This is a genomic window from uncultured Bacteroides sp., from assembly GCF_947632445.1.
GTDB lineage: Bacteria > Bacteroidota > Bacteroidia > Bacteroidales > Bacteroidaceae > Bacteroides.
Map to the genome: position 1 here is coordinate 1 of NZ_CANRPM010000022.1, position 40711 is coordinate 40711.

The following is a 40711-nucleotide window of genomic DNA, read 5'->3' on the forward strand; positions in this document are numbered from 1 at the left end:
TTAACAGATAAATTGATATATTTGCAAAACTAAGAGGTCTGAAGACTGACTCCAGACACACTGAATGAAACACTACCCTGAACGGCAGCTCACCGATGCTTTCCGCTATAACAGACCTATTGATACCGCAACCCGGATGGAAGCCGATCACGGTCGTATCGAAACCCGTGGCTGTCGCATACTGAACGCCGACACAATCGAGGATAAGAAGGTGAAGAATCGTTGGCCCAGGCTAAGGACTCTGGTTGGGATCACATCTGCCGTCGATTATGGCGGCCATATCGCCACGACGGTTCGACGCTACATCAGTGATGAGAATTTCCCAAAGGCGGCGTACTTCAATATGTTGGCACGTGGCACCGGTCTATAGAAAACCAATTGCACCGGAATCCTGATATAAACTTCCTTGAGGACGCTTGCAGGGCCGGAAAAGGCTTCGCTGCTGTCAATCTGTCTACAATCAGAAAGTTGGCCTTGCAGATAATCAAAGAACATATCGACAAAAGCAGTTTGAAGAAAAGACGTTTCAAGGCAAGCCTGTCAAACGACTATCTAAAGGATATGATTCTTAATGCCAAATTTTGATGCGGTTGCTCTATAAATTTTTACCAATAAATTCAATTTAATAAGCAAACAATTTTTCCGTATTTTTGCCAAAGCAACTATTGGATAAAGCACTATGGACATCGTTGTAGGACATAGCATCATCCGAGATAAAGCAGAATATCTTTCGGTAATATCCGAAATTGGTGTATGCAGTTCTTGCAACATTGCAACCCGAAATCTTTACCCCATAAAACAAGAATGCCCCGGCCGTGCAACGCACGCCAGGGCATTCCTTGTTTTTCTACAATCTTAAACGACTTTAGTTGTTTTCCGGGCGGAGCTTGCGTACCGTAACAGCTGTCTGCCACATTTCGCTTTCGCGCAGGGCTTTCAGCTCGGCATTCAGCTTCTCGCGGTAGTCGGGCTTGGAGTTGCTGTCGATAGAGATCTGAGCTTCGTTACCACACTTCACGCTCTCGTACAACTTCTGCATAACCGGCTTAATAGCATCGTGGAACGGGCCCATCCAGTCAAGGGCACCACGCTGAGCGGTAGTGGAACAATTGGCATACATCCAGTCCATACCGTTCTTGGCAAAGAGAGGCATCAGAGACTGCGTCAATTCCTCAACGGTTTCGTTAAAGGCTTCGGAAGGTGTGTGACCGTTCTCGCGCAGCACTTCATACTGTGCCAGCAACAGGCCTTGGATAGCACCCATCAACGAGCCACGCTCACCGGTAAGGTCGGAAGTAGCCTCACGCTGGAAAGTAGTTTCAAACAAATAGCCGGAACCGATACCGATACCCAATGCCAGGGTACGGTCCATTGCCTTACCTGTAGCATCCTGGTAGATGGCGTAGGAGCTATTCAACCCACGGCCTTCGAGAAACATGGTACGAAGCGAAGTACCCGAACCCTTCGGTGCGACCATAATCACATCAATATCTTTGGGAGGAACCACACCTGTACGGTCGCTCCAAGTAATGGCAAAACCATGAGAGAAGTAAAGAGCCTTGCCAGCCGTGAGATGCGGCTTCAGCGCAGGCCATACGGACATGACGGCTGCATCGGAAAGCAGACACATCACGATAGTACCCTTCTCGGCAGCTTCTTCAATGCCGAACAAGGTTTCGCCGGGTACCCACCCGTCGGCAATAGCTTTTTCAAAAGTTTTGCCAGGACGCTGCCCAACAATCACGTTGAAGCCATTGTCGCGCAGGTTGCAGGCCTGCCCCGGACCTTGTACACCATATCCGATTACTGCAATAGTCTCGTCTTTTAAAATCTCACGTGCTTTTTCCAAAGGAAACTCTTCGCGGGTCATCACATTTTCGATAACACCGCCAAAATTCAATTGTGCCATTGTATTTTTTGTTTTTATTTGTGGCTTTCGCCTGGTTAATATATTTCTATTCAAATATCACTTTTGCACGACATACAGTCTCATCGCCGTTCTTTTTCACTTCCACACCATACACATCGTTACCATCGTCATCGAGGAAGAAGGAAAGAGTGTCGCCATAATAGCTCTCGGCCACGTAAGCCATTTCAAAGCGGCGGATGCGCTGCGTCCGATATTTTTCCAACAGGAAGAGGTCGAGGATGTGCTCGATATAACGAATACTATTCACATGCCCGTTAATATCAATGTCGCTGTACTTGGCCGTGAGTGAAGCAACAGGCTCGGTGGCCACCACCTTAATGCGCGAAGGCTTCTCAATGGGACAAGGTTCGTCGCACGCATAGTTTACAATATCGCCATCGTTTATTGCCAGCAGGTCGATGGGCTTGCGCGTCTGCATGCTGATCATCGCCCAAACAGAACGGGCATAACCTATCTTACGACCGTCCTTGCCAAGGATGGCAAAGTTACGGACGGTAAAGAAGCGGTGAACATCCTTCACCCACGTCTGTATCGAGAACGGTTCATATTGCAGGGGCATCTCGTCCATGTCGATAGCCAGACGGGACAGCACCCACGTATAGTTTTCCTCGTTCAGTTCGGCCATACCGAACCCACGTTCGGTAGCATGGAAACCAGCACAGTTGAGCAGATGGTTACCCAGCACGCCTAACGTCAGCCGCCCTGTAAAGTCTACATGAAAAGGTTCGGCCACGAAGTTATAGGTTCCTATCTTGTTGTTTTCACTCATTACTTTTCTGTTTTTTACTTTCCAGATATTTAGCCTCCCGCTCGGCCAAGTACTCATTGACCCGCTCGAAGCAGCTCGTAGTGATAGCCACACGCCCCGAGCGGACAAACTGAAGCACACAACCGAAAGCCTGCAACTCCTGATAAAGGTGCGTGATGTCATCGCTTATACCGTTCATTTCGACAATGGAAAAGACTGGGTTCACCTCGACGATACGGGCGTGGTTCCTGCGGATGACCTTCGATACCTCAGGCGTTTGCTCCAGCGCAGGGGTCTCCACCTTATAAAGGGCTATCTCGTGCTGATAAATTTCGTCGTCGGTGAAATAGTGGGCCTGCAACACATCCATCTTCTTGGTAATCTGTTTCACGATTTTCTCGATGGTGTCCTTATCCGTCCAAGTAGTAATGGTGTACTTGTGTACACCCTGGATGGAAGAAGCGGACACGTTCAAGCTTTCAATGTTGATCTGCCTACGGGTGAACACTGCCGTCACCTGGTTGAGCAGACCTGCAATGTTCTCCGAATGGACGATAATGGTATATAATGTCTTGTCACTCATAGTCTGTCTCTTTTTTAGCATTCCAAAAGCATCTGGTTCACCGAACCGCCCGGAGGTGTCATCGGCATTACATAGCCCTCTTCTTCCACACAGGCTTCGAGCAGGAAAGGGCCGTCCGTAGCCAGCATCTCGCGGATGGCATCAGCCAGTTCCGAACGTTCTATGACGCGGCGCGAAGGAATGCCATAAGCGGCAGCGATCTGCATGTAGTCGGGGTTCAGCATGGGGGTGAACGAGTAGCGGCGGTTGAAGAACATCGCCTGCCACTGACGCACATTGCCCAGGTAATTGTTGTTAAGCAATATCATTTTAACGGGCGCTTTCTGCTCCATTATCGTGCCCAACTCCTGTAGGTTCATCTGCAAGCCGCCGTCGCCCATGAAGACGCAAACGGTGCGGTCGGGACGGCCGAAGGTGGCTCCAATGGCGGCAGGCAGGCCGAAGCCCATCGTGCCCAACCCGCCTGAGGTGACTATGCTGCGCTCGCGGGTGTACTTGAAGTAGCGGGCAGACATCATCTGGTTCTGGCCTACGTCGGTCACCAAAATGGCTTCGTTGTTTGTAGCCTCACTCACGGCACGTACAACCTCGCCCATACTCAGTTCGCGGGTCGTGCGATGGAGTTCTGGACGGATGACCTTCTCTTCCTCCACCTCTTCATAAGTTCGGAAGCTGTCGATCCATTCCCTATGAGTAGCGGGCTTCAGCAACTCAGTTACGGCAGGAAGCGTCTGCTTGCAATCACCCAACACAGCCACGTCGGTCTTGATGTTCTTATCTATCTCAGCAGGGTCGATGTCGAAGTGGATAATTTTGGCCTGCGGAGCATAGGTGGCCACATTACCCGTCACACGGTCATCGAAGCGCATGCCCACAGCTATCAGCACGTCGCACTTGTTGGTATTGATATTCGGCCCCAAGTTACCATGCATACCCAGCATGCCTTTGTTCAGCGGATGGTCGGAGGGAAGAGCCGAAAGTCCAAGCAAAGTACGCCCGACAGGCAGTTCGGCTTTTTCGATGAAAGCACAGAGTTCGGCTTGCGCATTACCCAGTTCTACACCTTGCCCCACGAGTACAAGCGGGCGTTCGGAAGCATTGATGAGATCGGCCGCTTCGCGAATAGCCTCCATATCCATGTCGGGCACAGGCTGGTAACTACGGATGAAATCGACCGTCACGGGAGCATACTCCATCTTGTCCACCTGGGCGTTCTTGGCAAAATCGAGTACTACAGGCCCCGGCCGGCCGCTGTGGGCAATGTAGAAAGCACGTGCTACGGCCCAAGGCACATCTTCGGCCCGACGGATCTGGTAACTCCACTTGGTGATGGGTTGCGTGATGTCCACAAAGTCCACTTCCTGAAACGCATCCGTACCGAGAAAACCTGTACCCACCTGTCCGGCAATGACGACAAGGGGCGTGCTGTCTATCATGGCGTCCGCTATGCCGGTAATGGTATTGGTGGCACCCGGCCCGCTGGTCACGAGACAGACACCCACCTGACCTGACACACGGGCAAAGCCCTGCGCAGCATGGGTAGCTCCTTGTTCGTGGCGCACTAAGATGTGGTTCAATGTCTTCCGATGGTCGTATAAGGCATCGAACACCGGCATGATGCTGCCGCCCGGATAGCCGAATATTGTCTGTACCCCTTCGTGCTCCAGAGAGCGCATCAGGGCTTCTGCACCTGTAATCGTATCTTTCATCTTTATTCTATCATGGAGAATGGAAAATGAACGATGTATGCTCAATTATCCATTCTCAATTCTATTAGTCTATCAGTCTCACCGCTCCCTTGTCTGCCGAGCTTACCAAGCTCGCATAGGCCTTCAGTGCCTTGGATACCTCACGGTTGCGGGTGACGGGCTTCATGGGACGCGCCGCCAGTTCGGCATCGGTCAATTTCACGTTAATGGTGCGATTAGGGATGTTTATCTCGATGATGTCGCCGTCCAGCAACTTGCCGATATTGCCTCCGGCTGCCGCTTCGGGCGAAATGTGGCCGATGCTTAAACCCGATGTTCCGCCGCTGAAACGTCCGTCCGTAATGAGGGCGCACTCCTTGCCCAGATGGCGCGACTTAATATAAGAGGTAGGATAAAGCATCTCCTGCATGCCGGGGCCGCCCTTGGGGCCTTCGTGAGTGATAACCACCACGTCGCCGCTCTGCACCTTGCCGCCCAAAATGCCTTCGCAGGCAGCTTCCTGTGAGTCGAACACACGGGCAGGGCCTGTGAACTTCCAGATGCTTTCGTCCACACCGGCGGTCTTTACTACGCAGCCATCCTGCGCGATGTTTCCCTTCAGCACGGCCAAGCCGCCATCCTTGCTGTAGGCGTGCTTCAGGTCGCGAATGCAGCCTTCGGCACGGTCGGTGTCGTATTCCTTATAATAATTGTCCTGCGAACCCAGTTTCAGATTGAACTTACTGCCGGAGGCACTGGCATATTTCTTCAACGCTTTCTCGCAAACGTTGGGACTGACAATGCAATATCGGTCTATCTCTTCGGCCAGCGTCATGCCGTCCACACGCTTCACGCCGGTATCCACAAGACCTCCTTTCGCCAGCTCGGCCATGATAGCCACTATACCGCCTGCACGATTCACATCCTGCACGTGGTACTTCTGCGTGTTCGGCGCTACCTTACACAGGCAAGGCGTCTTGCGTGAAAGCATATCTATGTCTTCCATCTTGAAGTCGGCTCCAGCCTCATGGGCCACAGCCAGCAGATGGAGCACCGTATTGGTCGAGCCACCCATAGCAATGTCTAACGTCATGGCATTAAGGAAAGCTTCACGGGTAGCGATGCTGCGGGGCAATACGCTTTCATCTCCATCCTCGTAATATTTGTAAGCGTTCTCCACTATCAGTTTGGCGGCATCCTTAAACAGTTTCTTCCGATTCTCGTGCGTAGCCACGATGGTACCGTTGCCCGGCAAGGCCAAACCGATAGCCTCGTTCAGGCAGTTCATGGAGTTGGCGGTAAACATGCCCGAACAACATCCGCACGTAGGGCAGGCATGCTGTTCGATTTTGGCCACATCGTCGTCGCTCACCGTCGTGTCGGCCGACTTGATCATGGCGTCTATCAGGTCGAGATGTTGTCCCTTCCATTCGCCAGCCTCCATCGGTCCACCCGAAACGAAGACGGTGGGGATGTTCAGGCGCATGGCGGCCATGAGCATACCCGGCGTTATCTTGTCGCAATTACTGATACACACCATGGCGTCAGCCTTGTGGGCGTTGACCATGTACTCCACACTGTCAGCAATAATGTCACGCGAAGGCAGGGAGTAGAGCATGCCGTCATGTCCCATGGCAATGCCGTCGTCAATGGCGATGGTATTGAACTCGGCGGCAAAGCAGCCCAACTTTTCAATCTCTTCCTTCACATACTGGCCGATTTCGTGCAGGTGGACGTGTCCGGGTACAAACTGCGTGAACGAGTTGACGACGGCTATGATGGGCTTTCCCATCTGCTCGCGCTTCATGCCGTTGGCCACCCACAACGCACGTGCCCCCGCCATTCGGCGGCCCTGCGTACTGAACGAACTGCGTAACTGGTGTTTCATCTTTGTTGTTCTCCTTTCAATGAAAAAGCCCTTCTCATCAGTGAGAAAGGCTTCAATAATTATCTTCCGAAGTATGGATACATACACAAACCTTTCTCACGCTCTTGATTTCAAGACCACGACGCGAATGATATGCAGGACTGCCAGGTTCATGGATGTATGTAGCATCATACCTTTCTTATCTCTTTAAAATTGGTAATTCAAATCTCTTATTATTGCTAAACGTGGGTGCAAAGGTAAGGGCTTTTTTATAATATCCAAACAGTTTGAAGAAAAAAAACATATTTTTATATAGAATCGTAAGAATAGGGTGGGAAAAAGTCTCCTTTTATTATCCATAAGTCCATCGAAGCCACCGCCATGCCCTACTTCTTCCGGGGAGACGCTTCCGAAACGAAAAGGAAGTATCATATGATGATAAGGAAAAAAGAAAGCACTTCGTGAAGTGACAACGAAGTGCTTTGTGAGGGTCTGACACAGTGCTTTATGAAGGTGTCACACAGTGCTTCGTGAGGACCTGACGAAGCACTGCATGAGAGGGTCAGAAAGCACTGCGTGAGGAAGGCTGAAAGGCCGACACGCAATCAAGGTCTGCGCACGGCTATCTCCGCAAAGCCCATCGGCTCGCCTTCCGTTACCATACGGACAGCTTTCAGATAAAGATAGCGTGCCTTGACCGGCGTGAAGTAAACAGACTGCATCACAGGATTGTTACGGATATTGGAGAACTCACCCGCTTTGACTCTATTGGCATTCTTTCCATCGGCACCGGCCACCGACAATTCATAATGGGAAACCAACCCTTTGTTCGGTTCACTCTGGTCGGGCAGGAAGTGGAAGGAAGAGACAAGGCATTCACTGCCCAAGTCGATGGTCAGCAAATCACCGTCTATAAAGCAAGTAGTCTTCTCGTTACGATCGGATGCCGCAACAGCCTCTTCCGGCTTCACTCCGGGAAGGGTGAAAGGAAGGCTCTGCATCCGGGCGGCCGGTACTGCTTCAAAAAGTCTGTCGGCATCTTCACCGGCATCATACACTCCGATGTTGTTGATGCACAGCAGGCCACGCGCATCGGTAATGCGAACGCGGATGCCGTCGGAAACGACGGAAGAGAAACGCAACAAGCGCTTGTAACCGATGGTTGTGGTCTCTTCGTTCAGGGTAACAGGCAGCCAGTCGCCCGAAGCGTCACGATATTCCACCGTGAAAGCCTTCACACGCTGGCCCAAGGGGATGTATTCCTGCAACAGCATGCGGTTCATCCGCGTCGGAGAGGAGAAAGAGAACGTAATATCGGCCGCCGTCACACTGTCGGCAGTAGCCCAGTAGGTATCGTAATCGTCGTCCGTCAAGGCTGAAGCCACATAGTCACCTCCACGCTCATTGCTTACCTGAGGAACCATTCCGGCTATCAGGTTGGTGTCCAGTTCCTTCTGTACCATCTGATGGAAACGGACCGCATTAGCCGAGTCAACCGGATGTATCAATCCATCCCTGTCTACCGGAAAATTCAGCAACAGCGTTGCATTATGCCCCACACTACGATAATAGAGATCGGCCAACTGTTCGGGAGTTTTCACGAGGCTGTCCTGTTCGGGATGATAGAACCAGCCCGGACGAATGGAGACATCACACTCGGCAGTTACCCACTGATTGCCGTCGGGATGGCCATACTGCAACTGGTAGTTCTTGTCGTAACCGGGATAAACTTCGCCCTTACGGAGGAAAGACCAGTTGGTGGCACCGGCAAAGCCCTTCTCGTTGCCTACCCACCGGCAACCGGGGCCGCCATCAGAGAAAATGACGGCTTGAGGCTGTATGCTGTCCAGCATCTCGTAAATGCGGGGATAGTTGTAGTAATTACGGCGGTCGATGGTACGTGTTTCCTTCGCTCCGCCATACCATCCGTCACCGCCATTGGCTCCATCGAACCAGACTTCGAACACATCCCCATAATTGGTCAGCAAATCACGCAGCTGGGCATAAAAATAATCCAGATATTCGGGCGTCCCGTAATTGGCCTGACGACGATCCCATGGCGACAGATAGACAGCAAACTTCAATCCATATTTCTTGCAGGCTTCGGACAATTCGCGCACGACGTCCCCTTTACCGTCTTTATAAGGACTGTTTGCCACACTGTAGTCGGTCCCGGCAAACGGCCAAAGGCAAAAGCCATCGTGATGCTTGGCGGTCAGAATGACCCCTTTCATCCCTGCTGCCACCAAAGTCCTGGCCCACTGTTCACAATCCAGACGGGAAGGATTGAACACCTCCGCCGGCGTGTCACCATATCCCCACTCACGGTCGTTGAACGTATTCAGACCAAAATGAATGAAGGCGTATGTCTCCATCTTTTGCCATTCCACTTGCTTCGACTCAGGAACCGGAAGAATCGGATCAGGAGCCTTGACAGGCATAGAAGAACACGCCGACATCACTACTGATAAAGATGCGGAAAGCCATAAGGCTGATAGAAGTTTGTTGTTTCTCATAAAACAGGCATTTATGGTTAATAATCAATCGTTTTCGTCCAATAAAAGTGTCCGTCTACCGGCAATGGACATTTGAGACCAAGGAGTAACCGAAGTCCATAGAGCCATATCGGCAATGCCGGCAGGATAAGGCTCCCCACCCCGAAGATCTTCCTCCAATGCTTTCAACATCACGTAGTCCATACCATGATGATGGGTGTCCACTTCGACGGCCTCCCGTCCCCACCGCTTCCAGTAAGAATGCTCATAACGGTCGATATAGGCATCGTCCGGCTCCCAGGATTCATCAGGACTGCTTCCTTCCACATAAATCATCCGCCGGTCACCGTTCCAGATGCCCCGCGTACCCTGTATTTCAAAGTCGAGGCTGCGCGGACGGGGCAAGGTCGTATCATGCGTCAGCGAAAGCAGTATTCCACGCTCCGTTTCCAGCTGTGTAACGACCACATCGCCCAACGTGATCTTCTCATCGGGATTTCCTCCCAAATCGCGAATACGCTGCATCAAGCCGACAGACTTGGAAGCAAAAGAGGTCACATACTTGAAACGATCGGTACGCCCGATGCCGGCAATCAGACACAGCGGAGCCAAGCCATGTGTAGGATAAAGATCCCCATTCTCTTCCTGATAAAACCGGCTCCTCCAGACGCTTTCCGTTTTGTCACGGTTTCCCAACGTCCCGTTATCATCCAGCAACATACGGCGCAAGTCATGGCGATACCCGCCCCGCATATAGACTATCTCGCCCAATACGCCAGCACGAACCAGATTATAAACAGACAGATTCTCACGCATGAAAAGCGTATTCTCCAACGGATAGATTCGACGGCCGGTACGTTCGGCCCGTTCTATCAACGGCTTGTACTCATCCAGATACAATCCGCCCTTTATCTCCAAAGCAACGTCTGCTCCATATTCCACGCAATGAATGGCATGCTGCACGTGACACTGCCACGGCGATGCCACAAATACCAACGCAGGCGTCTGCTCCTTCAGCATATTCAGATAGTCACAATCCCCTTGATTATAACAGGTCATACCTGCCATATCCGCATCCGACACACCGGGATCTGCAAAAGCCACCGGGCGGAAAGCAGGGATATGACGCAACAGGCGGAGCAGCTGCATCCCTCTGTAACCCATGCCTATGAATGCCGTCTTTATCATATCTTCATCATCCGTTCCATCTTTCCCGTGCCAATACAGGAAAAGTGTGTCAAAGATAAGAAGTTTTTGCAACATACGCCAAAAGATTTGTATCTTTGCCCAGACCAATAACAAGATTATATAAAGAAAATGGAAACAAACAAGTACATCACTGTAGCTTACAAGCTATACACCATTGAAGACGGAGAACGCGATTTCACGGAGGAAGCTACCACAGAACATCCATTCCAGTTCATTTCAGGATTGGGAATGACTCTTGAGGCTTTTGAGAACCAGCTGAAAGACTTGAAACCCGGCGATAAATTCGACTTCACCATCGCCTGCACCGAGGCTTATGGCGAATACGACGAAGACCATGTCATCGAACTGCCCAAGAATATCTTCCTCATTGACGGGAAGTTCGACGAGACACGCATTAAAGAAGGAGCGATTATTCCCATGACGACTGCCGAAGGCCAACATATCAACGGAAGCGTTGTAGAAGTGAAAGATGACGTCGTTGTGATGGACATGAACCATCCTTTAGCCGGATGCGACCTGAACTTTGTGGGTGAAGTCGTAACCAACCGTCCGGCAACCAATGAAGAACTCACAGAAATGGCTCGTATGATGAGCGGTGGCTGCGGATGCAGTTGCGGAAATTGCGGAGGCGGATGTGGAGACCACGATTGTGGCGACGGTTGCTGCCACTAAAATAAATGAAAACAGGCAATGAAGAATTTTCCTATATGCCTTATTTCTATATGCAGGATTAATTTTTCATTGCCCATTACGAATGGTTCATCGCTCTATTGTTTGCCCGTCATGATGTCGAGCACCAGCTTATCCGTTTCATTCATACCCTGCGAACCTATCCGGGTCAGATTACGGATACTTTGATCTACATCCCGGTCGATAATACCCTCTACAGAAGTAACACATCGGTTTTCCATTGCCATGATGGCAGAGAGCACTGCGGTAGATACGCCGGTAGTCACTTTCAAGGCACAACTGGGCTTTGCCCCGTCGCATATCATACCCGTCAGATTGGCAATCATGTTTTGTACTGCATACGTGATTTGCTCATACGTACCTCCCATCAGCCACGTAATGCCGCAACTGGAACCCGTCGCAGCTACCACACAGCCACACAAGGCAGACAAACGTCCCAAACTCTCCTTTATATAAATAACCGTCAGATGACTCAGCATCAGCGCACGGATCAGTTCTTCTTCCGATTTCCCGTTTTCTTCGGCATAAACAACAACAGGAAGTGTGGCCGAAATACCTTGATTTCCACTGCCCGAATTGCTCATCACCGGTATCATGGCTCCTGCCATACGCGCATCACAAGCCCCCGATGTATAAGACAATATATGTGAAAAGACACTGTCGCCCATAATCTTATGTTCATCGGTACCACGAAGCATTCTTCCCAAGCCATGCCCATAATTACCGGTAAAGGACTGTTCCGCTGCAGCCTTGTTCAAACGGGCCGTATCAAGGATGAAGCGGATTTCATCCAGTGGTGTTGTCATAGCAAAATCATAGACTCTGCGTAACGTCAGCTCAGGCGCGGGAGTCTCTTCTTCTTTCGCAGAAGCAGTCTGTTTATCAAGCAGGATTTCCCCGTTGCGCGACACATAAACGAACGAGGTATGCCCACCTGCGATGATGGCTGTCGAACGGTCAGAACCTGCCTCACAACAGACTTCGATATACAACTTCTCACTGATATTCGGCTTCAGCGCAATTAATATGCGTTTTTCGTCAATAAAACGTTTGCCGGCTTCCACTGCTTCGGGAACGCTATCCTTCAATACTTCCAACTGATACTCCGATTTCCCAATCAAAGCTCCCAATGCGATGGCAATGGGCAAGCCGATCATCCCCGTACCCGGAATGCCCACACCCATTGCATTCTTCAGGACGTTCGCGCTAAGCCATACACTTATCTTCTCAGGCTTGACACCCAATGTCTCTGCCGCCTTAGCCACGCACAAGGCAACGGCAACAGGCTCCGTACATCCGATAGCCGGAACCACTTCCCGTTTCACGAGAGCTATAATCTGTTGCCTTTCTGTATCATTTATCATTTTGTCACTCGATTTATGTTCTCGCAAAGGTATGAAAAAGGTTTTATCAAACAAATAGTCATTGAGTTTATTAAATATCCGGCTTCATTTTCCTATCTCCAAAAATAAATGTAACTTTGCCTCCAACTCATTTAAGATATTACTTTTATGAAAGTCAAACAATTATTATCTTACTCCCTGCTGGCAGTCACAATGTTCTCCTGCATACAGGACGAAGCACTGAATGTGGAAGCGGCCATAGACGCATGTACAGGGACTGACGTACAGTTTACCATCAACAATAATCGGGATTTCAACATTTATGTCAACAAATGGGCCGACTTGTCCAAACAGGCACTGACATTTACCGTCCCACAAGGAGCGACCCTCGCAATAACCGACCCCACAGAAGATGACAGTGACTTCACTCTGAACGCAGACGGCACCTTTACAGCCGTCATCAATTTCGACAATGCCAATCATACCCGATGGTTGACGGTCACTTCGGAAGACAAGTCCAACAGCGCGAATTACCAGATCCACGCCATTCTGACGGAATTGCCCACCCGTTATCACTTCGAAGGCCTGCAAAGCGGCAACAGGCCCTACCACATCCTGTTGGAAGAAGAGTCGATCGGTGCAGACGGCCTGCCGCGTGCCCTGCAATGGTGCAGCGGAAACCCAGGATTTAAGTTGACCATGATGGCCGGTACTCCGCAGGAATATCCTACGGTACAGATCAACGACGGCTATGCGGGCAAATGCGTAAAGCTCCAAACGCTCAATACAGGCAGTTTCGGTGCCAGTGCGGGCATGCCCATTGCTGCCGGGAACCTGTTTATCGGTTCGTTCGACCTGAGCAACGCCCTGAACGATGCCCTTGCCGCCACCCGTTTCGGCATGCAGTTCTACAAGACACCCTCCCGACTGAAAGGATATTATAAGTTCAAACGGGGAGAAGTCTATACCGAAGACGGCAAAACGATAAACGGAAAGCAAGACTCGTTCGACATCTATGCCTTCCTGTATGAAGCCGAAGACAATGCCTTCATGCTCGACGGAAGCAATGCCTTGAATCCCCACCCGAGCGTTGTGCTGCTGGCCCGCCTCGACCAGGCTGACGCTGTAGAAACCGATACGTGGAAGATTTTCGACATTCCCTTCAAAAAAGTCGGAAACGGAAAGAGCGTCAACGCGCAGAAGCTGGCGGACGGCAAATACAAGCTGGGGATCGTGTTTTCGTCGAGCATTGACGGTGCCAAATTCAAAGGGGCCGTAGGAAACACACTCTATATTGACGAAGTGGAACTGATTTGTGAAGAAGACCAATGAACAACATGAAACGTAAAAACATTATGAACAGCAAACTGACCCATCGCATAGCCACCCTGTCCCTCATCCTGCTATTAGCAGGCACAAAACTCTCTGCACAGGAAGACAGAAACCAGGGCATCACCCAGTCCTATCTGCACGGATGGGAATATGCACTGAAAGCCGGATTCAGCATCGGAGGCACTTCGCCCCTGCCGCTTCCGAAAGAAATCAGAACCATCAACGGCTATACCCCCGGAGGAGTGGTCGTCTCTATCGAAGGAAATTCAACGAAGTGGCTCGACAAAAAGAAGATTTGGGGTATCACTTTCGGTGTGCGACTGGAAAGCAAGAAGATGACAACCGACGCCAACGTAAAGAACTACCACATAGAAATTATCAATACCGACAACGGCAAACCTCTTGTCGGCCTCTGGACAGGAAACGTCAAGACCAAAGTGAACAACTCCTACCTGACCGTCCCCGTCCTGGCCAACTACAAGATAAGCAGCCGCTGGAAACTGGTCGCAGGCCCCTACTTCTCCTATCTGATAGACGGTAACTTCGACGGCCACGTCTATGAAGGCCATCTCCGTACACCCGATGCCACAGGACAACGCGTCGACTTCACCGACGAAAGCATCGCCACTTACGATTTCTCCAACGACCTGCGCAAATTCCAGTGGGGCGTACAGGTGGGTGGCGAATGGCGTGCCTTCAAGCACCTGAACGTCTATGCCGACCTGACATGGGGACTGAACGATATTTTCCAGAAGGATTTCCAAACCATCACTTTCGCCATGTATCCCATTTATTTGAACGTAGGATTCGGGTATTTCTTCTGATCGAAATCACTGCATTGGCAGCAGATATGCGACAAAGTCCTCCCGACAGCCACAGCGGTATAAATTTATACAGACCGCACAACTGCCCGGAGGACTTTACTGTTTCTGACAATATCCTGAAGGCAAACGTCTAAAGCCTTCGGATTTTATCGCATAAAAAAAGCTGCCTCTTTCATCGGAGGCAGCTTTTCCAATTCTATCAAGGATGTTTATTCTCCGATGATTTCCAGTTCATCCAAATATAGAGTACTGCCACCAGCCCCTTTGAACGAATCACCAAGCTTACTGGAAGAGCAAACAAGTGCCAGCTGATATTTCTTACCTGCATCATACGTCTTTCCTTCCAACATTTCAAAAGGAAGTTCAAACTTTGTCCACTCGGACTTAGCAGCTCCATCTGGCAGAATGGCTTGGGCTACGCGACGGTCGGATTCATTGATGTCATTTCCGTTTAAAGGAATGTTTTCTCCCTTGTCATCCAACTGTTCTTCATACAAAACTGCCTGAATAGCACATTCATCTACTTGACCATCTACCACTTTAACATCTCCCGGTGACATTGCTCCTTCACCGTCAATATATTTATCACCCGGTGTGTACTTGTACCATCCTCTCAAGATAACTGGCTTCTTTTCATACGGGATACCAAACTGAGTACTTGCCATCTTATCACTCATCGCCAGATCAAGATTAAACTTACCTGTAAAGACTGAACCGGCAGTTAGGGCAGGTATCAAAATACTGGTTGCCGCACTTGTATCCATAGTAACCAACTTAATGGCAGATCCAGCTATCACATCTTCTTCTTCCTGATACACAGGAACTCCTTTTATTCCAAAGAATGACAAGAAAGAAGCCCCCTCTAAACTGGATGCCAAGCGTTTATCACTCGGTTTCTCATATTGACCATATTGTTCCCATTCGTCGAAGGTAAACGACAATACATTTTGCGAACCCGATACAGAAGCCCTATAAACTTTCGTCGTACTATAATCCTCGGACACAACAGTGTAAGTAACAACCTTTCCGTTGGAGAAATCCTGGGCTACACCCGAAGCTGGAGTCACTGTAGCACGTTCGGACACGACAATCGTAGGAACGAGGGATGTAATGTCTGCATCATCATATACCTTAAACGTAATCGTATTGTCTGCATTGATAACCGGCTGTTCGGCAACAGACTTGCTGTCAAAAGTAAACGAAGTGATATCGGCTCCCGTACCTTCCGTACCATTCAGCTTGCTACCATTGACAATAACCGTGACATCCTGATTCACCGTACCCAAGGTAGCCTTGATTGCCAGTTCCAAGGACAACCTGCCGTTGTTCACAGTAGCCTCGCTGACATCGACTGTTGCACTCAGTCCGGTAGCCGTCACCGTAGTATTACCTGTAAACGTATAGGCTCCGTTGTTGCCCTCGGAGAGGGGACAATTCAACAATTTAACATCGCCTACCGAAATACCCACAAAAGAGAAATTCTTGATGTATAAATTGATGGCCGTAGCGCCGGCTTTCTCAATCGTAATCTTCTGCTGCGAGGAACCCAAAGGCATCCCGTCGACATTTATATTCAAATCACCCTTGTAGTCACCCGCAATTTCTGTTTCAATCACCTGTGTATAATCCGGGTCGTCATCGCCACAAGCTGTAAACAGTCCCATTGAACAAATCAATGCAAACAAATAAAACAAACTCTTTTTCATTGTAAAAAACATGTTTAGTTCATAATTAGTTTATTAATATAGAAAAATATATTCCATTTTTTTGAGTTACAAAGGAAAGTGTTTCACACGACTCCTACAAGTCCTTTTCCCGTAAATCAATGTTCTATTTTTAAGATTTTCCTGCATTCATAATCTATCTCCGAAAACAGGCTGCAAAGAAAAAGGAAAGAAAATCGGTTTCAAAATTTGCTGCATCGGAAACTATTCTCTATTTTTATACTGCGAAACAAGCCATCCAAGGCTATACATAAAGCATGCAGACTTTTTTTACAACCCTTTAAAGCATCTGAATTATGTTCAACTCATTTGGAAACATTCTGCGCCTGACCAGCTTCGGCGAGTCGCACGGCAAAGGCATCGGGGGAGTTATCGACGGCTTTCCCGCAGGCATCTTCATCGACATGGATTTTGTGCAAAAAGAACTGGACCGCCGTCGTCCCGGACAATCGGCGCTCACCACTCCACGCAAAGAGGCCGACAAGGTGGAATTTCTCTCCGGTATCTTCGAAGGCAAGTCAACGGGCTGCCCCATCGGCTTCATCGTGTGGAACGAAAACCAACAATCCGGCGACTATGACAACCTGAAAAATGTATATCGCCCCTCGCATGCCGACTATACCTATAAGACGAAATACGGCATCCGTGACCATCGCGGCGGCGGACGCTCATCGGCCCGCGAAACCATCTCGCGCGTGGTGGCAGGTGCATTGGCCAAGCTGGCCCTGCGGCAACTGGGCATACGCATCACGGCCTACACGTCGCAGGTAGGCCCCATCCGATTGGAGGAAAACTATACGGCCTACGACCTGGAACTGACGGAAACGAACCCTGTCCGCTGTCCCGACCCTGAGAAAGCGAAAGAAATGGAGCAGCTCATCGCCGAGGTAAAGGCCGAGGGCGACACGATAGGCGGCATCATCACCTGCGTCATCACGGGCTGCCCCGTCGGACTGGGCCAGCCGGTATTCGGCAAGTTGCAGGCTGCCCTAGCATCGGGCATGCTGAGCATCAACGCCGCCAAAGCCTTTGAGTACGGGGACGGCTTCAAGGGACTGAAGATGAAAGGCTCGGAACAGAACGACGTGTTCTACAACAACGCCGGACGTGTCACCACTCACACCAATCATTCGGGGGGCATACAGGGAGGAATCAGCAACGGACAGGACATCTACTTCCGCGTAGCCTTCAAGCCTGTGGCCACCGTACTGATGGAACAGCACACGGTAAACATCGACGGCGTGGACACCACCCTGAAAGCCCGCGGGCGTCACGACCCTTGCGTACTGCCGCGAGCCGTCCCCATCGTCGAAGCCATGGCGGCACTGACCATTCTGGACTTCTACCTGATAGACCGGACAACGCAGCTGTAAGCAAGCCTCTCCTTCTCCTCTTTCCATAAAAGGAAGGAGGAGCAAGGAAGTGATTTTATCCTATATATAATGTATAACCTTTCATTCATATTCCTCTTCCGCTTATGATCAAGACTTATATCTCCGAAAACGAGCCCCGCATGTTGAACGAACTGTTCAGCCTCATCCGCATTCCCAGCATCAGCGCCAAACCCGAACACCACGACGACATGCTGGCCTGCGCCGAACGCTGGCGTCAGCTGCTGCTCAAGGCCGGTGCAGACGAAGCCCTGGTGATGTCCTCGCAGGGAAACCCGATGGTGTTCGCCCAAAAGATCGTGAACCCCGAAGCAAAGACCGTCCTCGTCTACGCCCATTACGACGTGATGCCTGCCGAGCCGCTGGAACTGTGGAAAAGCGACCCCTTCGAACCCCAACTGCGCGACGGGCACATCTGGGCACGCGGCGCCGACGATGACAAGGGCCAGTCGTTCATCCAAGTGAAAGCCTTCGAATACCTCGTCCGCAACGGTCTGCTGACGCACAACGTGAAGTTCATCTTCGAAGGCGAAGAAGAAATAGGCTCCCCCAGCCTCGAAGCCTTCTGCCGGGAACACCGCGAACTGCTGCGTGCCGACGTCATCCTCGTGTCGGACACCAGTATGCTGGGTGCCGACCTGCCCTCGCTGACAACGGGCCTGCGCGGACTGGCTTATTGGGAAATCGAAGTGACGGGGCCCAACCGCGACCTTCATTCGGGCCACTTCGGCGGAGCTGTAGCCAATCCCATCAACGTGTTGTGTCAGATGTTGGCCCGTGTCGTCGATGCCGACGGACGCATCACCGTTCCCAGTTTCTACGACGACGTGGAGGAAGTGCCGCAGGCCGAACGCGACATGATAGCCCGCATCCCCTTCGACGAAGAGAAATACAAGGCGGCCATCGGGGTGAAGGAACTTTCCGGCGAAAAAGGCTACAGCACGCTGGAGCGCAACAGCTGCCGTCCGTCGTTCGACGTCTGCGGCATTTGGGGCGGATATACGGGCGAAGGCTCGAAGACGGTGCTACCGTCGAAAGCCTGCGCCAAGGTGTCGTGCCGCCTCGTTCCGCATCAGGATCATCACAAGATTTCACAGCTTTTCGCCGACTACATCCTGAGCATCGCCCCCGCCACAGTGCAGGTAAAGGTGACGCCCATGCACGGCGGACAGGGATACGTCTGCCCCATCGCCCTCCCCGCCTATCGGGCCGCCGAAAAAGGATTTGAAAAAGCCTTCGGACGGAAACCGTTGGCCGTGCGCCGAGGCGGAAGCATCCCCATCATCGCCACCTTCGAACAGACGCTGGGTATCAAGACCGTCCTCATGGGCTTCGGGCTGGAGAGCAACGCCATCCACTCACCTAACGAAAACATCCCGCTGGACATTCTGCGCAAAGGCATCGAGGCTGTCGTAGAGTTCCATCTGAATTATTCATAAAAACTTTCTCCATCACACACCGGGGAGATTTTCGCAGGCCGCGAAAAAGAGTTTTATTTGAAAGGTTTGCGGAATGTGCAGCCGCTGCGCCACTCGGAACAGCCGTAAGCAGTCTTGCCCTTGATAATGGTGCCCTTGCCGCAAAGGGGACACGGACGTCCCACCCATTCGTCGGGTTGCGCGGCAGGCGCGGACGCCCCGGCACCGGCAGCCCCGGCCTTCTTCCTGCGGGGAGCACGCTTGCGAGGCTCCTGCTCCGGCCGGCCGCCGGAAGTGGCAGCGCGTGCGGACTTGGAGGCAGCGGGAGGCAGCTGCACCGTAATGTGGCGGTTGCTGTTGTCGGACAGGACGTTCGTCACGATTTCAGCCACCATCTGCTTCAGCTCCTCCAGAAAGCGGGCGGCGTCGTAGGTCCGCCGTTCTATTTCGCGGAGCTTTTTCTCCCAGATGCCGGTCAGCTCGGCACTCTTCAGCAGCTCTTCGTGGATGGTCTGAATCAGCTCCACGCCCGTCGGGGTCGCTATCAGGTTCTTCTTTTCCTTGCGGATGTAATTACGTTTGAACAGGGTTTCGATGATGGCGGCACGGGTGGAGGGCCGGCCGATGCCGTTCTCCTTCAGGGCGTCGCGCAGTTCGTCGTTGTCTACCAGCTTTCCGGCCGTTTCCATGGCACGCAGCAGGGTGGCTTCGGTGTAGGGGCGCGGAGGCTGTGTCCACTTTTCCACCAATTCGGGCACGTGGGGGCCGCTTTCGCCACGGACGAAAACAGGCAGTACACGGTCTTCCTCACCGTTCTCCCTATTCGCCTCCTCGCCGCTCCCCTCCCGGACGGAGGCGCCGGCCCCGAATACGGCTCTCCAACCCGGTTCGAGTATCTGCCGGCCGGAAGTCTTGAACTCCACGCCACCCGCCTCGCCTACGACGGTGGTAGTCGAGAAGCGGCAATCGGGATAGAACACGGCAATAAAGCGACGGGCAATGAGGTCGAAAACGCGGCGCTCCATGTCGCTGAGATTGACAGGCGGCTGTCCGGTGGGGATGATGGCATGATGGTCCGTGACCTTCGAATTGTCGAATACCTTTTTAGACTTCGCCAGCGCCTTTCCCTCAAGCGGGGCGGTCAGTGCTGCGTAGCCGTGCAGTCCCTTCAGGATGGAGGGGCACTTGGGATAGATGTCATCACTCAGGAAGGTGGTGTCTACACGGGGATAGGTGGTGATTTTCTTTTCGTAGAGCGACTGGATCGTCTTCAGCGTATCGTCGGCCGAGTAGGCGAACTTTCTGTTGCATTCCACCTGAAGCGAAGTCAGGTCGAACAGTCGGGGCGGCGCTTCCCTGCCCTCTTTCTTCGTGACGGCGGTGACGGTGAACGGCGCATCCTTGATGCGCTCCACGATGGCCTCCCCCTGCGCGCGGTCGGCGATAGGCTCGATGCCCCGGTTCTCCTCCTCTTTCCTGAGTTTCTTGTCGGCGGCTGCGGCTTCCTTCTGTTTCTCGGCCTCCAATGCCAGTTCTTCGTCGCTCTTGCGGACGAGCGCAGAGAACAGGGTATCGCGATAAACGGTGTTCAACACCCAATACTGACGGGGCACGAAGTTCTGAATTTCCAGCTGGCGATTTACGATAAGGGCCAATGTAGGCGTCTGTACCCGTCCGATGGACAGCACCTGACGGTTCTGCCCGTACTTCATCGTATAAAGGCGCGTGGCGTTCATGCCCAGCAGCCAGTCGCCGATGGCCCGGCTCAGCCCGGCTTCGTACAGGGGCTGGAAGTCGGCGGCGTCTTTCAGGTTGGAGAAGCCTTCGCGGATAGCCTCCTCGGTCAGCGAGGAAATCCACAGACGCTTCACGGGGCACTTGGCTCCGGCTTTCTGCATCACCCAGCGTTGAATCAGCTCTCCCTCCTGACCGGCATCGCCGCAGTTGATAATCATGTCGGCTTTCTGCATCAGCCCCTCGATGACGTGGAACTGGCGCTCGTAAGTGGAATTGCCGATGAGCTTGATGCCGAAGCGGGGCGGTATCATAGGCAGGCTGCCCAGGCTCCATGCCTTCCAGCTCGGCGTATATTCATGCGGTTCCTTCAGCGTACAGAGATGGCCGAACGTCCAGGTCACCTGGTACCCGTTTCCTTCGATATATCCGTCTTTCTTCTCCTTCGCTCCCAGCACATCGGCTATGTCGCGTGCCACAGAGGGCTTTTCGGCTATACAAACAATCATTCTTTCTTTATTTCTGAAAATGCAAAGATACGGATTTATGCCGAATGACAAACGACGAAAAGTCATTTGAAATCGAGCAGGTCGGGAAACGAAAGTTTTCCGACCTGCTTTCGTTTTCCTTCCACTCACACCGCCGTACCCGCCCGTCCGGCAGACCAGGAGGCCGGCCTAAGCTTGGCCAGAGGTCTAACCTAAGCTTGGCCGGTAGGCTGGCCCAATACTTGGCCGGTAGGCTGGCCCAATGCTTGGCCAGTAGGCTGGCCCAATACTTGGCCGGTAGGCTGGCCCAATACTTGGCCAGTGGGCTGGCCCAATACTTGGCCGGTAGGCTGGCCCAATACTTGGCCGGTAGGCTGGCCCAATACTTGGCCGGTAGGCTGGCCCAATGCTTGGCCGGTAGGCTGGCCCAATGCTTGGCCGGTAGGCTGGCCCAAGACCGGATGCGACGAGGGCTACAGCGGACTTCGTCAACTTGCGTCCGGCTTGTCATCCGCCGGCATACAAAAACAGGGGATGTGCCTTCAATGCGCGAGGCACATCCCCCTCATAGAGAATTTAGATAGAACCGTGGGAAAGCAGACTATTCGTCGTATTCAGGCACTTCGTCCACTTCGGGGTCGTAGACTGTCACGACGATCTTGTTGATGGAAAATTCGGCCAGGTTCCAGTATTTGTTGCCGTTCCCTCTCGTGACGAAACGCATATACCGTATCGGTTCAGTCAAAGCGTCTTCTTCTATGGCCGGGAAGATGATGCTGTTTTGCTGTCCGGCGCCGAGATTGGTACAGGTGTAGCTCAGGAAAGGCGTAGCCGTATCCATGTCGACACTCGTGTCGCCCAGGCTGGAAAGGCGGAAGCATCTCACGCCGTTGGGATTGTTCACGGCATTGTTGTGGCGATTGAGGGTAACAATCTCAAAGCGTTCCAGCGGCTCGCCGAAGTCTACGTCAATCCAGTGGTTGGCAGGACTGTTTCCGCTCCAATTGGAATGAAAGAAGGTGCTTGCATTACCGTCGCAAATATTGCTCAGGGGCCCTTCGCTGGGTTCTTGCGCATTGGTCGTGAAGTTGTCCGAAGTCAGACTGACGGGGATGCGCGAGGTAGTCAACGTTTTTTCCGCCGGGCCCGATGTCGCTTTCAAGGTGATGGGCGTGCCGGGGGTTCCTGTCTCGCTGAACGGGGTGAGGGTGAAAGTGTATTCGCCATAGCGGGCACGGGTGTTCTCTATGACGAGACTGTCCGTATAGCTGCTGATGGTGAGCATGCGGTCTTTCTTTTCACGCGGGTCGCGATAGGTCAGTTGCAGGTAGTAGTAATCTGGGTTGTCGGGCAGGTCCCATTTCAAGGTAATGGTACCCGGTCCCGGTTCCGAACGGAAGTTCAGGGTCTGCAGGTCGGTAGGAGGTACGATGCCCTCTTCGCTGTCGCTGCACGCGGCCAGCGTCATCAGGCAAGCCGCAGTGCCGAGCAGGTATTTCAATAAATGTTTCATATTTGTTTCTTGATTCGTTAAACGTTTTCGGTTAATATCCGGGGTTCTGGATCGCGTTGTGGTTGTTGTAGGTATCCTGACTGGGGATGGGCAACAGGTAGTGGAAGTGCTCGAACGAACGGCGGATGCCGGGGATGTTTATCTCGGCGGAGAACTCCGCATCCGTATTGCCAAACACATTGAAACCGGTATAGTTGCGGTGTATGCCGTCACCCTTCCCCTCTAAGTTGAAGTAGGCTTCGGCCAGCAGCCAGCGGCGCATGTCCCAGAAGTTCTGGCATTCCAGATACATTTCTATCTGGCGCTCCTGACGCACGATGTCCACCATCTGATTCGCATTGGGGGTGATGCCCACCCTGCCCCACGATTCGTCCACCGTAGGAATGCCGGCTCTCGTGCGAATAGGGTCGATGTATGCCTTGGCTGTGGCGGCGTCGCCGCTCTCGGCACAGCATTCGGCATAGCCTAAGTAGAGTTCGCTCAGACGGATGACCGGCCAGGTATATTGGGTGTAGCTGGCATCGTTGCCGCGTGCCGTGTTGTCGGGGTGGACACCCTTCTTGTTGAGCGTGCCGGTGAGCGAATGGTTGCGTTCCGCACGTCCGTATCCGAAAGGTGAGGAATAACGGAAATCGGTGATGACCTGTCCGCCGTTGCCGTTGCGCTGATAGTACGCAGCCTGGTATCCCGGATTGTTGGCATCGTTGGTGATTTCATAGAAACCGTTGTGGAACGAAATCCAGGCATAGTAGCGCGGCTCGCGGTGCAGGTTCATCTGTGAAGTCTGTCTGCCTGCCATAGCGATGACGGCGGTTGTGCTGTCGGCAAAGGTGGCAACCGTATTGACGCTGTTCAGAGGAATGGATTCGAACTCGTTCAGGTCTTTGGTGGTGGGATCCACATTCCAGGGCAGGCCGTTGTTCGTGTAGAAGCGGCGCAGCATGTTCATGGTAGGGCCTACACCGTTGTAGTTCTGGTTGCTGCCGGGAGCCGATTTCTTCTGCAGGCCGTAAATGCCTTCGTTGAACACCTTGCTCCAGATGACCTCTTTGTTGTAGGCCGGAGGAGTAAGCAGATTGGTGCGCAACAGGCGCAAACGGTCGTTTTCAGGACAGGGGTTGCTCACGCGGCCGGCGTCCTCGGTGTAGAGAGTGTAGCCGGCTGCCCGGGCAGCATCAATGGCAGCCTTGTAGGCGTCGCGGGCGGTTGCCCAGCGGGTGGCGTCGTAGTCGGGACTCATCAGCGCAGTGCCGTCGTTGTTAATCAGTTGTCCCGCCAGCTCGCTGTTGCCGTTGAGCAGCGGTGAAGCATAGTACATCAGGATGTATGCCTTGAGCGAAAGGGCGGCGATGCGGGTGCCTCGGCCGGTGTTCTGCGGGCTTTGCGTGTCGGGCAGGATTTCGGCGGCCTCGTCGAAGGTATCGGTGATGAACTGGATACACTCGGCCAGTGGGCTGCGTGCGGCATAGTCGCTGGGGGCGGTGTTAATGGGCACTTCTTCGCGCACGATGATGCACGGACCGTAGCAGCGCACCAGCAGCATGTGGTAGTAGGCGATGAGGAACTTCAGTTCGCCGACGTACTGCGTCTTGGTGTTTTCGGGCAGGCCGGGCACCTTGTCGAGGTTGTTCATCAGTTTGTAACACTGGCGGATGCCGTTGAACAGGGTGTTCCAGTAGGAAATCACCGTGTTGCTGGCCGTGAACACGCCTTGCGGGAAGCTGGCAAAAGATTCGTTCTCGAAAGCGGTCGTCACTTCGTCGCCCGTCATAAAGTCCAGCGAGCCGGTGGCATTGTTGGGGTTGGGCATGAAGCTGTAGCAGCTGTACAGGAAACGTTCGGCGGCCTGCACGTCCTTGTAGGCATCTTCTTCCTTGTCGCGTTCATCGGGCACGATATCCAGATAGTTGCAGGCAGAGAATCCGGCGGCCGTCAGGAACAGGAGTAAATATAAAGTTATCTTTTTCATGTGTTCTAATTTAAAAGAGAAGTTAGAAATTCATTTGCACACCCACGTTGACGGTACGCTGGATGGGGTAGCTGTTCATTCCGGCGCCGCCCTGTTCGGGATCCCATTCCTTGAAGGGGGAGAAGGTGAGCAGGTTGGCTCCGCTCACATAGGCACGGAGGAACTTCCACGAGTAGCCCACTTCGGCGTTCTTCAGCTTCAGGTAGGCGGCGTTGCGCAGCCAATAGCTGGAGGCCACGGTGTTGTTGTCGTTGGGCAGCTGCGTGAGGCGCGGGTAGCGGGCATAGATGTTCTGGTTGTCCACGCTCCAGTAGTCGTCGGCGATGAACTGCATGACGTTGCGGTTGGTGTAGTTGCCGAAGGGGTGGAAGCCGCTGATCATCATGGACACGTTGGCCGCTCCCTGGAAGAAGAAGGAGAAGTCCCAATTCTTGTACTTGAAGCTCGGGCCGAAACCGTAGATGATTTCCGGCACGGTGGGGTGTCCCATGAAGACACGGTCGTTCGAGTTGATGCGGTTGTCGGTGTTGCCGTCGATGTCGGGGATGTCCAGATACTTGATGTCGCCCGCCTCCGTCACGCCGCCGATTACCTGCTGGGGCGAATTTTCGACTTCGTTCTCATCCATGAAAAGGTGGCCTGCATAGACGTAGCCGCTGATGGCGCTCACGCTTTGGCCGATTCGGCTCAGGTTGGGATAACGGGGGTCGAAACCCTGGGCGTATTCCAAGATCTTGTTGCGGGTGAACGAGAAGGTGCCCTTGAACTGCATGGAGAAGTCGCGGGTAATCTGCTTGCCGTAGTCGGCCGATATTTCGAGGCCCCAGTTGCGTACACGGCCGTAGTTGCCCCAAACCTCCGCGTTGGCCACACCCATGTAGTTGGGGATGGTGTTGTTCTGCTGGAAGATGTCCTCGCGCTCTTCGTGGAAGTAGTCGAGCGAAAGGTTCAGGGCGTTGAACAGGCCGATATCCAGACCGACGTCCAACTTGTGGCCCACTTCCCACGAGATGTCGTCGTTGCGGAAACGTTGGAAAGCCGGACCGTTGCCGGGATTGTAGCTGACACTTCCGTCTCCAGAGTAGAAGCCGCCCTGGCCGTCGAGGTCCACCTGTTCGAGGTAGAGGAAGCGGGTGCCGCTGTCGGCGTTACCCACCAGACCGTAGCTTCCGCGTATCTTCAGGTTGTGGACGGTGCGCTTCAGGTTGGCGAACCAGTCTTCCTCACTGATGTTCCAGCCCAAGGCAACCGAAGGGAAGAAGCCCCAGCGGTGGCCCTCGGCGAAGTTTTCGGAGGCGTTGTAGCCCATGTTGATTTCAGCCAGGTACTTGGCCTTGTAGTCGTAGGCCAGACGGGCGGCTATGCCCTGGCTGCGCTGGGGCAGGGAGCCGACGAGGTTGTTGTTGCCCACGTTGTTGTTGTCATACTGGTCCTGGTTGTAGAGGGCCATGACGGAAACGTGGTGCGTGTCGTTGAAGGTGCGGTCGTAGTTCAGGTAGGCCTGGAAGTAGATACTGCGGTCGCCCGAACTGCTGCCGTAGCTGCTCAGGGTGGAGTTGGCCTCCTGCTCGTTGCCGACGACATTGATGAGATAGCCTTCCTCGCCTTGCTCCATCATGTAGTAGCGGTTGTAGCTGCGCTCCCGGCGGTTCCACGTAGAGCTCCAGTTCTTGAAGGAGATGAGGGCATTCAGGCTGAGGCCTTCGGTGATGAAGTCCAGTTTCTGGTTGTACTTCACGTTGGCACGCACGGTGCTCTCGAAGGTGTCGCGGTATCCTTTGCTCAGCTCGGCCAAGGGGTTGTTTCCGCCGGCCACATTGCCGCCGTTGAAGCCGCCCCACTTCACGTATTCGCTATGGACGCCGTACCGGCCGACGTTGGAGTCTATCGGGTAGAAGGGTGCGAAGTCTACGGGGTTGTTGGCCATGACGGAACTGAAGAGGTAGTTGATGTTACCTGAGGTGGCGGGTCCGTGCTCGTCGCGCAGCTCGACACCGAGGTTCATCGAGACGGTGGCCGTCTTGGTCAGGTGGGCGTTGATGTTGGTCTGCATGGTGTAGCGCATGATGTTGATGTTGTTCTTGTAAGAGAAGAACTCACTGCTGCGCCCGCGAATCATACCCGTCTCGTGGTTGACGTTGGCGTTGATGAAATAGTCGACACGCTCGCTGCCGCCGCGCACGTTGAAGTTGACGCGCTGGTTGAAGCTGATGTCCTTGAAGATTTCGTCATACCAGTCCACATTCGGGTAGAGGTAGGGGTCGAGGCCGAGGCGCGTGCCCTCTATCTTGTCCCGCGAGTAGAGGCTGCCTCCGGCGCCGTAGTTGGTGGCGGCTTCGTTGTACATCTCCATATAGGTGGCGCCGTCGGTGTACTTGGGCAGGCGGTTCGGCATGGCGAAGTAGCCCTCGATGCGGGTGGTGATGGCGGCCCTTTCGAGGCTTTCGCCGCCTTTGGTCTTGACAATCATGACGCCGTTGGCGCCGCGCGTACCATACATGGCCGTAGCCGTAGCGTCCTTCAGGATGGAGAAGCTCTCGATGACTTCGGGGTCGAGAGCGTTCAGGTCACCCTGTGAGGCCTCCACGCCGTCGATGATGATGAGCGGGCTGGTGGCGGTGAAAGTGGAAATGCCTCGGATGTAGAAAGTGGAGCCGTCGTTGCCCGGCTCGCCGCTGCTTTGGTAGGCCGTCACGCCCGTCAGACGTCCGGCAAAAGAGTTGGACAGGTTGGCCGTAGGAATGCGCAGCTCTTCGCTTTTAATCTGCGTGACGGCACCCACGAGACTTTCCTTCTTCTGGCCCACGCCGAAGGCGGTGACTACGACTTCGCCCAAAGCCTGGGCATCTTCGGACATTTCGATGGTCAGCAGGCTGACGTTGCCCAGCTTCACCTCCTTGGTCTTGTAGCCGATGTAGGTGATTTCGAGCACGTCGCCGGGAGAGGCCGTAAAGCGGAAGCGGCCCTCAATGTCGGTTATCGTACCTTTGTCGGGGTTGCTCTTCAGACGGATAGAGGCGCCGATGATGACGTCGCTCGTGTTCGCGTCGATGACTACACCCTGGTACTCACGCTGTTGGTCGACTCTCATTTCGACCATTGCGGCCGGGTCGGCCGCAGCAGACGCGGCCAGCAGCGTGCTGCCCGGCACCGCCATCAGGAAGGCGCCCGACAGGAGCAGCGTCCGCCGCGTCAGTCTTGGATAATTGGATGAATACTTCATAAAAATTAATTAAGAGTGATTTTTTGGTTAATAAATAATCTCTGATACCTATATGATAAAGATGTACTGCATGTATGGGGCATCCGGCCCCTCCGGCAGACTAACGTTTTAGCCTAAGCCTGGCTAAAGTTTTAGCCTAAGCCTGGCTAAGGTTTTAGCCTAAGCCTAGCTAAGGTTTTAGCCTAATACTTGGCTAAAGTTTTAGCTGAATACTTGGCTAAAGTTTTAGCCGAATACTTGGCTAAAGTTTTAGCTGAATGCTTGGCTAAAGTTTTAGCTGAGTGCTTGGCTAAACCTTTAGTCTGAAGCCGGATGCGGCAAGGGTTACAGCGGACTTCCGCCTTCGCTGTCGTCATCGCCGTCGTCACCGCCGGCCGAAGGAGGAACGGTGCCGATGTAGAGGTTCTGCGAAGTGGAGCGGGGCGTCTTCAGAAACTCTGCGGCGCTGCCTTTGAATTGCGTGGTGACGGTCAGCAGATATTCGCCGTCGGACAGTCCGGCGGGGATGGTGAAGATGAGCCGCGAAGCCTCGTTCAGGAGCACCTTGGAGCTTTCGATGGCGGTCTCCGTGCCGTCTGCGGCCTTCAGCTTGATGCCCACCGAAGGGTCCGTGCCCGCCAGCTTGATGTTGCGTCCGTAGAGCGTGTAGCCGCCTCCGGCCGTCGCGCTGAAGTCTGTGGCGCGGGTTTCGGCATCCAGACCGCTGCCGATGTAGAAGTTCGCGGGCCGCTGCCCCAAGATTTGGACGGTGGTGTCGGCGATGGCTTCGCGCAGGACTTTCCCCTGCGTGAAGGAGACATAGATGCTGTCCGTTGCAGCGTCCCAGGCGCCGTTCTTCGCCACGCCCCGGAACTGGGCCACGCCGCGAAACAGTCCCGTGTTGACGCTTTCGCCGTTCATCAGCGCCTCGGCCACCACTTCCTCCATGAGGTCGAAGGCCAGCGCCATCGTCTCGCGGCGGACGCCGGGGTTCTTGCCCGCCATACGGTCCAGGATGACGGTCTTGTCGATGCTGCGGGCCGTCTCCAACTGGAAAATCTTGTCTGTCAGATTGTCGGCTGTCACGTAATTGTCGACCAGCCAGGCTTTCAGAATGTTTTTTGCCATACGATTTTCTATTTTAAGTGTAACATAAGGTTTATTCCTTCCACCGGGCGGCAAATGTCTTTTCCTCTCGTGGAATTGGCGGCAAATATAATTATATAAATTAAAACAACAACTTTTAAATGGAAATAATTTGCTTGCAATTTTGTTAAAAGATGTTGCCTGTAAAAAAAAGAGAGGGCGCGTCGGAGTGACGCGCCCTCTCGCATTGAGAAACAAAAAACAATTACAAGCCGGATTATTCTTCATCCAGCAGAATTTCCAGTATCTGACAGGCTGCCTTGGCTACCGAAGTGCCCGGCCCGAAGATGGCAGCCACACCGGCCTTGTACAGGAAATCATAGTCTTGTGCGGGGATGACACCACCGGCACTCACTACAATATCTTCGCGGCCCAGCTTCTTCAATTCGGCAATGATTTGCGGAATCAAAGTCTTGTGGCCGGCAGCCAGTGAAGACACGCCCACTACATGCACGTCGTTCTCGACAGCCTCACGGGCAGCCTCGGCCGGAGTTTGGAACAACGGCCCCATATCTACATCGAAACCGCAATCGGCATAACCGGTTGCAACAACTTTCGCACCACGGTCGTGCCCGTCCTGACCCATCTTGGCAATCATGATACGGGGCTGACGGCCTTCCTTTTTGGCAAACTTCTCGCACAGTTCACATGCCCTGGCGAAGTCTGCATCGTTCTTACTTTCTGATGAATACACGCCTGAAATAGTTCTGATTACAGCTTTATAACGTCCTACAATCTTCTCGCAAGCATACGAGATTTCTCCCAAAGTCGCGCGAACGCGAGCAGCCTCGACGGCCAACTCCAGCAGGTTGCCCTTGCCCGTCTTCACACATTCGGTGATGGCATCCAACGCCTTGTCCACTTCTGCCTGGTTACGTCCTTCCTTCAGACGCTTCAGGTTCTCCAGCTGTTCCTGACGGACAGCCGTATTATCAATTTCGAGAATATCAATCGGAGCTTCCTTCTCAAGGCGATACTTGTTCACACCGACAATGGTCTGCGCACCGCTATCAATACGGGCCTGCGTGCGTGCGGCGGCCTCTTCGATACGCATCTTAGGAATACCGGTTTCGATAGCTTTGGCCATACCGCCCAGCTTTTCAATTTCCTGGATGTGCTCCCACGCTCTGTGTGCTATTTCGTTGGTCAGCGACTCCACATAGTAGGAACCGCCCCATGGGTCAACGTTCTTACAGATATTGGTTTCTTCCTGAATATAGATTTGCGTATTACGGGCGATGCGGGCAGAGAAGTCGGTCGGCAAGGCGATGGCTTCGTCGAGAGCGTTGGTGTGCAGAGACTGCGTATGGCCCAATGCGGCTGCCATAGCCTCGATACAGGTACGGCCCACGTTGTTGAACGGATCCTGCTCGGTCAATGACCAGCCGGAAGTCTGAGAGTGAGTACGCAACGCCAGCGACTTCGGGTTCTTCGGGTTGAACTGTTTCACAATCTTGGCCCACAACATACGTGCGGCACGCATCTTGGCAATTTCCATGAAGTGGTTGGTACCGATAGCCCAGAAGAAAGACAGACGAGGCGCAAAGGCATCAATGTCAAGTCCGGCGCCCACACCGGCACGGAGGTATTCCAGACCGTCGGCCAGGGTGTAAGCCAACTCGATATCTGCCGTCGCACCGGCTTCCTGCATGTGGTAACCGGAGATGGAGATAGAGTTGAACTTAGGCATCTTCTGTGACGTATATTCAAAGATATCGGAAATGATCTTCATGGAGAATGCGGGCGGATAGATATAGGTGTTGCGCACCATAAACTCTTTCAGAATATCGTTCTGGATGGTACCGGCCATTTCTTCGAGCTTAGCTCCCTGCTCCAGACCCGCATTGATATAGAACGCCATAACGGGCAACACGGCACCGTTCATCGTCATGGATACGGACATCTTGTTCAAAGGAATACCGTCGAACAACACCTTCATGTTCTCCAGCGAGCAGATGGATACACCGGCCTTACCTACGTCACCCACTACACGCTCATTATCGGGGTCGTAACCACGGTGCGTAGCCAAGTCGAACGCTACAGACAGACCTTTCTGACCGGAAGCCAGATTGCGGCGGTAGAATGCATTCGATTCTTCGGCCGTAGAAAAGCCCGCATACTGACGGATAGTCCAGGGACGCAGGGTGTACATCACGGAATACGGGCCACGCAGATAAGGAGAAATGCCGGCTGCAAAGTCCAGATGTTCCATTCCTTCGAGGTCTTCTTTCGTATAAACAGGCTTCACATTGATGTGTTCCGGCGTCTTCCAATCAGCCTCAATGCCGTTAGCCTTCTGCCATTCAGCACCGTTGACGGGCTTGAAGTTGGCATATATATCCAGGTTCTTAAAATCTTTTCTCATCTTACTTCAAAAGTTTAGCGTTGTATTCTTTCAGGGTTTCCAGCACGTTGACACGGACATGGATGAAATTCTCAATACCGGCAGCCTTCAGTTCGTCCATACAGGCAGGAGCCCCGGCAACGATGAACATGGCACGGCCATTCAAAGCCTTGAATGCGGGAACTGCATATTCGGCATATTCGTCATCACTCGAACAGAGCACTACGATATCGGCTTTCGCAGCTACGGCAGCTTCAACACCTTCTTCTATGGTAGAGAAGCCCAAGTTGTCCACCACTTCATATCCGGCACAAGCCAGGAAGTTGCAGGAGAACTGTGCACGTGCCTGACGCATGGCCAGATTACCGATAGTCAGCATAAAGGCTTTCGGGCGCTTCCCGGAAGTCTCAGTTTGCAGACGCAAAGCTTCGAATTCGCTGGCAGCACGATCGAAGTTCAAAGAAGGAACATCCTTCTCGCATGTATCATGGTGACCGCCACCGCAACAGCAGACAGCTTCCAACGGACGTTTGTCGCCGGCCAGTTCGGTGAAGTTAGGATATTGGTTGGTACCCAACAGAATTTCTTTACGCTTGGCCACAGCCTCGTGACGTGCCTTGTTACTGGCATTCACTGCTTCCTGCACCTTGCCAGCCTTCACTGCCGTATAGAAACCACCTTCATCTTCAACAGCCAAAAATAATTCCCAGGCCTGCTTGGCAATGGATACCGTCAGATTCTCAATGTAATAGGAGCCTGCAGCAGGATCGATCACCTTATCGAAATGAGATTCTTCCTTCAGCAGCAGCTGCTGGTTGCGTGCCAGACGTTCGGAGAAATCATTCGGAGTTTCGTAAGCCTTGTCAAATGGGATCACCGTCATGGAATCAACACCCGCAATGGCACCACTCATAGCTTCGGTCTGTGTACGGAGCAGGTTCACATACGAGTCAAAAACAGTCAGGTTGAAAGAAGAAGTTTCAGCATGTATATTCATTTTGGCAGCACACTTGCAATCACCTTCCGCCAAATACGAATTCACAATATCGGACCATAACATACGGCCGGCACGGAACTTGGCAATTTCCAGAAAGTAATTGGAACTGATACCGAAATTGAACTTGATTTTCTTGGCAACCGTTGCTGCCGGAATGCCAGCTTCGGTCAGCTGATTCATATATTCGTTACCCCAAGCCAACGCATATCCCAACTCTTGATAGATATAGGCACCTGCATTATTCAGAGTAAGTGCATTCACATTGATGACACGATATTCGGGCAAAGCAGCCGTAGTGGCAATCAGCGCCTTTGCCGTATCTAACAGGCTACCTTTCTCTTTTCCCTTGGCCAGCATCTTGTCCAGATAGTCAAAGTTGATGGAGCCGTGCAGTTTGTTCAGGTCATATCCTTTCTTCTGGAAATATTCCACCAACAGATTGGCCAATTCTACAACATGTCCCTGACAAGTGGAAAAATTCAATTCGACACATTCCGCACAAATGCCTTCGAGCAATGTTTCCAGATAAACGGCACTCAGTTCCTTGGCCTTTACATGGAACGACAAAGAATCAATTCCTTTGTTCAGAATATCCAAAGCTTTGGCATTGGCTTCCTTCACATCGTCCACTCTGATTTCCTGACGTACCAACCATTCATTATTGTCTTTCTTATTACCTCTCAAATAAGGAAATTCACCGGGAAGTGCATCAGTTGTCTTCAGTCCTTCAAGGTCTTCCTTGCGGTAGAAAGGTTTCACTTTGAATCCTTCGTTTGTCTTCCAAACGAGTTTCTTCTCAAAATCAGCCCCTTTCAGGTCTGCTGTTACTTTCTCCATCCACTGCTCAGTGGTAACGGGAGAAAAGTCCGAGAAGAGTTTTTCTTTACTGTCTGCCATAGTTTATAAATTTTTAAATAGATAAATACTATTTCTTCATTTTGTCGTCCAATAGACCTGCAAATATACTCAAATCAAATTAAAGACAATTCTTTTTAGTGAAATTTCATACGCATCACTAAACAAGTGCCAAGTTGACATTGCAAAATCTAAAAACTAAGAAAAAGCTTTGGCTACAATCGCTGAATTAGCTAACTTTGCAAAATTGTTTTTCAAGTAAATAAAGATGTGTTAAAAATATTATGAACTGGTTAGAAAGTTTGTTATGGGACTCGGCCTCCGTAGCACATATTGTGTGTCTTTATGCCTTCGTCATTTCATTAGGTGTATTGCTGGGTAAAATCAAGTTCTTTGGAGTGTCGTTAGGAGTAACATTCGTACTCTTCGCGGGTATTCTGATGGGACATTTGGGATTTACAGGAGAAATTCACATTCTGCATTTCCTGCGTGAATTTGGCCTTATACTGTTTGTATTCTGTATTGGTTTACAGGTAGGGCCTTCATTCTTTTCGTCTTTCAAAAAAGGCGGTATGACCTTAAATCTACTTGCTGTCGGTATCGTTCTGCTGAATATTGCTGTTACTTTGTCTATCTATTTTTTAACCAACGGTCGTGTAGAGTTACCAATGATGATTGGTATTCTATATGGTGCCGTAACTAATACACCCGGTCTCGGTGCTGCTCAGGAAGCCCTAAACCAGCTGAACTATACCGGAGAACCTATCGCTTTAGGTTATGCCTGTGCTTATCCGCTCGGCGTGGTGGGTATTATCGGTTCCATTATTGCCACCCGTTACATCTTCCGCATTTCTCTTACAAAAGAAGATGAGCAAATCAAGGTACAGGACAGCGACACGAAACATAAACCACACAACATGCATCTGGAAGTGCGTAATGAATCCATCAATGGAAAGACGTTGTTACAGGTAAAGGATTTCTTGAGTCGCCCGTTCGTCTGCTCCCGTATCCGCCACGAAGGTCATGTCAGCATTCCAAACCATGAAACAGTATTTTATACCGGAGACCAACTGTTCATTGTCTGCTCTGAAGAAGATGCCGAAGCTATCACAGCTTTCATTGGTAAAGAGATTCAAGTAGACTGGGAAAAACAAGACATGCCGATGGTTTCCAGACGAATTTTGGTCACCAAGTCGGAAATAAACGGAAAGAAATTAGGAAGCATGCACTTCCGCAGCATGTATGGTGTCAATGTGACCCGTGTGAACCGTTCAGGTATGGATCTGTTCGCTGACCCGAACTTAGTTCTTCAAGTCGGCGACCGCGTTATGGTCGTAGGCCAGCAGGATGCTATAGAACGGGTAGCAGGTGTATTGGGCAACCAGTTGAAACGTCTGGACACTCCGAACATTGTCACAATCTTTGTTGGTATCTTCATGGGTATCGTATTGGGCAGTCTGCCTATCGCTTTTCCGGGCATGCCTACTCCCGTAAAATTAGGCTTAGCCGGAGGGCCGCTAGTAGTAGCTATCCTTATCGGACGTTTTGGGCACAAGTTGAAACTGGTAACCTATACCACAATGAGTGCCAATCTGATGTTACGCGAAATAGGTATTGTTCTCTTTTTGGCAAGTGTAGGTATAGAAGCCGGTGAGCATTTTGTACAGACGGTTGTACATGGGGATGGCCTACTATATGTAGGTTATGGTTTCCTCATTACTGTCATTCCATTACTCATTATCGGTGCCGTAGCACGCCTTTATTATAAAGTCAATTACTTCACGCTAATGGGTCTTATTGCTGGTAGTAATACAGATCCCCCTGCATTGGCTTATGCCAATCAGGTATCAGGCAACGATGCTCCTTCGGTAGGCTACTCTACAGTATATCCCTTGTCCATGTTCCTGCGTATCATTGCCGGCCAAATGATTCTGTTGGCTCTGCTATAGCAGCCGCCTCCAAACGACATAGAAAAAAACATCAGGCGCAAATTGCACAACTCAAAGGCTGTTCGATTTGCGCCTGATTTATTTCAGAGCGTATAACAAATATTCATCAATGAACAGTAATATCCAGCTCCAGTTTCTTGCAAACAAACTCTTTTATGTAATCCACTGTACCGGCAATTCCTAAAACAGAAGAATCAATACATAAATGATAGGTAGCAGCAGCCCCCCACGTTTTGTAACTGTAATAATTGTAATATTCCGAACGTTTCTTGTCTGCTTTCTCCATCATTTCCTCAGCCTCTCCCTTAGATATGCCGTGAATACGACATAACCGTTCCATCCTGTCTTCCGACGTTGAAGATATAAATATATTGACACAACGAGGATGATCGCGCAAAATATAGTCAGCGCAACGCCCTACAAAAAGACATGACTTCTCATGAGCCAGCCGACGAATGACGTCGCTTTGTATCTTGAACAGCGAATCATTGCTTAAACAATTATTGGTCGGAATGGTACCATCACTTATAAACGGGAAACGCATTCCAAACAATCCGCCCATAATACCTTGAGAAGGACGTTCATCAGCTTTCTCAAAAAAGTCACGACACAACCCACTCTCTTCCGAGGCCAACTGAATCAGTTCCTTATCATAAAAGGATATATTCAACCGATGGGCCAGACACTCACCTATCTCGCGTCCGCCGCTTCCCAACTGACGACCAATATTCACTACAAAATGTTCCATAAACCTTTATTCTTAACATGTTTGTTGCAAGCAAATATAAATAATCTCACGCATACGAACGACCACATCGTAAAAAATGTTTCACATGAATGCAGACTGGCGAGGCGACGCTTTATGAAATTTACGGAACTGCATCAACAACATGACAGCCGCAATAAGACTCGCCAACAAATCGGAAACAGACATACTGATCCAAACTCCCAACGCGCCAAAGAAATGAGGCAAAATCAGCAAACAGGGAAGCAGAATCAATAGCTGACGAGACAACGATAGAAAAATAGCCTTCCCTGCCATCCCTATACTTTGAAAGAAATTAGCCGTAACCATCTGAAATCCTATAATAGGAAAAAACATGACGATGATACGCAATCCATGAACCGAAAGGTCTATCAGTTCTGCATCTGAAGTAAAAATGCTCACGACCAATCGGGGTACGGCCATACCTACGACAAAACCGAAAGTCGTCACGGCCGTAGCATATACAATAGTCAACTTCAACACCTTAGTAACACGCTGGTAGAGCTGTGCTCCATAATTATAGCCAACTATGGGTTGCATACCTTGGTTCAACCCCATCACAATCATTACGACAATAAATACCAAACGATTGACAATACCAAATGCACCGATAGCCAAATCACCGCCATGACGTTTCAGCCCCTGGTTAATCAAAATGACAATAAAACAGGCAGCTACATTCATCAGGAACGGCGACATGCCGATAACCAACGAATCGACCACAATCTTGCGCTTCAAACGGAAAATATCACGATGGAAATGAAGCAGTTCATTACGGTTGCTGAATAGTTTGAATTGCCAAAGCAACGCTATAATCTGTGCCAATATCGTAGCGATAGCTGCGCCACGAATGCCCCACCCGAAACCATAAATAAACAAAGGGTCGAGAATGGTATTGATAACGACCGTAGCTACCGTAGCATACATCGCTTTTTGTGGATGGCCCGACGAACGCAACACTGAATTCAATCCGAAATACAGATGTGTAACCGCATTGCCGACAAGAATAATCCTCATATAGTCGCGTGCATAAGGCACCGTATCGTCACTTCCACCGAAAAAATAAAGAATGGGGTCTAGAAAAGGCATCACCACCAACGTAAAGGAAACGCCCAACAAGATATTCAGTACCAAAACATTACCCAATACACGCTGGGCCGTATCATAATCCTTTTGCCCCAACTTGACCGATACCAACGTAGAAGCCCCGACACCCACTAGCGAACCGAAAGCCGCCGCAAGGTTCATCAGCGGGAAAGTCAACGCCAAACCCGAAATGGCCAATGGCCCTACACCATGACCAATAAAGATGCTGTCAATCATATTATATAAAGAAGAAGCCGTCATCGCAATGATTGCAGGAACGGCGTACTGCATCAACAATTTCCCAATGTTTTCTGTACCCAACACCGTGGGAGTATTCAGTCCTGCCATATCTTTTTTCACCTAAACATTTTACGGCGGCAAAGGTAGACAAAAACAATGGAAATCCGGCATAATTGCACTATCTTTGCCCCAATTAAACGCCACATTAATTTATTATGGACGGACGAACCATTAACGAACAATATACCAGCATCATTGCCCTGCTGAAAGGCAAGCGCCTGAAAGAAGCACAAACCCAGTTGGCTGCCATGCTGGAAACCTGTTCCGATTGGACGATGCATAACCGATTGGAACAAACACAAACAGCCTATAGGTATATGCTACAATATATGAAAGAAGGCATAGAAGATCCTGAACGAAGCAAACTATATACAAAATTCTTGGCTGAAACATGGACTATTACCGACCAGGTACGGCTGACATTGCTTGATGAAACGGCGTCCGGCTATTACCAGACACTTCACCACAAAAGCCGCCATACGGCTGTCCGTCTGGATGAATACCTGCATATATTGGAAACTTTTCAAGACGACATGGCCGTATGCCAGTTGATAACCGACAACAACCAAAACCTAAACAATTTGCAGAAACGCCATGAAGAGACAAATCAAAAGTTGTTTCAAGCCATTTGGGGTAATAGTGAATGGACGGCCGAAGAGAGTGCATTGTCACAAGCATTTCTTTCTTCCAACTTATTACGTCCCATTGATCTTTGTCTGGTTGTAAGCGCCGTAACCATGAGCCTTCAAACTTGTTTCGACATTCGCAAATGCCTGTGGTTACTCGAAGCCTGCCAACACAAAGAAATAGTCGTGAACCAACGTGCTCTGATCGGTCTACTCCTGACCTTGAACACATACCCCGATCAATGCCTGCTCTATCCCGAATTACAATCGCGCATCAACCTATCCGACGAAAACGGCTGGTTGGGGAAAGAATTGAATCGCATCAGCCTCCAGTTGCTGCAAAGTCAGGAAACAGAAAAGATTGACAAAAAAATGCGCGAAGAAATCATCCCTGAAATGATAAAGAATGTCAGCATGATTAAAGGGATGAAATTAGGGTTGGAAGAAACAGCAGATGAAAACGACCGTAATCCCGATTGGGAAAACACTTTTGAAAAATCGGGGTTGGAAGATAAGATTCGTGAAATGAACGAAATGCAAATGGAAGGTGCAGACATCTATATGAGTACATTCGCACAATTGAAATCAGGATCTTTCTTCGGCCAGTTGTCCAATTGGTTCTATCCGTTCGACCCACTGCACTCCAGCGTGTCGGCTCTATTCAGTCCTTCAGAAACAGGCGAGAATACCGTCTTGAATGTTATCCTACAATCAGGTTTCTTCTGCAACAGCGACAAATACTCACTTTGCTTCACCATGGCTCAACTGCCTCTATCCCAACGCAACCTCATGTTACACCAGCTCACTTCACAAGAATTGAACGAAATGATGGACGACGAGCAAGCCAAAATGATGAAACAGTATGCCGAACGCCCTGAAGTCATCAGCAACCAATATATACACGACCTATACCGTTTCTTCAAACTGAACCAACGTCGGCGTGAATTCAACGACCCATTTAAGGACGATTTCGCTTTCTATGACTTGCCTATCCTCAAAGGAATTCTGAATAAGCCTGAATTGTTGATTACTATAGCCGACTTCCACTTTCGTAAGGAGCACTATCCCGAAGCCCTTGCACTCTACAGACGACTGGAAGCTGACAACAAGACACATGCAGATCTTTTCCAAAAAACCGGTTATTGCCTGCAGAAAGATAAGAAATATGCAGAAGCCATCGAAGCATATCGGAAAGCAGATATTCTGAAGCCCGATCATCTGTGGACTATACGCCACTTGGCTACCTGCTACCGACAAATGCACAACTTCGGCATGGCCTTAGAATACTATCAGAAAGCAGAAAACATACAACCCGAAAACGCCAACATTCTGTTCTTTATTGGAAGTTGCCATGCCGAATTGGAAGAATACAAAGAAGCGCTGCAATATTTCTTCAAGATGGACTTCATAGATAGCCATTCCATAAAGGCCTGGAGAGGGATCGCCTGGTGTTCTTTCATGACCGAAAAATACGAACAAGCCGATAAATATTATCAGAAGCTACTGCAAGATAAACAGGTTCTTGCTACAGATTGGTTTAATGCAGGCCACGTGGCATGGGTACAGCACAAACCGAACGTAGCAGCCGAACGCTACAGAAAAGCAATTGCAATGTGTGGAAGCAAAAGCGACTTTTTGGATTTGTTTGATAAAGACCGCGATATCCTTGTCAGACACGGTATCCACGAAAAAGACATCCCGCTAATGGTCGACATTGCCAGTTAAAAACCGTTAGTATCAAAATACAAAAAGCAGGTTATAAGCAATTCTAGAGGAAGGAATTTAATTTTAACGTAAGTTCGACAAATTCAGAATAAGGCAAGCTGTGTGTCAATAGTTCTCTTAACCTTGATACACGGTTTCTTTGGAAAGCAGCAGTATGCAGCGATTGCACTCAAAATGTTAACAATAAAATTATCAAAGGCTCTGTGCCTTGAATGTTCCACTTGTGCTATATTCTTGAGTTCGTCATCAATGGTTTCGATAATGACCCGTTTCCTGAGAAGCAGTCTCTTCAATGATATTTCACCTGTTTGCTCAAAGGGGCGGTAAGTAGCAATCCTAAGTCCAGCTCTTACGGCCATGCTTCCAATGGATTAAATTCAGTTCCGGTCTTCGTGCTTTGACTCTTACTGCAATCTGTATAGCCACATCATAGGGTGTTAAGTTGTTAAACGCTATTATATTGTTCATAAGGTTGGCATTTAACAAATAACGGATACTGTTTCAAAAAGTGTGTCCGGGGGATAAAAAAGTCTACAGATTTTTTAGCTTTGTAAAGATCAAAACAAACAAAAACTAAAAAAGAGTAGACTTTCTTTTTGCTCAACTCTGACACACTTTTTGAAACAGTATCCTATATATAAAGCAAATCATGATTTATTCTAGAAAGACAACTGGAACCCATTTGGAAACATATTGACTAGTCCTGAATAACCGTTACAGTTATTGGACAAAAATAAATTATTTATTACAGTTCAGCAAGGTTAGTCTT

The 40711-nt window shown here is 50.9% G+C and carries 27 protein-coding genes and 1 pseudogene; 9 read left to right on the top strand and 19 right to left on the bottom strand.

Annotated features, from left to right (window positions below):
• Positions 1-64 precede the first annotated feature (64 nt).
• On the top strand, positions 65-370 hold the full coding sequence (locus Q0Z70_RS06260) for a hypothetical protein (protein ID WP_298073259.1): 306 nt from the start codon (positions 65-67) through the stop codon (positions 368-370).
• Between the two features lie 495 nt (positions 371-865).
• Here Q0Z70_RS06260 and ilvC read toward each other — a convergent pair whose 3' ends face one another.
• From ilvC to Q0Z70_RS06295, 7 genes are all read right to left on the bottom strand, one after another.
• Positions 866-1909 (bottom strand): ketol-acid reductoisomerase, encoded by a 1044-nt coding sequence (gene ilvC / locus Q0Z70_RS06265; RefSeq protein WP_298073260.1) that lies wholly within the window; start codon positions 1907-1909, stop codon positions 866-868.
• Positions 1910-1955: 46 nt separating this feature from the next.
• The gene (locus Q0Z70_RS06270) at positions 1956-2699 is read right to left on the bottom strand and encodes an acyl-ACP thioesterase domain-containing protein (protein ID WP_298073261.1); all 744 of its coding nucleotides are present in this window, start codon (positions 2697-2699) and stop codon (positions 1956-1958) included.
• A complete protein-coding gene (ilvN, locus tag Q0Z70_RS06275; RefSeq protein WP_298073262.1) occupies positions 2692-3261 on the bottom strand; it encodes an acetolactate synthase small subunit in 570 nt (189 codons plus the stop codon). The genes Q0Z70_RS06270 and ilvN overlap by 8 nt, the downstream gene beginning before the upstream one ends.
• Positions 3262-3275: 14 nt before the next feature.
• On the bottom strand, positions 3276-4970 hold the full coding sequence (gene ilvB / locus Q0Z70_RS06280) for a biosynthetic-type acetolactate synthase large subunit (RefSeq protein ID WP_298073263.1): 1695 nt from the start codon (positions 4968-4970) through the stop codon (positions 3276-3278).
• Positions 4971-5034: 64 nt separating this feature from the next.
• Positions 5035-6837, bottom strand: coding sequence for a dihydroxy-acid dehydratase (gene ilvD, locus Q0Z70_RS06285; protein WP_298073264.1), 1803 nt, complete (start codon positions 6835-6837; stop codon positions 5035-5037).
• A gap of 584 nt (positions 6838-7421) precedes the next feature.
• On the bottom strand, positions 7422-9332 hold the full coding sequence (locus tag Q0Z70_RS06290) for an alpha-L-fucosidase (RefSeq protein ID WP_298073265.1): 1911 nt from the start codon (positions 9330-9332) through the stop codon (positions 7422-7424).
• Between the two features lie 24 nt (positions 9333-9356).
• Complete coding sequence (locus Q0Z70_RS06295; protein ID WP_298073285.1) at positions 9357-10499, bottom strand: Gfo/Idh/MocA family oxidoreductase; 1143 nt, start codon at positions 10497-10499, stop codon at positions 9357-9359.
• A 129-nt stretch (positions 10500-10628) separates the two neighbouring features.
• Here Q0Z70_RS06295 and Q0Z70_RS06300 point away from each other — a divergent pair, with 129 nt between their 5' ends.
• Positions 10629-11192: an FKBP-type peptidyl-prolyl cis-trans isomerase gene (locus Q0Z70_RS06300; protein WP_298073266.1), complete on the top strand. Its 564-nt coding sequence runs from the start codon at positions 10629-10631 to the stop codon at positions 11190-11192.
• Between the two features lie 95 nt (positions 11193-11287).
• On the opposite strand, the gene Q0Z70_RS06305 is transcribed toward Q0Z70_RS06300, so the two are convergent.
• Positions 11288-12574: an L-serine ammonia-lyase, iron-sulfur-dependent, subunit alpha gene (locus Q0Z70_RS06305; protein ID WP_298073267.1), complete on the bottom strand. Its 1287-nt coding sequence runs from the start codon at positions 12572-12574 to the stop codon at positions 11288-11290.
• 147 nt (positions 12575-12721) lie between these two features.
• On the opposite strand from Q0Z70_RS06305, the gene Q0Z70_RS06310 reads away from it, so the two are divergent.
• Both Q0Z70_RS06310 and Q0Z70_RS06315 read left to right on the top strand, forming a co-directional pair.
• Entirely contained in the window at positions 12722-13885 is a 1164-nt protein-coding gene (locus tag Q0Z70_RS06310; RefSeq protein ID WP_298073268.1) for a PCMD domain-containing protein, read from the top strand.
• Between the two features lie 23 nt (positions 13886-13908).
• A complete protein-coding gene (locus tag Q0Z70_RS06315) occupies positions 13909-14709 on the top strand; it encodes a porin family protein (RefSeq protein WP_298073269.1) in 801 nt (266 codons plus the stop codon).
• 209 nt (positions 14710-14918) lie between these two features.
• Here Q0Z70_RS06315 and Q0Z70_RS06320 read toward each other — a convergent pair whose 3' ends face one another.
• On the bottom strand, positions 14919-16415 hold the full coding sequence (locus Q0Z70_RS06320; protein WP_298073270.1) for a PCMD domain-containing protein: 1497 nt from the start codon (positions 16413-16415) through the stop codon (positions 14919-14921).
• Between the two features lie 314 nt (positions 16416-16729).
• On the opposite strand from Q0Z70_RS06320, the gene aroC reads away from it, so the two are divergent.
• Positions 16730-17806 carry a chorismate synthase gene (gene aroC / locus Q0Z70_RS06325; RefSeq protein ID WP_298073271.1) on the top strand — a complete coding sequence of 359 codons (1077 nt, stop codon included), beginning with the start codon at positions 16730-16732 and terminating at the stop codon, positions 17804-17806.
• Positions 17807-17910: 104 nt separating this feature from the next.
• Complete coding sequence (locus Q0Z70_RS06330) at positions 17911-19263, top strand: dipeptidase (protein ID WP_298073272.1); 1353 nt, start codon at positions 17911-17913, stop codon at positions 19261-19263.
• Positions 19264-19316: 53 nt separating this feature from the next.
• Here the strand turns inward: Q0Z70_RS06330 and Q0Z70_RS06335 are convergent, their stop codons facing one another.
• Positions 19317-21485: a DNA topoisomerase 3 gene (locus tag Q0Z70_RS06335; RefSeq protein ID WP_298073273.1), complete on the bottom strand. Its 2169-nt coding sequence runs from the start codon at positions 21483-21485 to the stop codon at positions 19317-19319.
• Between the two features lie 44 nt (positions 21486-21529).
• Between Q0Z70_RS06335 and Q0Z70_RS06340 the strand changes: the two genes are divergently transcribed.
• Positions 21530-22048, top strand: a complete 519-nt coding sequence (locus Q0Z70_RS06340) for a hypothetical protein (RefSeq protein WP_298073274.1) — start codon at positions 21530-21532, stop codon at positions 22046-22048.
• A gap of 17 nt (positions 22049-22065) precedes the next feature.
• Here Q0Z70_RS06340 and Q0Z70_RS06345 read toward each other — a convergent pair whose 3' ends face one another.
• The 6 genes from Q0Z70_RS06345 to mutA form a co-directional block, all read right to left on the bottom strand.
• Positions 22066-22977 (bottom strand): discoidin domain-containing protein, encoded by a 912-nt coding sequence (locus tag Q0Z70_RS06345; RefSeq protein ID WP_298073275.1) that lies wholly within the window; start codon positions 22975-22977, stop codon positions 22066-22068.
• A gap of 31 nt (positions 22978-23008) precedes the next feature.
• Complete coding sequence (locus Q0Z70_RS06350) at positions 23009-24946, bottom strand: RagB/SusD family nutrient uptake outer membrane protein (RefSeq protein WP_298073276.1); 1938 nt, start codon at positions 24944-24946, stop codon at positions 23009-23011.
• Positions 24947-24968: 22 nt separating this feature from the next.
• Positions 24969-28169 (bottom strand): TonB-dependent receptor, encoded by a 3201-nt coding sequence (locus tag Q0Z70_RS06355; protein WP_298073277.1) that lies wholly within the window; start codon positions 28167-28169, stop codon positions 24969-24971.
• Between the two features lie 324 nt (positions 28170-28493).
• Positions 28494-29276: a DNA-binding domain-containing protein gene (locus tag Q0Z70_RS06360; RefSeq protein WP_298073278.1), complete on the bottom strand. Its 783-nt coding sequence runs from the start codon at positions 29274-29276 to the stop codon at positions 28494-28496.
• 235 nt (positions 29277-29511) lie between these two features.
• On the bottom strand, positions 29512-31659 hold the full coding sequence (gene scpA / locus Q0Z70_RS06365) for a methylmalonyl-CoA mutase (protein ID WP_298073279.1): 2148 nt from the start codon (positions 31657-31659) through the stop codon (positions 29512-29514).
• Between the two features lies 1 nt (position 31660).
• Entirely contained in the window at positions 31661-33532 is a 1872-nt protein-coding gene (gene mutA, locus Q0Z70_RS06370) for a methylmalonyl-CoA mutase small subunit (protein WP_298073280.1), read from the bottom strand.
• A 242-nt stretch (positions 33533-33774) separates the two neighbouring features.
• On the opposite strand from mutA, the gene Q0Z70_RS06375 reads away from it, so the two are divergent.
• Positions 33775-35439, top strand: a complete 1665-nt coding sequence (locus Q0Z70_RS06375; protein ID WP_298073281.1) for a putative transporter — start codon at positions 33775-33777, stop codon at positions 35437-35439.
• Positions 35440-35545: 106 nt separating this feature from the next.
• Here the strand turns inward: Q0Z70_RS06375 and Q0Z70_RS06380 are convergent, their stop codons facing one another.
• Together Q0Z70_RS06380 and Q0Z70_RS06385 are read right to left on the bottom strand one after the other, a co-directional pair.
• Complete coding sequence (locus Q0Z70_RS06380; RefSeq protein WP_298073282.1) at positions 35546-36187, bottom strand: AAA family ATPase; 642 nt, start codon at positions 36185-36187, stop codon at positions 35546-35548.
• An 81-nt stretch (positions 36188-36268) separates the two neighbouring features.
• Positions 36269-37639: an MATE family efflux transporter gene (locus Q0Z70_RS06385; protein ID WP_298073283.1), complete on the bottom strand. Its 1371-nt coding sequence runs from the start codon at positions 37637-37639 to the stop codon at positions 36269-36271.
• Between the two features lie 107 nt (positions 37640-37746).
• Between Q0Z70_RS06385 and Q0Z70_RS06390 the strand changes: the two genes are divergently transcribed.
• Positions 37747-39942, top strand: a complete 2196-nt coding sequence (locus Q0Z70_RS06390) for a tetratricopeptide repeat protein (protein ID WP_298073284.1) — start codon at positions 37747-37749, stop codon at positions 39940-39942.
• An 83-nt stretch (positions 39943-40025) separates the two neighbouring features.
• Here Q0Z70_RS06390 and Q0Z70_RS06395 read toward each other — a convergent pair.
• Positions 40026-40229 (bottom strand): annotated as a pseudogene (locus tag Q0Z70_RS06395) (transposase); the annotation flags it as partial.
• Positions 40230-40711: the final 482 nt, after the last annotated feature.

Excerpts from the sequence above, each read along its gene's own strand:
- Q0Z70_RS06260 (WP_298073259.1), top strand. The coding sequence starts at position 65 with ATGAAACACTACCCTGAACGGCAGCTCACCGATGCTTTCCGCTATAAC.
- ilvC (WP_298073260.1), bottom strand. The coding sequence starts at position 1,909 with ATGGCACAATTGAATTTTGGCGGTGTTATCGAAAATGTGATGACCCGC.
- Q0Z70_RS06270 (WP_298073261.1), bottom strand. The coding sequence starts at position 2,699 with ATGAGTGAAAACAACAAGATAGGAACCTATAACTTCGTGGCCGAACCT.
- ilvN (WP_298073262.1), bottom strand. The coding sequence starts at position 3,261 with ATGAGTGACAAGACATTATATACCATTATCGTCCATTCGGAGAACATT.
- ilvB (WP_298073263.1), bottom strand. The coding sequence starts at position 4,970 with ATGAAAGATACGATTACAGGTGCAGAAGCCCTGATGCGCTCTCTGGAG.
- ilvD (WP_298073264.1), bottom strand. The coding sequence starts at position 6,837 with ATGAAACACCAGTTACGCAGTTCGTTCAGTACGCAGGGCCGCCGAATG.
- Q0Z70_RS06290 (WP_298073265.1), bottom strand. The coding sequence starts at position 9,332 with ATGAGAAACAACAAACTTCTATCAGCCTTATGGCTTTCCGCATCTTTA.
- Q0Z70_RS06295 (WP_298073285.1), bottom strand. The coding sequence starts at position 10,499 with ATGATAAAGACGGCATTCATAGGCATGGGTTACAGAGGGATGCAGCTG.
- Q0Z70_RS06300 (WP_298073266.1), top strand. The coding sequence starts at position 10,629 with ATGGAAACAAACAAGTACATCACTGTAGCTTACAAGCTATACACCATT.
- Q0Z70_RS06305 (WP_298073267.1), bottom strand. The coding sequence starts at position 12,574 with ATGATAAATGATACAGAAAGGCAACAGATTATAGCTCTCGTGAAACGG.
- Q0Z70_RS06310 (WP_298073268.1), top strand. The coding sequence starts at position 12,722 with ATGAAAGTCAAACAATTATTATCTTACTCCCTGCTGGCAGTCACAATG.
- Q0Z70_RS06315 (WP_298073269.1), top strand. The coding sequence starts at position 13,909 with ATGAACAGCAAACTGACCCATCGCATAGCCACCCTGTCCCTCATCCTG.
- Q0Z70_RS06320 (WP_298073270.1), bottom strand. The coding sequence starts at position 16,415 with ATGAAAAAGAGTTTGTTTTATTTGTTTGCATTGATTTGTTCAATGGGA.
- aroC (WP_298073271.1), top strand. The coding sequence starts at position 16,730 with ATGTTCAACTCATTTGGAAACATTCTGCGCCTGACCAGCTTCGGCGAG.
- Q0Z70_RS06330 (WP_298073272.1), top strand. The coding sequence starts at position 17,911 with ATGATCAAGACTTATATCTCCGAAAACGAGCCCCGCATGTTGAACGAA.
- Q0Z70_RS06335 (WP_298073273.1), bottom strand. The coding sequence starts at position 21,485 with ATGATTGTTTGTATAGCCGAAAAGCCCTCTGTGGCACGCGACATAGCC.
- Q0Z70_RS06340 (WP_298073274.1), top strand. The coding sequence starts at position 21,530 with ATGACAAACGACGAAAAGTCATTTGAAATCGAGCAGGTCGGGAAACGA.
- Q0Z70_RS06345 (WP_298073275.1), bottom strand. The coding sequence starts at position 22,977 with ATGAAACATTTATTGAAATACCTGCTCGGCACTGCGGCTTGCCTGATG.
- Q0Z70_RS06350 (WP_298073276.1), bottom strand. The coding sequence starts at position 24,946 with ATGAAAAAGATAACTTTATATTTACTCCTGTTCCTGACGGCCGCCGGA.
- Q0Z70_RS06355 (WP_298073277.1), bottom strand. The coding sequence starts at position 28,169 with ATGAAGTATTCATCCAATTATCCAAGACTGACGCGGCGGACGCTGCTC.
- Q0Z70_RS06360 (WP_298073278.1), bottom strand. The coding sequence starts at position 29,276 with ATGGCAAAAAACATTCTGAAAGCCTGGCTGGTCGACAATTACGTGACA.
- scpA (WP_298073279.1), bottom strand. The coding sequence starts at position 31,659 with ATGAGAAAAGATTTTAAGAACCTGGATATATATGCCAACTTCAAGCCC.
- mutA (WP_298073280.1), bottom strand. The coding sequence starts at position 33,532 with ATGGCAGACAGTAAAGAAAAACTCTTCTCGGACTTTTCTCCCGTTACC.
- Q0Z70_RS06375 (WP_298073281.1), top strand. The coding sequence starts at position 33,775 with ATGAACTGGTTAGAAAGTTTGTTATGGGACTCGGCCTCCGTAGCACAT.
- Q0Z70_RS06380 (WP_298073282.1), bottom strand. The coding sequence starts at position 36,187 with ATGGAACATTTTGTAGTGAATATTGGTCGTCAGTTGGGAAGCGGCGGA.
- Q0Z70_RS06385 (WP_298073283.1), bottom strand. The coding sequence starts at position 37,639 with ATGGCAGGACTGAATACTCCCACGGTGTTGGGTACAGAAAACATTGGG.
- Q0Z70_RS06390 (WP_298073284.1), top strand. The coding sequence starts at position 37,747 with ATGGACGGACGAACCATTAACGAACAATATACCAGCATCATTGCCCTG.